We start from the raw sequence: 56,357 nt of genomic DNA on the forward strand, positions 1-56,357 counted from the left end.
AGCGAGTACGTGCTGATCGACGGCACCCTCGCCGAGTGCGACCGCGTCGGCGACGGTCGCGCCGACTACAGCGGCAAGTATCGTCGGCACGGAGTAAACCTGCAGGTCATCACCGGATCCGACGGCAAGTTGCTGTGGGTCTCGCCACCGCTGCCCGGCCGCACACACGACCTCACCGCGGCCCGGCGCCACCGCATCGTCGCTACCTGCGCCCGGCTACGGATCCCGGCACTCGCCGACCTGGCCTACACGGGAGCCGGCCCTGGCGTCGCCGTTCCGATCCGCCGTCGACCCAAGTGCGAGCTGACCACGAAGGAGAAGTCGCTGAACAAGGCACACGCCCGGTTCCGCTGCCCGGTCGAACGCGGCGTCGCCACCGTCAAACGCTGGCGGATCTTCCGACATGCCCGCTGCAGCCCCAACCGGCTCGCGTCAGCAGCCAGAGCCATCCTCACCCCGGAGAGGCAACGCTGAAAACGCTCAATGATACCGAGGGGGTATTTCGACGAGCGATGTGATGCCAACCCGCCAAGGATGAGCGTTTCGAGCAACGCCTGATCCTGACCGGCGGAAGGCACAAGGTCCGTCCAAGTACGACGGTCGACGAGGCGGCTACTCGCGGACCTGAATGCCTCGCCCGTCAGGTCGGTGACGACGGTGGCATTGACGTTGAGGAAAGTATCCATGGCCGTGGGCTCCTTGGTGCCGTTCTGCTGCCTCCCGACCAGGCTGCTTCGAACGGATCAGGACCACGTGATCCACAGAGTGACGACGTACTGATTGTGCACGAATCCAACATGTACGTAGATTGCCCGTCAGCGCCCGCCAGGTCGGGTTCGGGCGCTCAGGTCTGGCCGCGTACTGAGGCCAGGCATCTGTATTGAACCACACTCATCGTGCTCTCCGATGGATAGCAGGACTCGCTCGCACGCCTGTCACCTCACGCCGCCCAGATCATCCGGCCAGCAGTATCGTGGCGACCGTGGGCGGGCGACGAGGACGAAGGGCGGCCGTTCATCGGTTTCTCGATGCACAGCCGCCCCTGTAGGTCTACGGTCCGCCGGCCTGGCGGGCTTGGTCTCATGCTCCCGCCTCCGGACCGGCCAAGGCGAAGTCTTCCTGGCTCAGCTCCGCGCGGAGCCGCTGTTCGGCGATGTCGGCGTAGTGCTCGGAGAGTTCGACACCGATGAACCTGCGGCCTTCGCGCAGGGCAGCGACGCCCGTCGTGCCGGAGCCGGCGAAGGGGTCGAGGACCGTGCCGCCCGGCGGACAGATCCTCACCAGCTCCCGCATCACTTCCACGGGCTTCTGCGTTATGTGCACGCGGTCCTTCCTGGGCTGGCTCGCGGTGTAGAGGCCGGGCAGGTAGACGGGGTGACGGTCTGAGTCGACAGGGCCCTTGGTGCCCCAGACGATGTACTCACAGGACTGCTTGAGTCGACCCTTCTGCGGTCGGGAAACCGGCTTGTGCCACGAAGCGATGCCGCGCCATGTCCAGCCAGCGGCCTGGAATGCGTCGGTCGTGGTGGGCAGTTGCCTCCAGTCGGTGAAGACGAGCGCAGCACCCGACTCGACGGTTGCCCGGTAGGACTCCGTAAGCAGGAGGGTGAGCCAGAAGCCGTACGAACGCTGGTCACGGTTCTCGCCGGGGAAGTTGGCCAAGTCGTGCTCGGCGTCGCCCGAGGTGTACTTCGCGCGGGCACTGCGGCCGGTTCGTTCACTACTGGTCCGGCCGCCGCTGTTGTAGGGCGGGTCCGTGATGACGGCATCGACGCTGTTGTCGGGGATGCCGGCGAGAGCGGTCAGCGCGTCGCCTCGATGCAGGGTGTACGACATAGTGCGGTTCTCTCTTTCCGCAGGGAAGGTGTGCGCCCGATCTCGTTCCTGGGATTCTGCACACGTCGGCGTGAGTCGGCCCCCGAAGCAACTGCTCGGGGAGAGCGACGGGCTGGAGAGTAACCGCCCTTTCCAGCCACACCTAATGATGCTCGGCCTCCACGTTCGGGCCCCGGCTGTTAGCCAAGGCGTCGTTTGGTGCGGCCGGAATTCGTCTCTACAGTCTCGCCGTGTTCGACGGACGGGACTCAGATCCCGCCGCGTTGAGCGGTTCTGATGCGTGTCGCCTCGCCCAGGCGGCGGCACGCGCGGCACTCACGAGGCAGCCTGAAATTTCGGCCAGGGAGATTCTCCGTGTGGCGTGTGAGATTAAGAGCGCGGCTGGCTGCCGCTCTTCAGTAACGGGTTTCCAGAGGTCGGGAGTTAGCCGCTCCCGGCCTCTGCACCCCATCCCTGATCTCAGGTGTGAATTCCCGACCAGCGCGGTTCCGGTGACCGTTTCGACGAGAACGCTGGTGCTGCGCTGCCTACGAGTAAGGAGCTGCTGATGCAGCATGTCCAGGCACGCCCTTCCCCGCAGTCCGTCTCTTTCACCCACCGCTCGACGGATGGCCCGCGACCGTGAAGGCGGGCGCGGCGATAGTCGGGGCTGTGGCTCTCGGCCCGCTGCTGCTGATCGCCCCGCTCGCCATAGCTCTGGCCGGCGCGAACAGCGCCCAGGCCGCCTGTACGGGCGGCGATGCACAGGCTGTGGATTCCACGGCGGTCGCCCAGCAGGTGCGGTCGATCCTCAAGGGAGGCCGTGGGGCCACGGTGTCTATCCCAGGGCTGGACGATCCCGCGGAACAGATCCCGAACGCCAGGACGATCCAGGCCACCGGCGTCGCCATGAAAGTGCCGGCTCGGGGACAGATCGTTGCTCTGGCCACGGCCCTGCAGGAGTCGGGGCTGCGGAATCTGGACTACGGCGACCGGGATTCACTTGGTCTCTTCCAGCAGCGCCCCAGTCAGGGCTGGGGGACGGCCCAGGAGGTCCGCGACCCGGTGCACGCCTCGACGAAGTTCTACGAGGCGCTGCTGAAGGTATCCGGCTGGCAGTCCATGACCGTCGCGCAGGCTGCGCAGGCGGTCCAGAAGAGCGGCTTCCCCAGCGCGTACGCCAAGTGGGATCCGCTGGCCACGGCTCTTCAGAAGGCCATCGCCAAGTCTCTGTCATCGGATTCAAGTGCCGGCGAAGGCGACGGGGGCGAGCAGACGGATTCGTCGCCTGGCGCGTGCAGCACCGGTGAGAACGGTGCCGAGTTCGGTCCGATCCCCGCCGGCTCCATCCCCGAGGGCTACAAGATCCCGGCCGATGCGTCCAAGCCGATCCGCTCCGCCATCCGCTGGGGACTCGGCCAGCTCGGCACTCCGTATCAGTGGGGTGGCGCGTGCACCGATCCGCACGGTCAGGACCCGATGGGCCGCTGCGACTGCTCGTCCCTGATGCAGGCGTCGTACAAGGCCGGTGGCATATCGATCTCCCGGACCACGTACACGCAGGTCAAGGAAGGCAAGGCGGTCAGCGTCAGCGCTCTCAGGCCGGGTGACCTCCTCTTCACGCGCGGCACGGCCGAGGTCCCGGAACACGTCGGGATGTTCATCGGTGACGGCCTGATCCTGCAGGCGCCTCGCACCGGTGACGTGGTCAAGATCTCGACCCTCGCCGAGTGGCGTCCGGACGTCCTCGCCGCCCGCCGGATCGCCTGACCGGCTTCCCCCTCCCCCTGGCTCCCCCTTCGGGCTTTCGAGCGCCCAAAATCGTACTGGAGTTCCAATGAAGCTCATTCAGCACGCCCAGATCCTGGCGTACAACCCCGGCGTCACACCGAGCTCGGGCGGTCTGCCGGGCCTCGACGTTCTGAAGAAGGTCATGGGCAGCATCAACATGTTCGGCATCATCGCCACGGTCGGCGCCCTCGCCATCTCCGCCCTCGTGTGGGCCTGGGGCCACCACAGCGGCGGCCATCAGGCGGAGGCCAACGGCAAGAAGGGCACGGTCGTTGCCGCCGGCTGCGCTCTGCTGTTGGGTGCGGCCAACGGCATCGTCGCGTTCTTCTCAGCGATGGGGACGCAGGTTCACTGATGCCAAAGGAACGTTTCCCTTTCGCCAGGGAGCGGACGTACGGAGCCCCGTCTTCTGTTCTGCGCCGCTCCTCGATCGGCGGCGTTGTCCTCGCTGTTCTGCTGGCCGTCGCCGGTCTGGTCGCGTACTTCACCCGTACGCAGAACCCGTCCCCGGCGAGGGCCACCCCCGCGCCAGCGTCCTCCTCCGCGTCCCCCGCCCCGGCTGCCACCGCGCACGGCGGGGAGGCGGTGGCCGCGCCGCCCAGGACGACCGATCCGATCGAGTTCGCCAAGGCCGCCACCAAGGTCCTGTGGACCTACGACACCCGGGTCTTCTCCCAGGCCGAGCACCTGGCCGGCCTCAAGCGGTGGATGACCGGCGAGAAGAAGGACGCCGACTGGAACTCGGTCACGGACCAGGTGCCCAGCCCGGTGCTGTGGGCGCGGATGCACGACAACGGGCAGCACGCCAGCGCCCGCGTCGGCGAGGGCCACTTCCCGCAGGCGTTCAAGACCGCCCTGGCCCAGGACCCCGGCGCGATCACCGAGGCATACGTCTACGCCGTCACGGCCACCGGCAAGCAGTCCATCGTCTGGAAGGGCTCGGGCGCCGGAGCAGAGTCCCGCTCGACGACCCTCGCCGTCCAGTGCCGCCCCCACCATAACTGCGCCCTCGTCGGCGTGCTGCCGAACGTGGCGCCGTGATCGCCGCCGATTCCCGAAAGGAGGTGTCCTCATGGGGGCTTGCGACCTGCCCGTGATGGACACGGTCTGTAACACCATCGGCGGCGTCGTCGGGTCCACCGGCGAGGCGGTCACCGACGGCATCGGCGCCTGGATCGCCAAATCGATGGGCGAACTGGCCCAGGCCGCAGCGGACCTGGCTTCGAAAGCCGTCGACAAGACCACGGCCATCGACCTGAATGCCGAATGGTTCCGGAGCAACTACGAGCTGATCCTGCCCATCGGTCTCGTCCTGACCGTGGGGACCTTCTGTCTGCAACTCACCCGCGCCGCCTGGCGCCGGGACGAACGCGCGCTGGTTCAGGCGGTGTACGGCACTGTGGCCGGTGTCCTGTTCGCCTTCGCCGCCATCGCCTGCACCACTGTCGCGCTGACCGTGGTCGACGCGCTCAGTGCCGGCTTGTTCAGGGCGGCGAACAGTTCGGTGGACGACGCGATCCGGCGCATCATCGAGGTCAACGACCTGGGTCCGATGTACGCGTTGGGCTGGACGATCCCCGCCATGGTCGGCCTCGGGTGCGCTGTCGGCGCGTTCCTGTACTGGGCCGTGATGGTCGCCCGCAAGGTCGGCATCCTGATCCTGGTGACGCTGGCCGTGTTCGCCGGGGCCGGCGGCGGCTGGGAGGTTGCCCGGCGCTGGCGGCGTGGGTGGATCGAGGCGACCGCGACCCTGGTCGTCAGCAAGCTGTTGATGACGATCGTGTTCCTGCTGGGTGTCTCGGCCATGGGCAAGACCGACGCTTCCGACGGGCTCAGCGCTCTGTCGGATGCCATGGCGGGCATCGTCGTGATGGTGCTGGTGATGCTGTGCCCGTACGCGACGTACCGGTTCGTGCACTGGGCAGCCGACGGCTCGGCCCATGACGACCTGCACCGTACGGGCGTCGCAGGGATGGCGGTGGCGGCCGGTGCGGCGAAGACCGCGGGACAGCTCGCGGTCCAGGCTGGCACAGGGATGCGGGCTCCCCAGGGACCGGCAACGATTCCGGGCCAGGGCTCCGGCGGAGTCGCCTCCGGGATCGATCCGACCGGCGCATCCGGTGGTGATGCCAAGCCGAAGCAGACCCACCTCCGCTTCGGTGAGGACGCCGGCGAGACCGGAGACAAGGGCCGGGCGCTGATCCGTCGCCCTCCCACGGACGGCGACCGCGGAGTCCCGCTCATCCGACGCCCCGGCGACAGCCCGGAAGCCGACTCGGCACCAGTGGTCTCCGGACCGACACCACAGGGCGCCTCCGTCGCACGCCCGCAGGTCACGCACCTGGATCCGCCGGCACCACGGCGCACCGGTCCTGCCCCACAAGGTGACGCCACCCCGCCACGGTGGATCTATCCCGGCCCCACAGACGGCTCGGGCTCGTAGCTGGCAGCTGACAGGGCGGGCCGAGGCCCCGCTCGGCCCGCCCCGTCTCCCCCTCTTTCTTCCCTTTCACGCTCCAAGGACGGCTTCGCCATGCTCCCTGACGCTCCGCACCCCGATGGACCGGGCACGGTCAAGTTCCCCCACCGCTCGCGCCGCGGCGTGCTGCTCTGTCTCTCGGCCCCACAGCTGATCGTCGTTGCCACCTGCGGTCTGCTCCTGCTCGGGGTGCTGCTCACCTCCGGTGTGACCGGAGCGCTCAAGCTCCTACCCCTGTGGGCCGTCGCCCTCGGGGCGGTCTTCATCCGCCATCGCGGACGCGCGCTCGCCGACTGGGCCCCGATCGCGATCCAGTACACACTCCGACGCTTGCGGGGGCAGTTGGTCTGGCTCACCCGCCCCTCCCCCCGGCCGCAGCGAGAGGGCCTGCTCCACCTGCCGGGCACGGCCGCCTCCCTGCGGGTGGTCACCTCGCCGGACGGACGCCTCGGCGCGGTGCACGATCCGCACCAGGCCACCCTCACCGCCGTGGTGAAGGTCTCCTCCCGCGCCTTCGCCCTGCTGGACCCGGGTGCCCAGGCCAGCAACGTCTCCGGCTGGGGCCGCACGCTAGCCGCGCTCGCACGCACCGGGCACATCGCCCGCGTACAGGTCCTGGAGCGCACCGTCCCCGACTCCGGCGACGCGCTCAACCGCTACTGGCACGAGCACGGAAACGCCCAGACCACGCTCGCCGGTCCCGTCTACAGCGACCTGCTGGCCGCCGCCGGCCCCGCCGCCGCACCCCACGAGGCGTACGTCGCTCTCGCCCTCGACCTCAAGGCCGCCCGCCGTCTGATCAACCAGGCCGGCGGCGGACTCACCGGAGCCTTCGCCGTCCTGGCCCAGCTCGCCTCCACATTCGACCAGGCCGCCCGTACCTCCGGCCTCACGCCCGGGGGCTGGCTGCCCGCCCGCGAGATCGCCGCCGTGATCCGCACCGCGTACGACCCTAAGGCGTCGGCCGCCCTCGACCAGTGGTCCGACTCGGGCCGTCCGCAGGCCGACCCCGCGGCGGCCGGACCGGTCGTCCTGGTCGAGAAGGCCGACCGTATCCAGACCGACTCGGCCCACCACGCCACGTTCTGGATCGAGAACTGGCCGCGCATCGAGACCAACCCCGGCTTCCTCCACCAGCTCCTGTTCACCACCGGCGTGCGCCGCACCCTCTCGCTGACCTACGAGCCCAAGGGACTTGACGCCGCCCTCAAGGACGTACAGCGCAAGAAGGCCACCGTGATAGCGGACGCCGCCGAGCGTGCCCGCAAGGGCCAGGTCGACTCCGAGGAGGACTCAGTCGAGTACGCCGACATCAAGCGGCGTGAGCGCCAGCTCATCGCCGGACACGCCGATGTCGCACTCACCGGCCTGCTCACGGTGAGTGCGGACACCGACGAGGAGCTCAACGCCGCCTGCGCCGCCATCGAGACCGCCGCAGTCGCCGCCCTCGTCGACCTGCGCCTGCTGACCTGGCAGCAGGCCGAAGCCTTCACCAACGCCGCTCTGCCGCTCGCCCGCCCGTAGCGCAGCCCAGCACCACCGACCGCGCTCTACCGAAGGGCACCCCCATGCCGACCGAGCCCCTGCCCGAACTGGCTCCGGACTTCGTCCCGTTCGCCACCGCCGCGCTCGACTTCCACCGGGCCATCAACATCCCCGTCGCCCCGGTCGCCGCCAGCCGCACCGAACTGGACTCCCTGCACGCCCACCTGGTCGCCCTGTACGGACTGCTGGACGCCCACACCGCGCGGACCTCTCCCGTGGCCGTCGCCGAGGGCGATCACCTGAAGGCCTGCCGTATCCGGCTGTGGCAGGCAGCCGAGCATCTCCACGCCGCGTACCACGCGGCCCCACACCCGGTCACCGGCCGCCTTCCTACTCGGAAGGCGTGCCGGACCCGCCTTCCCGAAGGCGCCCCCGACCTCACGGTGTGCCAGCGCCACCTCTCCACCGCCGCCCGGGTCCGCCGCGACCACACCCCGGCCGACCTGCGCGACCCCTTCACCGGCCTCACCCGCCACTGACCACCGGAGACCACCGCCATGCCCAGCCGAACCACCCGCGCCAGCGCCAGTCCGCTGTTCGTCCCCCGCAGGACCGACCGCCGTACGGCCCGCGCCTCCCGCGACCAGTTCGCCGCCGCCCGCGACAAGGCCCGCAACGCCGCCCCGCCCGAATCCCGCCGCGCCGAGACCGGCATCGATCACGAACTGCGCGCCACCTATCCAGCCGCGGGTCGCCCAGGGCCCGCCTCCGCCCGCAGCGGCCGTCTCAAGCTCCCTGCCCACCGGATGACCACCGCCACCGCCTCCGGCGCCTACCCCTTCCTCGCCGAGGGCGGCCTGGGCGCCCAGGGCATCTACGTGGGCCGCGACGTGCACGCGGAAGCCGCCTTCACCTACGACCCGTTCGCGCTGTACGCACGGCTCGACGGCTTCACCAACCCGAACATCCTGCTCGCCGGGATCATCGGCATGGGCAAGTCCGCCTTGGCCAAGTCCCTCGCCGTACGCGCCGTGGCCTTCGGCTACCGCATCTACGTCCCCTGCGACCCCAAGGGCGAATGGACCATGGTCGCCCAGGCGCTGGGCGGGCAGACCATCGCCCTCGGCCCCGGCCTTCCCGGCCGGTTGAATCCGCTGGACGCCCCCACCCGGCCGTTCGGCGTCAACAAGGACGACTGGGCAGGCGAGGTCCGCAAGCGACGCCTGCTTCTCCTCGGCTCCCTCGCGAAGACCGTTCTGCGGCGCGACCTGCACCCGATGGAGCACACCGCGCTGGATGTGGCACTCGACCAGGCAGTCACCCACGCCGAAGCCGCCGGGACCACTCCGCTGCTCGGTGACGTCGCGTACGTACTCGGCTCACCCGCACGCCTCGACGCCGCACTCGGGGACCTGTCCGGACGTCTCGGACGGGCGGCCGAGGACCTGGCGCACGCACTGCGGCGCCTCGTCCACGGCGACCTGGGGGGAATGTTCGACGCGCCAAGCACCGTGGCCTTCGACCCGGCCGCACCGATGCTCTCCATCGACCTGTCCCGGCTCGGCGGCGCCGGCGACGACACCGCGCTCGTCCTTGCGATGACCTGCGCCTCGGCTTGGATGGAGTCCGCGCTGGCCGACCCCACCGGCGGACGGCGGTGGGTGATCTACGACGAGGCGTGGCGCGTGATGCGGCACGTGGCACTGCTGGAGCGCATGCAGAGCCAGTGGAAGCTCAGCCGAGGGCTCGGCATCGCCAACATGATGGTGATCCACCGCCTCAGCGACCTGCTCACCGCCGGCGACGCCGGCTCCCGGGGCCGCGCACTGGCCGAGGGCCTGCTCACCGACTGCTCCACCCGCATCATCTACCGCCAGGAAGCCGACCAACTCGCTTCCGCGGCTGCCCTGCTGGGCCTCACCGGTGTCGAGACGCAGGCTGTTTCCGCCCTCACCAAGGGACGCGGTCTGTGGAAGGTCGCAGGCCGATCGTTCATCACTCAACATCTGCTGCACCCGCACGAGCGCGAGCTGTTCGATACCGACGCCCGAATGCACGCCTGAGCCGTCCGCTCGCGATCAAGGCCCTCCTGGGGAGCCGACGCATCGCCTCGGCTCCCCCTCTCCGCCCCGTCGCGCCACGCCCCTCCATACCGGAAGGCACACCCATGCACCTGAAGCACACGATCTGCCGCTGCCTCCCCGGCCTCGGCGATGCCTGTCGACACGAACCTGACGGCACCAGCTTGGCTGTCCGTTTCGGATGCAGGCGATCAGTCCCACCAGATCTGCCCACCGAAATGATCGGTCCCAGCAGAAGTGATCAGCCCTGGGTCATCTTGTTCAGGAGGGAGCCCGGTCTGTTCTGCTCACTGGCGAAGAAGCCAGCGATGCTGTCGAACGTCGTTCGTGCCGACCTGCCAGACAGGTACTGGTCGTACGCCGCACGTTGACCCCGACGTTCTTGCTCGGCCGTCGGCATCTCGTCCGCACGCCGCCAAACCACTTCAGCCTCGCGTATTGGTACTGGCTGGGGATACACCGGGTCACCAGAGCGGGAAACGACGAAGGCAAGTTGGTGAGTCGCCTGGTTCCGAGCCCATCGAGCCCCTTGTACAAGACTTCGGCCGTACTGATCAGTGCCCTCTTCGTACGTGGGGTCGTTCTTGCGAAGCTGTTCTTCGAGTGAGCATGCCCAGAAGAGGCACTCGGTGGCCGAGGCCAGCGCTCCGAGGATGTCTTCGCCCTCGGCAACGCGCGCCGAGTCCTGACCGAACCGTGCGATAGCGCGGTGGTAACCAAGCAACGCAGAGCCGAGCATCTCCAGGTCAACCTGGGAATCGTTGTTCGCCACGGTGGTCCTTTCGCTAACGGTCTCATCAGGCCCAGGGCACGCTACCCACGTCACCTACCGAACCACGGATTCGTCTGAGGTCTCTGTAACTGCCGTCGTACCCCACCGAGTTCATTATCAGCAACACGAGGTAGTGCCGGGCGAGGAGCCACGCGTCCCTCGTCAGGCCGTCCAGTCGGTACACCGGCTCCTGCGACTCCTGTGGATGCACCAGTCGGTTCCTAACCCACGTCACGACGTCGGCCCCGTCGACGTCCCTGTTCTCATCGGCCTTTGCGTCAGCGGCATACTGTGCGGCAGCAGGCAGAAGGTCGGGGTCGATATCGACAGGAATTCGGGCACCCCGCAGTACCGTTCGCAGCAGGTCATGTGCCGGGCGGTGCTTGTACTGTTGCTTTGTCAGAGCTCCGCTGAGGACGAGACGCTCCCACATGATGTGTTCCAGACCAGCCGTACCCATGATGATCCGGGGCTCGACGAAGTCACGGCTCCGTGTGGCGGAGATGGCATACATCATCTGAAAACGCAGCGGCACGCGTTTGTCAGGGGCACCAAAGGCATCGATCACGAGACTCAAGAAGTCGCCAAGCGATTCGTGGTCTTGGTCGTACCACCAACCATCACTGATCCTGCGCGCTGGGTCGCAGTGAGAAACTCCCCACTGCTCCCACACCACGCGACCGTCGCTGTCCTCGCCGACCGGCAGCATGGGAGCGGCCCATCGGCCGAGGGCAAACGAGATCCCGACGTGCATCGCGGTCAGCACGGGATCTACCTCGTCAGCTGTGAAGGGCGAGCCGTCGGCTCGACGCACTTCCATGACGTGCGTCATCACGTACACATCACTCGTGTGGAGATCGCACCAAACCCGCTGGTAGTCGGGGCGCACGTCGAGCGTGATCTTCCAACCGCCCGCTTGGTGCACCCAACGGCCTGACCACTCCTGCTCTCCGCTGGCAGTCTTCGCCACCAGTTTCAGCGGGCCGTGCCAGTTGGGCCGGTTGAACCAATGAACGACGACTCGGGTCAATGGAGCATTGGGGTCCCCGAATGAGGCCCAGTTCGACCATCCTCCGTCGATGTTGCGCGGTACTCCAGGCATGGACATGTCGCCCATTGGACGACGGAGCGTCAGGGAAACCTCGTCGCAGTTGGCAAAGCCTGGCGACGCCCCATCCCCAACCTTCCACTCGAAGCTGAAACCGTTAGAGCAGGTCAACTCGACACGCCCGGCAACGTCGGTTGCCCCTAGCCCACCGATCGGCCCATCGTGTAGAAGGACGACCTGACCCGGTTCGTTGTACGGATAGACGGGCGCAAGTGGTTGGCTCGCGGAGGACATGCTCGTCGTGGCCACGTAGCCACGGTAGTGAGGCAGCACCCGTCCGCGCCGACGATTTAGCGACAAGGCGGCACGAGAGCCCTCACGCTGACTGGTTTCCCAGGTTCTCTGTATGCCCGTCCTCACGGGGATGCCCCAGCAGGCCGAGTGCGGTCAGCACGGTGACGCACAGAGTCTTCCAGGCGATGAACGCACCACCGCCGTACAACACGGCTGTTTACCGTTCCCACCACCCTGGGTCCATGCGGGCCGATCGCACGATCCACCGGACAGACCTAACCCAATTCTCCGGCCACACCAAATCCGCCTTCCGGCTGCATCCTCATCCTCCGCACGGCCCCGACCTCTGCGAGGTGCATCTTCGTGGCGGACACACGCCCGCACATCACCGTCGGCCACCACGACCGTTACGGCGTCGTGGCGGCGACGTCGCACGACAATCACGTCGCCGAGCACATCCTGCGGCTCGTCGGCTTCGAGCGGCTGCCCGGCAGCGCCCTGTACGGCCTGACCGACCCGCACCGTGCCCCCGGCCGGCGTGGGGCGCAAGCGGTCCAGTCCCTGCGGGCCGCGCAGTACAGCGTCACCTCCGATGCCGCGTACGACCTCCAGCCTCATGCCCGGCTCGGCGCGGGACGAGGTCTCCTCGGCCGACTGGAGAACCCTTCCGCCCCGTCGCTGTCCACCGTTGAGGAAGCCGCGCTCGCCTCGGCACGCACGCTCGATGCTGACATCCGAGCAGGCCGGATCGTCGTTCACGACCAGGTCCGTGATCCCGAGGGCACCCTGCGCGCGGTGGGCACGGACACGCACACCCGTGAGGGCGTCCTGCTCCACGGCGAGGGTGAATTCCACTATGTCGAGACCCGGCTGGCAAGCACGGACCTCGCCTTCGACGCCTTCTCCTACATCTGCGGCAACGGGCGCCCCGATCCGACGACTTCGACGCAACAGCGCCGGGCGCAGGCCGCTACCACAGTCTCTCCAGCCAGGGCGGGTGCACTGCCCGCACGAGATCCCGCAGTCGCCGCCGAGTCCCGCCCTGCCCCCGTCGCCCCGCAGCCGGTCCACACCCGCTGAACCGCACGCCAAGGAGCCTCCGCGATGACCCTGCGACTCGAACCGGACGTCGCCTTCGGGATGCACCCCGACTTCGGGGTGGCCGCCGCCGTCGCGGACGACCGCCCATTTCTGGACGAGGTCCTGCGCAAACACCACTTCCGCTACAGCGAGCACCTCGACGTCTACCTGCTGGCGGACGACACGCCCCACAACACGGCGGTACGGACCGTGGCCAGCGCGACCCGCCAATTCCAGGAGGCCGGTCTCTCCGTCGCGGCCAATCCGAGGATCATGATTCCGTCACCGGTCCCGACTTCGGACGGAGTCTCGGCACGGGCGCCACAGTCCGGCCAGTCCGTGACCGCGTTGACCGGCGAACTGCACGGGCTGCGTCGCGCGGCGGACGTCTCCGAGACCCTGGGCGAGATCCTCGACGAGCACCACGGCGTCGTGCTCGACCTAGAGGAGTTGATCGACACGGCCGCCGCCTGGTGCGAGCGGCTTGGGACACACAACGGTCACGAACTGGGCCTTCATCTGCGCGACATCGCCCATCACGTCGCCTTCCTCGGTGAAGAGCTCGTCGGCGCCCAGCTCGAACTAGCCGTCATGCCCGACTCGACTCCCGAGAATGCCCCTCCCCTGGCCGAGGCGCCGTTGCCGGACCGGCAGGAGTGGCTCCGGGGCACTCACACCGCGCGAGCGCTCGCCGCCGTGGCGTCGTCCCCTAACCGCCCGGACAACGGCCCGATGCGTCAGAACGAGGTGGCGCCGCGGCCCCAGGCCGGTCCGGCCAACCCAAGCCGTACGCGCTGATCCCCCCTTCCTCGAGATTCAAGAAGTCCGGCCCATGGCCGTGAAGAAGTTCTGGACCATCAACCACGCCTGCGGTCACACCGCTGAGGCCGATCTCTCCGACCGTCCCGCCGACAGGCGTGCCGGATACGCGCGCTGGCTCGCCAGTCGGGACTGCTCCGACTGCTGGCTGGCCTCCCGCGAGGAGGACACCGAGGCCAAGGGCGAGTGGCTCGCGAAGCAGAGGGCGACCGAGCAGGCCAAGGCCGAGGAGTGGTCCGAGCAGTACCGCATGCCCCCGCTGGACGGCACCGACCGCGCGGTCGCCTGGGCCACCCGATGTCGCCACCAGCTCGTCTCCGCCGCGTACACCTCGCTCGTCGTCGAAGGAACGACGAGCGAGGCGGAGTGGGAGGCCATCGAGGGCGCCGTACGACCCCTGACCCACGCCGGCTGGTGGATCGACCAGCGCGACGCCGACCCCGCGGACCTGCCTGAACTGCTGGAAGCCGCCTCCACGAGCGACCGGCCGTCCGAGAACCCACACTTCTGAACGGAAGACCCACCATGCCCATTGCGCCTGATGTCGTCATCACACGCCATCCGACCGGCAACGTCACAGCTGAAGGCGGAGACGAACTCGCCGCCATACTCCTGAAACGGGCCGGCTTCGTCATCGAGACGACGCCTCGGTCCTTCTGGTACCGCCTGCCCTGGGACATGGGCGAAGCCCGCGAGAACCAGATGGCCAGCCAGGCTGCCCACATGCTCACCGCCGTTGGCTACCGCGTCGGCCTCGGCCCCGATCTGCGCGTCGGTGCCATCACCACGCCCTCCGCCCCCCAGGGCAAACGCGTCCATGGCCAACAGATCCTGCGGTTGACCGACGAACTCAACGGCGCCGAGACGTACGAAAGCGCTGCCGATCTCACCGAGCACGTAATCGACCCCGACGACGGTGTGCTCGTCCGGCTCAGCGAGTTCTTCGAGGCCGCCGCCGAGCAAGCCAAGGCATCCGAGACCGACGCCGGCTGGGACCTCTCGTACGACCTCGCGGAAGCCGCCGCGACGCTCGCCTCCCTCGGCGAAGAGCTCCACGACGCCGCCGACCAGCTGCGCGCACTCGATCGTCTGGCGAAGCCGAGCTGGCGGACGCGAGTCGCCAACTACTACACGACCGCCCCGACAACCCGGCACACAGAAAAGCCCACCCCCGGGCCTGCGGCGTCATCTGCCGCTCCGCCGCCCACGTCGAGGCCGAACCGGAGGCCCTGACCACCACGCCGCCTGCGCACCCGGGCAACTCGGCCTCAGCCGCCGCCTCGACTCCCTCCTCCACCGACCGCAGCCGCCAGGAGCCCACCCGTGATCGCAAGAAGAACTCGCCGACCCCAGCACACCGCCCAACCCGCACCACGTACCGGGACCGCGCATTGTCTCCTGCACGCACCAGCACGCCGTCGACCACCACCGGCACCGACTTCCTGCTGTACCTGATGCTGTCCGTCGCCGCCCTTGGCATGGGTGCTGGGACGTTGGCCTGGTTGTTCGGCAACGGCGCCAACGCCCTCACTAGGTCCGGCTCCTGGGCCCCGTACGAACCGACCGACGCACTACTGCATCCCCATGAGGTCTGGCCCCACGTCCCGCAGCCCGTCCTCGTTGGCGCCTGCTATGTCCTGCCCGCACTCATCCTCGTAACCGCCGCGCTGCTGGCTGCGAAGGTGTGGCTGCGACTGCGTGGCAACGCCAAGGGGCTAGCGGATCAGCGCGATCTGGCCGACCTGATGCCGAAGAAGATTGCGGCCAAGGCGATCGATCTTCGTCCGAGCCTCAAAGGCACCAGGTCCAAGGACGTAGTACCCGACGACCGCGGCGTTCTGCTGGGCACGCTCGCGCCCGGCGCGCGCGAGGTCCGCTCCTCGTGGGAGGACGTGATTCTGGCGATCATGGCGCCCCGGTCCGGGAAGACTTCTGGTCTGGCGATCCCGGCGATCCTGCGCGCGCCTGGACCGGTGCTGCTGACCTCCAACAAGGCGGCGCGTGACGCCTACACCGCCACCCTCGCGGCCCGAGCCGAAGTGGGCACGGTGTGGACGCTCGATCCGCAGCAGATCGCCCACGCACCTCAGACGATGTGGTGGGACATCCTTGCCGATGCCCGTGATCTCGCCGGGGCACGTCGGTTGGCCGGGCACTTTGTGACCGCCTCCGTGGACGACTCGAGCGCGGGCGACTTCTGGTCCACCGCCGCCGCGAACACTCTCACCGCGCTGTTCCTCGCCGCCGCCCGTGACCGGCGGCCGATTACCGATGTCCTGGCCTGGCTCGCTTCCCCGGCCGATCGCACCCCAATCGACCTGCTCCAGGATGCCGGACTCGACGCGGTCGCCGCCCAGCTGCAGGGCACCATGGCGGGCGCCGTCGAGACCCGGGACGGCATCTTCGAGACCGCACGGCAGTACGCCAGCTGCCTGCTCGACCCGGCCATCGCCGCCTGGGTCACGCCGCCCAGCGGACTCGCCAAGATCCGTGAGTTCAAACCGGAGGCCTTCGCCACCAGCAAGGGCACGTTGTTCCTGCTGTCTAAGGACGGCGGCGGGTCCGCCTCGGCGGTCATCGCCGCCGCTGCCGACGCGGTGATGCGCGCGGCCGTGATCCAGGCCGAGCGCGACGGTGGGCGGCTCGACGCTCCGCTGCTCGCGATCCTCGACGAGGCCGCCAACGTGTGCAAGATCGCCGACTTGCCGGACCTGTACTCGCACCTCGGCTCCCGGGGCGTCATTCCAGTCACAATCCTGCAGTCCTACCGGCAGGGCGTCCGGGTCTGGGGCGAGGCCGGAATGGACGCCCTGTGGTCCGCCGCGACGATCAAGCTCGTCGGCTCGGGCATCGACGACGCCGACTTCGCGGACAAGCTCAGCCGCCTGGTGGGCGACCACGACGTCCGCACGGTTTCGGTGTCCACCAGCCAGTCGGGCAAGTCCACGTCGGTCTCCATGCGTCAGGAGCGGGTGTTGCCGGCTGACGCGATCCGCGCTCTTCCCAAGGGCTCCGCCCTCCTGCTGGCCACCGGCATCCGCCCCGCACTCCTCGACCTCAAGCCCTGGTACCGGGAGCCGGACGCCGACCGGCTCGGCGCCGCCTCCGCCAAAGAGACCGCGGCGATCACCGAGCGAGCGCTGGCCAAGAACCTGCGTCGCCACGACTTCGGCCCGGCCGCATGACCCCGCTGCTGTCAGGCCCCCGGCTGGCGAGACGCGATGGAGCACGCCCCATCCGCCTCGTATCCCCCGGGCCGTCGCCCTCGTCGTCTTCTTGAGGTACTCCCATGTCCCACCCCGCCCCGTCCTGGGCTTTGGCCCGCCGGTCCGAGCACCTCGCCGGCACACCCGTCGTACGGCGTGGCACCGACTGGTGGCTCGTATCCCCATCCGGGTCTGTGCTCGCCTCGGACCCCGTCTTCACGAGTGAGCTGGACCGTTTCGCCGCCGACCTGGCCGCGGCCGACCGCGCGGTCGCCGGGATACCGGCCCAGGGCCATGCCGCCCGCCAGGCGCGGTCGTGACCCCCCTCGTCCACGCCGAGCAAGCCGTACTGGGCGCGATCTTCCTGGAGCCCGGCCAGCTTGACCGGCTCTCGCCCTGGCTGCGACCGGAACACTTCTCCCGTCCCGCGCACGCGGCGGTCTACAACGCGATGCTCGAGCTCAAGGCCGACGGTCACCCGGCAGCGGCCACGAAAGCCGGCATCCCTGTCCCTCTGGCCTGGGTTACCGACACGCTGCATGAGGCGAGCACGCGGACGCGTGGGCTCACCGCCTCATACCTGCACTCCCTGGTGTCGGCCTGCCCGCGCCCCGACCACGCCCCTGTGTACGGACGGATGGTCCTGGAGGGCGCCATACACCGCAGTGTGGCCAAGCACGCCGCCCGCCTCCACCAAGCAGCGCTCGCCGCCAGCCGGGTCGGCACGGTGACGGAGACACTGCACCACGCCCAGGTCCTGTCCGACGTACTCGCGGACCTCGCTCGCGGCTGGGGCACCGAGGCACGTCCCGTGCAACCGCCGGACGCGTACGCTCCCCAGACCGAGCACCCTCAGCCGGTGGGCGAGCGGGTCCTCGCCGACGAGGAGTTCCTCCTCGGCTGTCTCACCTCCCGCCCCGAGCAGTTGCTCGGGCTGGTGCAGTGGCTTCGCCCCGGCGACTTCGCCGACCGGGGTCATCAGCAGATCTACCAGGCGCTCGGGGCCCTACACCATCGCGGTGAGCCGATCGACCAATTGACCGTGCTGTGGGAAGTCCAGCGTCGCGGTGCTCTCGCCCACGGGACGCTCGATGCCGAGCGTGTGCGGCGCCTCTGCGATCCGTTCGTGGGCCTGGCCGCCGAACACGTCGGCGAACAGGTCGTCCAAGCCTCCCTCGTCCGCACGGCCACCTTGGCGGCACAGCAGGTGGGAGATCTGGCCGACCACGACGCGCTCGCGCCCGGGCAGCTCATCGGCTACGCCCTGCACGCGCTCGGCCCGCTGGACGACGTGCGCCGCCGCCTGCGCCTAGCACACGAAGCCGAACCTGAGCCGCGACGACCGGTCAGCCGGCCCAGTGCTCCGCCACTAGCCGCGCGCATCGACGCTGCCCGCGCCCGTAGCCCCCTCGCGGACACCGCGGGCCCTGCGGCGACGACCGCGGCCTCCTGCACCGCGCTTCCCGACCGCCACAACCATCGGAGTCAGTAATGACCGACCACACCGGCCGCGCGAGCCTGGAAAAGGCCAAACTTTACGCGGTAGCCAGGGAGTTTGAGCAACTCCGCTCCGAGATCGTCCGGACGTACCGGCAGCGCTCCCTGCCCGACCTTGTCACCGCTTCCCATCATCTCGGCGCGCTCACGGGACTCGTGAAAGACCTGTCCGACGAGGTGCTCTTCCGCGCCATCGACACCGATCCGGGCCTCGACTTCGGCCCGGTCATCGCCGCCTACACCAGCGCGTCCGCCCCGGCGGGGTGCGCCATGAACACCTACACGGAAGCCTTCGAGCAGCTCGGGTTCCTACGCAAGTACGCGGAAGCCCTAACCTCGGCAGACCTTCGTGATGCCCGCCAAGCCGCATTCGACGTCGTGCAGGACCGGCTGGACCTCACCGTCGACTCGTTGCAGGAAACGGTCGTCGTACTGCGGTGCGCTGCCGACCGGATTGACGGCACCCCGCCTCGCGTCCTCGCCGCGCTGAGCCGCTCGGCACGCCCCGCGAACTCGATCTACCGCGTCCCGGCCAAGCTCCCCGTGGCCGAGCCGATCCGTCTCGCCTACATGCCGGCGTCTCACTATGCGCGCTGACCATCCAACGGCACCGCCCTGGCCGTCGATCGGGAGCCTGTGTTCCGGGTACGGCGGCCTGGATCTCGGCGTCCAGGCCGTCCTCGGCGGAACGATCGCCTGGCACGCCGAGATCGATCCTGTCCCGGCCCGGATCCTTGCCCGGCATTGGCCGACCGTGCCGAACCTCGGCGACATCATGGCCGTGAACTGGGCCGACGCACCGGAGGTGTGCGTCCTGACGGCCGGATTCCCCTGTCAAAGACGTCTCGGTCGCCGGCCGTCGCGCCGGACTGGCTCATGGCACCCGGTCCGGCCTGTGGCTGCACATCGTCCGTGCCATCGAAGCCCTCAACCCATGCCTGGTGGTCATCGAGAATGTCCGAGGACTCCTCACCTCCCCCGCCGGTTCCCCTGGCGACGTGGAACCCTGCCCGTGGTGTCTGGGAGACACTGCAGGCCAGCCTGCTGTGCGCGCACTCGGTGCCGTACTCGGCTCCCTGGCCGACCTCGGGTTCGATGCACGCTGGTGTGTGCTTCGCGCCTCTGATGTCGGAGCCCCGCACCGTCGCGAGCGGATCTTCCTCGCTGCCTGGCCCTCCTGGCGGACCGCCCCTGCTGAAGACGCCGACCAGCAACCTGGCGACGAACGGTGGGAGTCAGCATCCGGTCAAGCGGAAGGCGGGCGGCCACGGTCCGAATCTGGCGGACGAGGTGGAGTGGCTCCTGCCGACGCCGAAGGCATCCGACGGGGCCAAAGGTTCGCAGAACCAGCGGCACGGCAATGGGGACTTGACCCTAACCTCGGCAGCGGTCCGCTTGAGGCATGCCCCGGGCACGGAGTCCACGCGCACAACCAGGCGGCACACGGCCGCTGGCTCTGGGACGCCTCCGGCGCAGACGCTGTTCGAGGGCGGCCCCAGACATGGGGTCCGTACGCGGCGGCCATCGCCCGATGGGAGCGCATCACACGCCCAGCGCCCCAACCCACCGACGGGGCGGGACGCCTCAGCCCGCTGTTCGTGGAGTGGATGCAGGGACTTGCTCCCGGCTGGGTGACAGCCACCCCGGAAGTGGGACGCCCGGCCCAACTAGCCATACTAGGCAACGGAGTTGTTCCGCAGCAGGCCGCTCACGCGCTGGAGATCCTCGCTCCTCCCATCCCCGTCTGCCGCCATCACGACTCGCGGTGAACGGCGCTTTCTACACCGGATTCCCGGCCGGGCCAAACCCGGATTTCTCCGGATCCTCGCCACCCCAACCACCCGATCTTGCGGAGGGGTAGCAATGGCTGAACCCGATCAGGAAAGCGAGCCGATACGTGTGCCGGACCACGACCTGGACGACCTGGTCTCCACGGTCGCGAAGCTGGTCACGGAGAGCCGTAAGCAGGGCGAGACGCTCGCCCGGCTCACCGACGACGCACCGCCCTCGGATGACGATGGCAGCGGGGAGGCCGGTGACGGCGAGGGCCCGGTCGCCGCGTTGGCAGCGGCCGGGCCAGGTGGCCCACAGGAGGGCCCGGCTTCCATCTTCATCCTGGCGCTCGACGGCACTGCGTACGCCGAGGAGCTTGCGGCACTGACGAGTTGGGTCCACGACCTGCTGCTGCCGGTCTACGGCCGGGAGATCACCACCGGCCGCCCCTGGTGCCAGCAGTGGGAGGAGCATCCCGAGGCCGTGGCCCGCCTGCATGCCCTGTGGCTGGCCTGGCAGCAGCTGACCGACGTCGAGGCTGGGCTCACCGGACCCTCGACGTGGCACCGCGACCACCTCGACCCGACGCTGCTCCAACTGCGCACACCTGACGGCCCGTTCAGCGCGTGCACCACCAGCCCGAACCGTCCCAACCACCGGCTCCTGGCCTCGCCCGAGTCCGCGGGAACCTGATATGGCCAACATGGACGAACCCCAGGTGCCGGACTACCGCATCGACGGCTTCGAGCCGGCCACCGAGGCGGTCGAGCGCGACTTCTCCTCGGTCACGCTCTCGGACGACATGTTCGAGCCGCTCGCAGAGCACCACAGCGACGACGGACGTGACAGCTACCTGCTGTTCTACGACAGGGCGGCAATCTGGGACGTGCCCGGCACGGCGGTGTACGTCGCGTTCCACCTCACCCGTGACGTGGATCAGCGAACGTTCACGTTCGAGTACGAGCGGGCCCCCGTCGTGCCGCTCGCCCAGAACTGGCTTATCCGCCAGGGCTGCCCGCCGACGGCCACCATGCCGACCCTCAACCCCGGTCCGTACCCCACCGACGAACTCACCTCGCGGCTGGAGGACCTGCTCCGAACCAACCCCGACTGCCGGTATGAGGTCATCGACCACTACACCGACAATCCGGGCTCCTTCGGCTTCGGCACCGAGGTGCGCACGCTCGTGCACGACAGCCACCCGGATGCCACGCGCGCTCCCTACCTTCTCTTCCTCGAAGAGACGGCCGAGGACTTCCGCTCGTACACAGTGCGCGAAGAGGCCTTCACCAGTGCCGAGTCGGCGGACGCCTGGGCCATGAACCGCAACTCCCCTCTCCCGCTGGCACCGGGTCCGCGGAGCACCGAGGGGCACAGGGCCCAGGCTGCCCGCGCCCGCTCACCGCTCGCCGGAACGGCCGGCCTCGCGGTCCCGCCGGCACCTGTCACGGCTCCTGCCGTGACTCCTTTTGCTCCGCGCTCTGGCCGGGGTGCGCCGTGAGCCGGGCGCGGTACGCCTTCGCGGCGCACCCTGAGGCCCTGGCCGACCTGCGCTCGGTCCCGGAGAGCATCCGCGACCTGGCGCTGCTGGAACTACAGCACTTGGTCCACGGCAACGAACGCGGCGCGGCGCTGACCCGCGAGCTCGCGGGCTGCCACAAGATCTACGTCGATCCGGAGACCCGCTGGCGCATGGTCATCCAGTACCGCGACGCCCCAGCGTCCTCGCAGCACCGCCGGGAGATCTACCTCCTGGCAGTCGGCGAGCGCCAAGACCACGCCGCCTACCGCACCGCGGCTCGCCGACTGGAACGTGAACGGGAGGCATCCGCCGGAGCGTCGCCTCTGCACGGCCGTCGTGCAGAGGCGGCACGGTCCCGCTCCCCGCACGGGAGGACCCATTCGGCACACGCCGCTTCGCCGGCCCCCTCCGCTTCCACGGCTCCTCCGCGAGTGCGTCGCCGGTCATGACCCCTAGCCCCTCATTCACCGCCCGGAGGCACTTCCGCATGCCGCCTCTCGACCTCGGCGATCTCGCCCCAAGTACCGAGGTCCTCGTTGCACCAGTCCACACGCTGGCGCCCGGAGCGAAGGGCGCAACCCGGCCCGCGTCACCTGCCGCGCGCGGTCGTTCACGCCGCCAGCGCTGACGGCCCACCGCTCACACCCGGAGATCCCGCATGCCCTCACCCACACTCGACGGCGACGTCTACGTGACTCCCCTGTACCTCGCCGGCGCCACCACGATCGGCGACCCGGCGATGCAACCACTCCTCGACCACGGGTTCACGGCGCAGAACGACGAACTGGCGAACGTCTACGTCTCCTCCCCCGACCAGCATGTCCGGCTCGGATTCCTACCCGAAGGCCCGGACGACACCCTGTGGAAGGTCGCCGCCCGTAGCGACCCGTTCGGACCGCCAGACTGGCTGGCCACCTTCGATTCCAACACTCCAACGGAGTTGGTGACCGCCTTCACCTTTGCCCTTGCCACCGGCTGCTCCGAGGATCCGGAATCCGTGTTGGGCAGTCCTCGTCGCCCGGCAGAGGACGCCTTTCGGTCTCTGGAAGGCGCCGGATGGAGGCGAGGAAGCTGGCAGCTCACCACCCTCTTCACGGCACCCGACGGGCTCGCCGGCCTCACCTACAGGAGCGGGATCCTGAATCGACACGCCGAGCTCCGCGGCGACCAGGACCGCTGGTTGCTCTGGGGTGGCCATGACAGCTTCAGTTCGCGCTGGTACGCCACGTTCACCTCCACGGTCCCCATCGATCTGATTGCGGCGACCACCGGGCGCTTGGCCGACCCCAGCCCTGTGCTCCGCTACGAGCCTGAAGTTCCGGAGCGAAACCGCAGTACCGCCCGAATCCACCCTGTGTCTCCCCCGTTGCCGACCCCGCTGGACGTTCGGCGTGCCGCAGCCGCGCGCACACGCTCCCACGCCAATCACCTCGTCGGCCGGCCCGCGGCAGCGCCCGCAATCACGGTCAGCCCTAGTGCTGTCCTGCCGACCCGCTCTGCCCACCACCGGCGAGCTGCGGCGGCGCGCTCATGAGACGGTGCCGCCGTTAGCGCCCGTCGGCCCCACGACGCTCCTGCACGGGCGGATCCCCGGCGGTATCGCCCACCGCTTGCGCGAGCTCCTCGACGCTCAGCTCAATCCGACCGCCAGCCGCCATGCGGGATCGTCCCAGGGACGCCGCCACCGCGTCGTCCACAGTCTCGTCGTACGTACACATCTCCCTGTCCAACACGCCGCCCTTCCCCTCGCATCGGTCGCCCCGGGAAAAGCTCCCGGGGCGACCGATCCATTCCTTCCTCGGTTCATCAGCCACCACACCGCCAGTTCGCCCACGGCAGACACCAACCGCTGGGAAGGACTGGAGACCTGCCCGTCGGCCATGTCAACGTACAACCACTTCGAAAAGCCGCAGGTCAACGGAGGGTTTGCTACTCGTGACACTTAGCGCCACCACGCCGTTCCACCTCCCCGCCGAATCTCCGCACGCTGCGCTCGGCAACCGCGAATGGCTTCTCGACTGCCACTGTGCGGGCCCGGTCATCGATCTCCTCAAGGGCCAGGGTTGGGACGTCATCCCCGACCTCTACGCCAACGTCCACTGCTCCAGCCCCGACCAGCGTGTGTACGTCGGGTTCCTCCCCGAGACCAAGGAGGCCGCGCGCGGCGAGCTGTGGCACATCCACGTCAAGGACGCCGACGGAAAGATGGCGTGGAGCCAGGCCCTCGGGCCCAGCGTTCCGGCTCAGGCCGTGGCCGGTTTCATCGCTGCACTCATCGCCTTCCCCAACCGCTGCTGTGCCTGCGTCTGACCTACGCCAACCGCTCCCCTCACCAACTCAGGATTCTCTCTTGCCGCATGTGATCACCGTTCGCCAGTTGATACACCAGCTCCAGGTCGTCGATGCGGATCTCCCCGTGTACTTCGCCATCAACCCGGACTGGCCCCAGGCCCACCGCGTCGGTCGCCTCATCGAGACCAGTGGCCCAGACGCCGCCGTATACCTCGCCGAGAACGGCCAAGAGGGTGTGCCGGCCGAGGTCCGCACTCAGCTCGACTGGGCCGACGCGTGAACCACCAGTCATGCGCCCAGCCCGCAGCATGCGCGAAGAGCCCGAGGCGAACGCCCTTGATTCTCGGCGATCTGGCTCAACGTCCCATGCCCTCAGGCGTACGTGGTGCCTTCGTCCGCTCCGTGCCCCGGTACGCCACCGAGCCGATTCATGCGACCTGGGTGTCCGTGCAAGACCGCGCTCCCCTTCGTCCGGGCTCCGTTTTGCTGCACTGGGAACGCGCCCCTTCCGGCGGGATGGACGTCACTGCCCGCCTGGGCCTGGCCTCGGCGGACGTCACCCTCGCCACATGGCCGAACCTTCACGGGGACTGGACCCCGATCGTCCATCCCACACTGCTTGAGACCATCGGTCTGCACGCCGCGCTGTCGGTGGCTATCGGCGCGCTGCACCTCGCCAATCACCTTGCCGACGTCTGACTCCTCAACCCGTCCCGAACGCCGAGGGGCTGTCCCCACAGGGACAGCCCCTCGGCGCATGCGGTTCCGCAAACCCCGAGGCACAGCTGCCGTACGTCGGGCTGCTCCAGGCCCAGGGCTTTCCTGACCACCTTCTGGAAGACTCGGTCCGGCTCGCATTTCGCCTCCGCCACCCGCTTGAACCGCTCGTCGCACGCTTCGAAGCGGCCGTGTCCTTGGTGGTGCGGCGTCGAGCCCCTCCGTGCCTCGGCCCGAGGTGTCCTTGGACAACGAAGTCAGTCGTCCGCTCCGCGCTGGCCTGCGGCGACTAACTTGATTGGCAAGGGATCTCATGACACAGCCCCTGCCCGCTAGCCTTCTGGCCAGGCCCTAGTCCGGGTCGTAGTCTCCTTCGCCGCCCTGGAGACCTCTCAGTTCTCGCCGGATTTCCAGCAAGTGCCGAGCCATGTCCGTCAGCCGTTCCACGTCTTCCGGGTCCAGCGTCTCCGCTGCGGAGACCAGGGGCTCCAGGCCACGCGGGAGTCGATCGTCGGGCTTCACGTGGTACCACTGCTCGGCCACCATCTCGGAAACCCGCCGCTGGGACACCTGGAGGACTGCAGCGATGCCCGGAAAGTACTTGGGCGCAGGCGGGGTCTCCATGTCGTACCTGGCCATGTTGTTCCACCAAGCCGATGACCGGCTGCCTTCCTTCCCTCCTACGTCCCAGGTAAGTGCTTCCATACGGCCGAAGGTCATGCCTTCGTTGTTCCTCCGGCGCACTGCGGCGCTGAACACGTCTGTCACACGGTTGAGTATCTATCTGAGATATCAGGCTGTCTATCTGGTTGGCTGAACTCAATTACCAGCCTGTCTATCTGAACTCCTGGAGGTTCTCGATGGCGTGCGCCACCCTCGACGAGCTGAAGAGACGCCTCGACTGGGACCTCGGCCCCAGACGAGCTGCGCCGACGACGCGGGCATACGGGCCCGTGGCCAACCACGATGGTCGCCTCCGTAACCGTCACCTTCTCAGGGAGCAGACTCCGCGTCGCACTCCTCGACCCAACGGGCGAGAACACTCAAGGTTGCCAAATGCTCCAGCGCCTCCTGCTCGGTCCAGGACACCTCGTCCTCGTGGGCGGCAACGTTGCGAATCGCCAGGAAGACGCCAGCGGCGAGGTACTTGGCTCCCTCTTGGCGAGCACGCCAGGTCGGTGTGTTCCGGTCTCCCGGGAAGCGCAGGCGAGGCTTCCCAGCCACGGGATCCTTCAGGTCGAAAGTCTGAAGACAAAGGTCGGTCTCGCCTATGTCGTGACGGTTCAGCTTCTGCTGAAGGCGGCGGTTCACGGTCCGGGCGGCCGCGAGAACCGAGTCTTGCCGGGCCTCCGCAGCCCACAATGGTGCCGCTGGCTCCCAGACCCACGGGTGGAAACGGTCAGCGGCCAGTGTGGGTGCGTCGGGTACCAGCCTGGTCGCCCACTCGTCCTTGTCCGCCAGGATGCCAAGTCCGCGCTGGACCTCGTTGCACGCCATGGCAACTCCGGCCATCTGATCGATGTCGATCTTTTCGGCAATCGCAGGGTCGAGCAGGCGCAGGACCTGCTTGACCGTGGGCTCCGACCGATGCAGCTGCGCGTAGAGGTTCTCGTCACCGATGAAGTCACCCGGTCTCTTTTCGGCCTCGTACCGCTTGGCCAGGTCTATGAACGCTTCGAGCTGTTGCCGCATCCAGTCGCGATCCACGGGCGCATCCTAGGAGGCGGACCGTCGCAGCGGATGTGCCTTCGACCCGATCGGATTCGGCCCTACGGTCCGACCCTCCGCGTCCGGCCAGAGGGCGTCGATTGCCCGGCCCCGGGTCTCTACTCCGGCCTCGGCTCCGACAGATAGGTGCCAGCGAGCGTGCCGTCGTACCCCACGGCCTGTGCGGCGGCCTCCAGGCTCGGATAGTCCTGACCTCCGACGTCGATCATCGCCTCGTAGTCCGCGCGCGTCAGCTCGGGCTCGACCCACTGGTGCGCACACCGGCAGCGGATACTGATCTCGCTGCGGTCGCAGATGACCATCCAGTCGCGCCGGGCCCCGCACTTCGGGCACATCACCAGGATGCCGCCGATGCGGATTTCCTCGGGGTGGGTGGTGGCGCGGCGACGGATGATGCCGTCGCCGAGCCGCGTCTCCTTCTGGGGCCTCAGCAAGGGGTCGTCGGCCACCGCCTCCGGCAACATGGCTCTCCGGGTCCGGAGGTCTTCGTAGGGCATCGGCTTCATCTCCTCGTCCTCTTGCTGACCAGCCCTAACAGCGCCGGCCGCGGGTGTCCAGCCCTTTGAGGCGCTGGTCAGCGCCGTGGGCCCTGCCTGCGGGCGCTGTTCGTGTCGTTGCGAACCAGGGGCTCCGCTGCCTGCGGCTTCGGGGGTCGAGGCTGCGGCGGGGGTGTCCGCAGGTGGGCACGTGTGCGGGGCAGGTCCGCAGTGGCGGGCAGTTTTCCGATGCGCCGCAGGCGCCAGACGAGTACGTCGGTGACGCTGTCGGCGGTCTCCAACTCACGCCATTCGATCGCCTGCTGGAGCAGCGCGTCGGGGTCGTGTCCCGCTCGTTCGGCTTGGGCGAGGGTGGCGGCGAGCGCGTTCCAGCCGGGCTCGCGCAGAACGTGGTCGGCTTGCCCTGGCAGTGCAGCATCCACGGTGTGGGCGTAGCGATCGCATACGAGGGCGGGGAGTTGGCGGCCTTGCTCGCGCATCGCCTTCATGGGCGTGGCAGACGCGGACCGGTAGGCGGCACGCAGATGCTGTGCGGCTTGTCGGGCGGCGGCGGCCTGCTGCGCGTGGCCACGGGCGGAGTGCCAGCGAACGGCGGCGATCGTGACGAGGACCATCGTGGACAGCAGCATCGCGGTGGCACCGCCATCCTCGCCTTTGCCGAGTGCATTGCCGGCCCGCACGATGCCGCGCGCGGCGGAACGGAGGGCGCGGTGGTCGGCCTGCTCGGCTCGGATGTGGGAACGGGTCGCGCGTTCGAAGGCACGGGCGGCTTCGGCGAGTTCCGGGCGGGTGGAAGTCGGGGCGGTCTGGGCGACGGCGTCGAGGAGTTCGCCGACGCCGATGAGCTGGGCGGCGCCTGCCGCCTCATCGTCCCCGGCAAGTACCGTGACGGCCTGTTCGGCGACGTGGGTGGCGTCGCGGCGAGCGCTGGCCGGCCGAGACGTATGCGGGGCGCGGCTCGCGACGGACGCGGGCTCGTCCCCGAGCGATCCAGCCGCGAGGCGTTGCCGGATCTTGCGGAGAGAGAGGTCGGGGGCGAGCCGGGAGCCGGGGAACCAGATAGGCTCGCCGTCACGGTTGCGGTCACCCGGCAGGGCGACCTTGTAACCGAGGATGTCACCGGAAGGGGCGAGGCGCTTTTCGAGGCGAAGGCCGGCTTCGGTGAGGCGGCGGAAGAACTCGTCCTCGTTGGCGGCGCCGGCCAGCGCCTGGCGTACGTGCTCACGCAGCGTTTCACGCGGCGGCTCGGCACGGCCGGTGCGCTTCGCCTTGGCGCGTTCGGCACTGGTGGGCCGTTGAGCGGCGGTGCGGTCACCGCCGTTGAGGATCTGCAGACCCCACTCCTTTTCGATCTTGCGGCATTCGGCCTGGGCCCGAATGCCGTCCTCGTGGCGGCGGGGGCTTCGCCCGTCTTCGCGCTTGAGTGTGGCGACGATGTGGATGTGGTCGTCGGCGTGGCGTACGGCGACCCAGCGACACGCCTTGGCATCGCCTTCCTCGGCGATACCGGTGGCATGGACGATGCGACGGGCGACCTCGGCCCATTCGGCGTCGGTGAGGTGACGGTCACCCGGGGCCGTGCGGACGGGACAGTGCCAGACATGCCTGGCCGGGCGGCGGTCCTTCGGAAGAGCGAGGACGGGGAGGTCGAGCCGGTCGGTGAGCTGCTTGAGGGTGGTGGTCGGGTCGCGGCCGGGGTCGGGTGCGAGTTCCGGCATCCAGGCGGCGACGATGTGCGGGTCGGTGTGTTCGTCCCGGCGGCCGGGCCCATAGAGGTAGGCGAGGAGTCCGTACGTGCGGCTGCCGGTGGAGATGTCCGGGACCACGGTGTCAGCGCCTCGCCATCTCTATGGCGGCGGCTTCGACCTTGGCGGCAGCGCGCAGGACGCGGGTGACCGCGTCGTCGGCGTACTCGGCCCGGCCGCCGGAGTTGAGGATGCGTGCCACCTGGTTGAGGTTGTTGCCGGCGCGGGCGAGCTGGGCACTGGCGGACATCAGCTCCTCGACGCGTCCGCGCTGGTCCAACAGCCACACCTTGGGGCCGGCTTGAGCCTGGGCGACCGCGACTGCGGAGTCGGCGATGAAGCCGGCGGCCTTCAGACCGACGGCTTCGGCGGCACGCTTGACGATGTCGAGTTCGTCGCGGGTCAGGCGGACACTGCGGACTTGGTCACGGTGCACGCTCTGGCGCAGGCGGGCGCGCGTACGCGGCACGGGATGCGCGGCTTCTTGACCCTCCGGCTGCGATCCGCCCTCGGTCGCGACCCCAAGCCCCGGCTCCCCCTGGTGCCGGGCATCCCCTGCCCCTTCGGGGGCTGGGGCAAGCCCTTCCGAAACTCCTCCGCAGCCCGTGGCTGCGGAGGAGTTTCGGAAGGTACAGCTTGCTCCGCCAGGAGCCGTGTTGGGGTCACGCTGCCGTCCGGAGGTGGTGGCCGCCGGGTCGTTGGCGGTCATCGACCCGTCTCCGCGTCCTGCTGGCGGATATCGCGGACGATGTCCTCGATCCAGTCCATGGCCAGGACCGGGTGGTGCAGGGTCCAGGGGCTGCTGTGTCGCCATCGTTGCACAGTCCAGTTGTTGTCGGGACCGGATTCGGCGCGGTGGAGGTGGCCGCGCTGGTGCAGGACGGTCAGCCAGGTGTCCACCTCACCGGGTGTGGTGGGGTTCGTGCGCATGGCGGTGCTCTCCGGTTCACGGGAGGAGGTCGTGGGGTGGGGGTCTACGGGGCGGGTGACCGGCCGAGGTGTCCGACTCGGTCACCCGCCCCACGGGGTATGCGGTCAGTTCCGGGGGGTGGTTACCGGCTGGCCGTGCTGCTGGCGGAGCTGGCCCATCAGGGCGGTCAGCGTGTCGCTGGACAGCGGGATCTGCTGAGCGCGGATCGCCTGGGCGACCACCTTGCGGGTCAGTTTGTCCTCGGCCCTGACCGCTGACCGGGCGATCTCCAGCAGTTCCTCGGTGTCCGGGTCGGGTCGCCGGTCACCGGTTGTCCGGGGGGCGCGGTCAGTGACCGGTGGCGGGGTGACCGGCCGGTCGGTGACCGGCGGGAGGTTGCCCGGGTGACCGGTGAGCGGCTCGGTGACGGTCTGTCGGTCACTGACCGCCGTGGTGGTGTCCGGCTGTCCGCCCAGGTCAGCGGCCTTGGACCCCCGGTCATGGTGACTGGGGTCCGGGCTGCTGCTGTCCGCTGGGGCGCTGTCCCCGGTCAGTGTCCGGGCATCCGGAGTCTGCTTGTCCAGGGACAGGCGGGGCCGGTCGGTCCGGGCGGTGACCGGCTGTCCGGCGCTGACCTGACCGGGCTGCGGCTGCTGCCCGGGGTGACCGGTCTGACCGAGGTCATCGCGGTCACTTCGGTCACTGTCCTTGACCGGCCCCCGGGCGATGAGGATGTACAGGTGCACCGCTCCGGCCAAGGCCAGCGGGGCGATGGTGGACAGCACCGCGACCACCGTGTCTCCGAGCCGCAGCCCCGTGGCCGAGGTGTTCTCTTCGTTGAGCCTGACCGCGTGCAGCGCGTTGGCCCAGATGCTGGCAGCGGTGGCGGTGCCGAAGAGTGTCCAGACGTAGAGCCGGGCGCGCAGCGGTGCGTCGCGCAGGACCAGCAGGGCCCGGATGCCGTAGGCGATGAACCCGTCGATCACCAAGGGGAAGAGGAAGGTCAGCAGGCCCCTGACGTGGATGGCGACGGCCATCTGCTGCAGGGCGTCGTACGACAGGGCGCACCCCGCGCCGCCGAGGGCGATGACGACCGCGCGGTCCCACCCGGTGACGTGCGCCGTGCCCGGCGTGCTCGCGATGCTCACGCCGCCTTCCCGAAGTCGTCGCGGTTCAGGTGCTCGCCGTCGGTCCCGGGGGGTGGGGTGGTCTTCGTGGTCTGCCCCAGGTCTCGGTTGCGCAGGGCTCGGCGGGTTTCCCGGTAGAGCTTCTGGGCGTGCTCCTCGCTGATCTTCAGGAGCCAGGCCAGGCGCTGTTCGGTGAGGCCGTGGCGGTAGGCGGCGCGGACGACCGCGCGGCGCTCGGCCTTGGTGAGGTGGACGTCGCGGCCGGCGATGGTGGCGTTGACCCTGCTGTAGTCGAGGCGGTTGGCGAGCTTCTCGTGCAGCGGCTCGCGTTCCTCCTCGGTCATCCCGCCCCGGATGCCGTGGGTGTCGCCGCCTTCCAGGGCGGCGTCCAGGCAGGTGCGGCGGACCGGGCACTGGCCGCACAGCAACTTGGCGGCGGTGATCTTGGCGGTCTCGTCGGGCTCGGGGAAGAAGATTTCGTGGTCCACCGGGTTGTACTCGGTGCTCTGGCAGACGGCCTGGTCCTGCCAGGTGTGGTCACCGAGCGAGCGGTGGCGGGCTGGGGTGATCGTCATGGTGGTCATGCGGGTTGCTCCGATCGCTCTCCGCGCGCAGGGGCGTCGGCGGAGGAGTGCGTTGGGTCGGGAGGTTCATGGAGCGGCGCGCTGGAGGCGCGGCCCGACGGTGAGTCAGGCGGCGGGACGGTTGCGTCTGCGGTCGACCGGCTCGAACTCGACCCGGGTGGTCATCTGCGCGAGCCGGGAGGTGACGCGGTCGCCGAGGTAGGCCCGGAGGTCCTTGATCGCCAGGTTGGTGGTGATCAGCGTCGGGAGCATGTGGTTGTACCGGCGGTTGATCAGCCGGTATGTCACTTCCTCGACCCACTCGGATGCCTTGGCCGCACCGAGGTCGTCGATGATCAGCAGGGGGCACCGGCTGACAGCCGCCAGCTCCCGCTCACTGTCCGTGCCGGGCCGAGGGCGAAGGTCGGCGTACAGGTCGGCGGCCGTGGTCGCGCGCCACCGCACGCCCACCCCAGTCTGCACCAGCTGTCGGACCGCCCCGTACGCCTGGTGCGTCTTGCCCGCGCCGACCACCCCGGCCATCAGCAGGCTCGGGCCGGTGGTGACCTGCCGCCGGGCTCCCCGGCTGGGGGCGATGGCCTGCTGCGCCACGTCCCGCGCCCAGGCCAGGACCTGCGGGTGGTCGGCGACCGCGCCCTGGTAGCGCGGGGGCATCGCGGCCAGCAGGGCGTCCAGCGGGGAGACGGGTTCGGGCTCGTCGGCCAGGGCGGCGACGGCGGCCGGGTCGATGTTGCGGGCGGCCAGGATCCGGGCCATCCGGTCAGGGGTGCCCGCGCCGCCGAGGGTCTGCGGGTCGCAGGTGTGGGTGCGCATCACAGCTCCTCGGCGTAGGCGGCGGCAGCGTCGACCGGGTTGGTCCACGCCTGGTGAGCGGGCACGTTAGGCCGGATTCCCGGCCTCGCCAAACCGGCCGCTCGTGCGTTCATGGCGTCGTTGACCAGGCTCGGCAGGCGGCTGGGGTGGCCCTGGATCTCCGCGAAGCGCTTCAGTCCGACGCTGACGTGCTCCGAGGCGATGCCCTCCCCGAGGAGCTTCTTGACGATGCGGCCGAGGTGGCCGATCACGTCGCTCGGCGGTCGCTCGTCGCACGCGGCGACGTACTCGCCGATCAGGTCGTTGGCCGAGACGGTGGGTGCGGGCGCTGTGCGCCCCGTAGGGAATGAAGATCCAGGATCCAAGATCCTAGATCCAGGCGCCGAGTCCTCTCCGAGGCTTCGGGGAGGCTTCGGGGAGTCCTCGACGAATGCCATCTGACCTGCAGTTTTCTTGTCGCTTCGATCAGGGGCGCCTGCGAGACCGACGAGGGCGTCCTGCCAGGCAGCCGGGGCCCCGCTTCGGGGGATGGGAGGCGCCGGAGCGGGCTGCACGGGCGGATCGAGGGTTCGGGGAGTGTTCGGTGAAGTCTCGGCGAGTCCTCGGGTAGGGGTGGGCGACGCTTCGGGGTGCCGAGCGCAGGTCCCCTTGCAGGGACCGCACCGGTCCGCCGCGTGGTGCTGCGGACAGGAGGGCAGTCGGGACTGGCTGGGCTTGTCGATCTTCTGGTGCTCGGACCAGGTCACGACGTGGAGGTAGCGGCGGCCGTCGCAGCCGGTGTACCGGCAGAGAAGGCCGGCGTTGGCAAGCTGCTGGAGGTCGTCCTCGACGTGGACCGAGGTGTGCTCGGCCCGCAGGGGCCAGAGCAGCCCCGCGATGATCGCGGCGTTGTCACGATGGCGGCCGTGGTCGTCGGCCTGGGTAAGGAGGCCGAAGAAGGTCCGCTCCGCCTCGACGCTCACCTCTGCGAGCGACTCGGAGAAGAACGCCTCCGGCTTGATGGTTCGGATCCGTGCCATGTCAGCGGCCCCGACCGACAAAGTCGCTGCTGGTGAAGGTCGCTGTGGCGAGGTCGAAGGTATGAGGGCGGGTCCAGGTCACGTCCGGCCAGACCCGCATGATCCAGCGTGCCGCGACCCTGGCAGTCGTCCGGCTCAGCTCGACCCTTGCCCCGCCCGCGTCCTTGGCGACGGTGTGCGGGTGGGGCCACGTCTGCGCGGGGTCGGTGAGGCTGACGCGGATCGTGGCCGCCCCGGGGATCATGCTGGCGAGCTGGGCCGCGAGTCGGCGCTGGCGGGCCGTGTCCGGGTATGCCAGGGTGTCGCTCGGCGTGGCGAGCATGCGATACTCCGTTGTTCGTAGGAGCGCGGTGCGGCGGTTCTCGTGCAAAAGCCCCGCCGCCCGCGAGATAAATCGGTGCCCTTCGGGGCGCTGGCCCGGCGCTTGGGAGTTGGTAGCTCCCGGGCGCCGGTTCCATGTGCGGCTCGCGCTGCGGCCTCACGGCCCCCTGAGCGGCGGCGTTCGCACCCGCTTCCCCCTTCGCTTCGGTCTGCTCCTCGGAAGCCACAGCCTCCCCATTCGCACCAGTCGATGGTGACGCGACGACACTAGACCAGTAAATATGGATCACGTCAACTGAGGAGAATGGAACGACCGCAGCAGGACGTGTATCGTCCACAGCAGTCGATACGGCCAGAAACCAGCGAGCCACCGAAGGACCCCGAAAATGAGCGACGGAGCGCCCGCCGAGCCGCGCACCCTCGCGCAGAAGCTCGACCACCTCTTCAAGACGGTCCACCCGAAGAATCGCGGCGAATACACGTACGAAGAGGTGGCGCAAGCGATCCAGGAGTCGGGGGGGCCGACCATCTCGGCGAGTTACATCTGGACCCTTCGGAAGGGCAAGAAGGACAACCCGACCATGAAGCACCTGGAGGCCCTCGCCGGCTTCTTCGGTGTCGCCCCCGCCTACTTCTTCAACGACGAGTCGTCCGAGCGGATCGCTGCCCAGCTGGAGCTGATCGAGACCATACGAGACAACGATGTGGTCGAGGTCGCCACCAGAGCCTCCGGGTTGTCGGTGGAGACCCTCAAGACAATCAAGGGATTCATTGAGCGGGCCCGTCAGCTGGAGGGGCTGACTGACGGTGAGACGTCCAATCGGTGAGCCCAGGGTGACGCCAAGGCGTCAGGTCGCCACCCAACCGAAGGCGTGACACTGGTCCCCCACGCGAGTCCTGTGCAGTTCGCGGCGACCACCCGCATGGCCACCCAGATTCACCCTTGACCAAATGCCGCCAAATCAGGCGCATTTCTTGATCATCGTTGCGATGAGCGCGACTTGAACCTGCTTCCGGCATATTCCCCGGGGTGGTTACCGTATCGTCCCCGTGCCGGAATATTGGATTCCGGAGCCGCCTCTGCCGCGGACACATACAGCGCCACCTGCGGAGCCGAGTTGTCGTTGCGTAGCCGAAGACAGCAGCCGGGCGACGGAAATCAAGACCGCCCGGACATCGGGGATGTGCTCGCGTCAATCGACATCCCGGACCCCTTCAACGTCCAGGTCCTCTGCGACCGAATCGCGACACAGCGCGGTCGTCCGCTCCATCTGCACAGTGTCCCCGGCGTCTCCGGCACCGACGCCCCTTGCGGGGTATGGATCGCCACCGAGAAGGCCGATCACATCTTCCACGAGGCGGCGACAAGCCCGCTGCACCAAGACCACATCGTCCTGCACGAGATCGGTCACATGCTCCTGGGCCACCGGTCGATCCTCGACGGCGTCCAGACAGACGGTGGCCGCCTGTTCCCGGACATCGACCCTGCCACCGTGGTCAGTCTCCTCACCAGGGCCAGCTACGGCACCGAGGACGAACGGGACGCCGAACGTCTCGCAGGGCTGATTGCCGGCAGAGCCGACGCCTCCCGCGCCAGCAAGACGCCTCGCAGCAGTGTCCTGCGGCGCCTGGGCGACGCGCTCAGCGACTCGTAAGAGCGCCCGGAATGATCGACGTACTTCCCGCGGTCCTGCTGTGGCTGGTCACCGCGTGGCGCACCCCGACCGCATGGCGCGACTCCAGCAAGCGGGTCCTCTGGATCGCCTTTCTCTCTCTCGCCGTCGCTATCACTCTCAGGGTGCCCACCGTCGCCGCCCCCATGGACGCCACACTCGGAATCAACAACCTGTGCGCCCTGGGCAAGCACCTCGGCTGCATCGTTGCCGCGCATGCCGTGCTGACCTTCGTCCACGACATGGCCCAGGAGAAGGCATCCGGACTGAAGTCCTCCCGCCTGCACCTTGTCTTCCCGTCGGCCGCGGCCTCCATCGTCGCGGTGCTGTTCTCCACCACCCCGCAGCCGCGCGAAGCGGTCGACCTGCTAACCGAGTACGCCTCCGACTGGCACATCGCCGCCTACGGAGGGGTGTGGACGGCGTACCTCGGAGCGGCCCTGTTCAGCGCCTCCCGGCTGTGCTGGCGCTGGGGCAGGCAGCCAGACGCCGGCCTCCTCGGCCAGGGCCTGCGTCTCACCGGCATGGGCACCACCATCGGCATCGTCTACGCGGCGCAGCGCGTGGTCGCCATCGTCCTGGGATTCCTGGGGTTGAGCCCTGTTCCGGCCAGCAAGAGCGAGACGATCGGCGGCCTTCTGCTCTTCACTGCGCTGCTCTTCATCGTGACTGGCAGCACGCTGCCCGCCGCCGGACGACTGCGCCGCTGGAGTCGCGAGTACTTCGACCTGTTGCAGCTGTACCCACTCTGGCTCAGCCTCACGGAGGACGTACCCTCCGTACGCCTCGACCCGGCGCGACGCAGAACAACCGAGATCCTCCACCCCCGCCGCGTCCACGATCGGCTGTATCGCCGCACCATAGAGATCCGAGACGCCGTCCTCACTCTCAGCGACCACGCCCCCAGCAGCCTGCGCGACCAGGCCCGAGCCCACGTCGCGGCCTCCGGCCTCATCGGAGCCCAGGCAGACATCGCCGCCGAAGCCTGCTGGATCATCGGCGCCCAACAAGCCCGGCAGCACAACGAGCCCTTGTCCGGCGAGGCCCTCCCGCCTGCCAGCGGCGGCCGAGACCTGCCCAGCGAAATCCATGCGCTCAAACAACTCGCAGAGGCCTACGCCTCCGATCTCACCCGCGCCTTCGCCGCCAAGCTCGACGATGCCCGAACCCTGGAGACGACGCAGTGACCCTGTCCCGCACGGCCCGCCTCATCACCGACACTCTCGCGCCGGCCAACCTGGTCATCGCGATACTTCTGATCATCGGCTGGCACAGCACAAGCAGCGTCACGGGGCTCGGGTGGGGCGTGCTGGCAGCCCTGTTCTGCGGCGGCATACCGTTCGCCATCATCATGCTCGGCGTGAAGCGCGGCAGCTGGACCGACAAGCACATACGAGTCCGTGAGCAGCGAGCCGTCCCCCTCCTCGCCACGATGACGTCGGTGCTCGTCGGCATCTCGCTGCTTGTTGCCTTCAAGGCGCCCCGCGAGGTGTTCGCCCTGGTCGTCGCCATGCTCGTCGGCCTCATCGTGACCATGGTCGTGACAGTTTGGTGGAAGGTCTCGGTGCACACCGCCGTCGCCAGCGGGGTGGTTGTGATCTTGTTGCTCGCCTACGGCATGAACATGGCGCCGTTGCTGCTCGGAATCGCAGCCATCGGCTGGTCCCGCGTCGCCCTCCGCGATCACACCCCCGCTCAAACCGTTGCCGGCGCCCTGCTCGGCGGGCTGGCAGCCGCAGTTGTGTTCAGCCTGATGCGCTAACGCACCCCTCTTTCGACGACTGCCCCTCGGTTCAGGATGCGGGTGGGACAATCAGGGCATGCGTCACGCATAGTGCACGGCGATCCGCGCGCCGAGAGCCCTGGCTCGCGGAGCTGCCCCCACGCATTAAGGTGCGGGATGTGCGGCGCCCTCTGGTTCTCTTCGACCTCGACAACACACTCGTGGACCGGCGGGGAACCCTCGCTGGCTGGGCCGCCGAGTTCACCACCCGGCACGGTCTGGAGGACGAGGAGCAGGCGTACGTCTTGGGCATGGTGGCCGAACGGGCCTATCCATCCACCTTCGGCGCGATCCGCGACCGGTACCGGCTGCCCATTTCGACCGTGAAGTTGTGGGATGCGTACTGCGCCGATATTGCGGACGTGGTGTCGTGCCCGACCAGGGTTCTCGACGGCTTGGACGAGCTGCGTGCAGCGGGCTGGCGAGTGGGCGTGGCGACCAATGGTTCGGTCGACATCCAGCGCGCCAAGCTGCGGGCCACCGGTATCTCCGAGCGTGTGGACGGCGTCTTCGTCTCCGAGGAGGCCGACGCGCGCAAGCCGCAGCGCCTGCACTTCGCCTTGGCCGCAGCCCGCTGCGGCACCGTACTGGGTGACGGCGGCTGGATGGTCGGCGACAACCCGGTCAACGACATCGGCGGCGGACGCTCAGCAGGGCTGCGCACCATCTGGATCGGTAGCGACGGCTCTTGGCCGGCGGACGATCCCGGGCCGGACCACATGGTGTCGCATGCCCGCGCCGCCATCGATTTCCTGCTTCTGCACGCCGCCGACTACGCGAGGACCACGTCATGACGGACACCATCGGGTTGCTGCACCCCGGCAGTATGGGATCCGCCTTCGGCGCGCAACTGCGCGCCCGCGGCCACGTCGTGCTGTGGTGCCCCGACGGACGCAGTGACGCAACCCGCCGCCGGGCCGAGCGCGTGGGCCTCGAACCCGAGGCACTGCCCGAGCTCGTCTCCCGCTCCGACGTGCTGCTCTCCCTGTGCCCGCCGGCCGCCGCTGAGGAGACTGCCGGTCAGGTGGCCGAGCTCGGTATGGTTGGCACGGGAACGATCTATGTCGAAGCGAACGCCGTCACGCCGCCGCGTGTGCAGCGCATCGCCGACCGTTTGGCCCCGAGGACGGTCATCGATGCCGCGGTGGTCGGATCTCCTCCAGTGTGCGGCAAGATTCCGGTGCTCTATCTGTCCGGCCCCGGCAAGCAGGTCGACCGGATCGCCGAACTCTTCGCCGGAACCGATGTGCGGACCCACGTCCTGGGCGGCAACATCGGGCAAGCCTCCGCACTCAAGCTCGCGTACTCCAGTTACCAGAAGGTCTCCCGCGTACTGGCCGCCGTGGCGTACGGAGCGGCCGAGTCGTACGGTGTCGAGGACGAGCTTCTGGTGATCGCAGCGAAGCGCACCCGTAGCTACCTCGTGGAGACGGACTACATCCCCAAGACGGCTGCTCGCGCCTGGCGTTGGGGACCAGAGCTTGAGGACGCGGCGGCACTTCTCGCCGACGCGGGGCTGCCAGACTCCCTCATGCGTGCTGCTGCCACGACGCTCGCCCGGTGGGACGGCAACAGAGACGAGCGACTGGATGTCGCCGAGGCACTCGAAGCCCTGCGCGGTGAGCGAGTCCTGGACGACCAGACTTGAGCAGGTTGCATTCGCTGGATCGCTAACGTCCTGGCCGTCAGGGTCGAGGTGATGTGGTGCGGACGATGTCGTCGATCTTCCTTGCGGCTTCACTGGCTGCCGTCATATCCGTGTCCACGCGCAGCTCCCACTGAGCCTGCGGGTATGCCACAAGGTCGGCCTGGGTGGCGTCCCACGCGGCCAGCCGAGCCGCCGTGTCGGTGTCGCCCCGCTGCGGTGAACGCAGGGCGGTGGTCTCCTTGGAGCACCACAGCAGAACGCGCACCCAGTGCGCCGGGAAGACGGCGGCCACCTGCTTCATCCCCACCATCTGACCGAGGTGGACGACGGGGATTCTGCCGCCCTCCATGGCCTGTTCGAGGCCGGGCCGGTCAACGACGTAAATGTTGCCGTACCGGTCGTTGCGGTAGATGACGTCGCCGCGCGCCTCCAGGGCGGCCAGCTGCTCAGGCGTGCCCATCCGGTAGCCCTTGGTCTTCCCGTTCCCTATCTTCAGCCGGGTGAACGGCACATAGCGTCCGTCGAGTTCGGTGAGTGCCGCCGTGATCGTATCCTTGCCCGCCGCCGGCGGTCCGTACAGCAGGATGCCCTGCCTCATTGGAACACCGTCCCGAAGACCTGACGTACCTGGTCCGTGAGCGAAATCGCGGCGCCAAGCCGGTTGTCGACAACCAAGTGCGGTACGACGGGACGCAGTTCGAGATCGATCCCGGCGGCGTACGCGTTCCAATTCTGGAGTTTCCAGCTGTCCCTGGCGGCGGACCGGAAACTGATGTACTCGTGCATCGTGTCGAGGTCGCACTGGATCCAGACGACAGTGACGGTGACGCCACGCGCTTCGCAACGGTTGATCAGGCGCCTCATCCACCGAGGATCTGTGGCCTCGGCGATGAACGGCGCGGAGAGTACGGTGCTGATCGCGCAGTCGATGTTCGCGTACGCGGTCTCCAGCAGGCACTGGTACTCCAGCGGACGGACCTTCTCCCGGTAGAGGTCGGTGTGCCGGTCGTTCGGTTCACTGCCCATCTCTACGAGGAGGCGCTCAACGAGAGGGCGCGTGATCGGGTCCTTGTCGAGGACAGGCCAGCCGGTGAGCTGGGATATAAAGCGGGCGAACTCTGATTTCCCGCTGCCCGCGTAGCCACCGACCATCATCAGGGTCGGCTTGTTCGGGTCGCCGCCGGTGTGGCGGCGTTTCCACGCGTCGAGAATGCGCTGCTGTACACCCTGTCCATCGGTGTCCTCCGTACCAGGCGCGAGTTGGAGCAACGCGCGCTCCACAGCCAGCACGTGGGCTCCGTTGTGCGGTTCGCTCGACGCGGTGAACTGGAGCTTCCTGGCCTCGTCGGGCAGAGCGTTGCGAAAGCCGAGCTCAGGCTCGGTCGCGCGGTACAGCAGGCAATACGCGCGACGGTAGTGCGGTCCGGGATAGACCTCACCCTGCTCGTGCTGCCACAGCGTCTGGAAGTTGGCGGCCGGCACCGCGAGCCCCGCGGCGCGGGCCACCTCGCGCAGTTGCTCGCCCGCGCCCTCGAGGGTCAGGCCGTGGGCTTCGCGTTGCTGTCTCAACTTGTCCGGGCGCCATCCCTGGCGACTCTTGGCCACTGCGCCTACCGCCTGCCCATCCCTGGTCATGATCCGGAGCCTAGGCCAGCCTCTCATGAGCGCGTGTGTAAGCGGATGTTGAAAAGTCAGACCAACCGGCCATGAGCCGATGATGAGCAGGCTCGGCAACAGCTCGTGATACTCCGCGCCCCTCCGAACCGCTGTCATGGTCACACCGACGCGGTCGTCGCATACCCGCTTCGGTCTCCAGAATCCGTACGAGATCGGAGGGGGCTCCGCGGTGGCTGTCGATGTTGCTGTCCTGCTGATCCTCGGCATAGTGATCGTCTTCTTGTGCCGCGGAGGTGGGCTCAAGGTGGGTCATGCCGTGGTGTGTTCGGTCTTCGGCCTGTATCTCGCCGGGACGCAGAACATCGGCCCGTTCGTGAAGGACGTCACGGCATCGGTTGCGGGCCTGCTGTCGGGGCTGAGGCTGTGAGCGCGCTGGCGGCATCGCCGGGCCCCCGGTGTCCTGGCATGGCTTGCTCGGCCTGGTGGCAGCCAAACCCTCCTTCCTCGTCTATCGACCGCCCGACAAGGCGTCGTCGGGCCGTAGGCCCGCCGGAGAATCCGGCCCTGCACGAGAGCACCGATCTACTGATGGAGCCTCACCATGCGCTATCCGCCGACGTGCACCTCCTTGCTCACGAGTCTGTCCTCGACCGCCTCACACCCAGTGAACGACGTGCTGCTTGGCACTTCAATCCGGCGGAGTTCGGCTGCTCGGGCACCGCGCCCGGCCGCGGTGATACTCGATCTCTTCGGCACGCTTGTCGCAGCCCCGAGCGTCGTCGAACGGAGGGCTGCCGCTGTCGAACTCGCCGCGATCCTGCGCGTATCCCCGGCAGTCGCCGAGTTGGAGCTCGCCGACAGTTGGCAGGCGAGGCACAACGGGCAGTTGGCGTCCACTGCCGAGGTCGCGGCTCACCTTGTCACGCGCTGCGATGCCACCGCGGCCTGTGTGAATGAGCTGGAGATGCTCCTGGCGCGGCTCGCCCACCTCCGTCTCCAGGCCGACTCAACCCTCCTGCAAGCGTTGGAGCAGCTTCGGCGCGGTGGTGCCGAGCTTCCGCTCTGGCCCGCAAGTGCTCGCACACGTAGACGCCGGCCAGCAGCGGCCCTGCGGTTCCGGTGCCCGCGAGGCGCTCGCCACCGTGGGCGGCTCGTCGCGCGGGGCGGACACCGCCGCCCTGATCCGCCACCTACGGACGCTGGCACACGCCGAACACTGAAAAACGTCCCAGGACGTCCGCCAAAAATCCCTACGCGTGGTTCGCCGTCCTGCCCCACGACGGCACGCTCTTGGAAGCCGTCGGCGGAACGTCCCCCACGCTCCGCCGACGCGCCACCCCCTCCCCCGCCTCATGGATGGAGCACGCGCGTGACAGCTTTACTCGGCGGCCAGGCGGGCGCAACGTCCACACTCGCGGACGTAGAGCGACTCGCGCAGCAGTACCGCATCCCGGGAGTTGGCCGGCGCAGAGCGGACCGGGAGGATGTGGTGAGGAGCCAACCGCGACTACAACGCCAATCGCCGGAGCGGACGCTGCTGCTGGACGCCTGCGGAGTCGTGCTGGGTGAACCCATGGAGCCGTTGTTCCGCGCCGTCGCCGATTCCAGCGGTCTGCGCCCCGCTGCGGTCGCCCAGCTGTTCAGACAGCGGTTCCGCGACGATCTGTGGGCCGGCCGCATGGATGAGACGTCCTTCTGGATCTCGCTGGCCACGGCCTGCGGTCTGGACCGTGCTCCAGCGGTATGGCGCACGGTCGTCGACCAGTCCATGCAGGCCATGCCCGTGGTCCACCGACTCCCGTCCTGGAGCCGGCAGGCCCGACTGGTCCTGATCTCGAACCATCGGCACGAGTGGCTCGTACCTCGGCTGGAGGCTCTCGCTTTGACCGGCCATTTCTCGGAGGTGTTGATCTCCAGCATCACGGGAGCGGTCAAGCCGGACCAGGCGGCGTACGACCGGCTGCTCGGCGGCACTGACCTGGCCCAGACCCTCTACGTGGACGACAAGCTGGCCAACGTCACTGCCGCCAGGTCGCTTGGTGTCAGGAGCCTGCTGGCCGACGCCGACGGCCGATGGTCGAAGGAGGTGGACGCGTGGCTGGGATGCTGACCGGTCCTGTGGAAGAGGCGATCAGCCAGGGCTTCGTCGACCGGATCCCCGATCTCATCGCCCTGCTGGAACCTGCCGTAGCCGACATTCCTCTCGGCGGCCGGCAGTGGGTCTTCTACGGCAGCCTGCCGCTCGGCCAGGGGCGCGAAGGCAGCGACCTCGACGCGTTTCTCCTCCACGACGGCAGTCCCAGCACTGCGCCGCACCGGCGAAGCGCCTGGTGGGACGCGACACCCGTGACGATCTACGTGTTGTCGCACGGAGATCTGGCAGACGACGGATTGAGGCGCCAGTTCGGCGGATACTTCACGCTGAAGCTCTTCGGTCCCTTCGTGACCGACCGGCCCGAGCGTGACCTGTCGCTTTCGCAGCACACGGCCCGGTTCCTGGCGCCCCTTGCTGAATTGCTCGCCCTGGGTCAGCCGGACACGGCCTGGAGCGCGGACCAGTTGCTCGCACACGCCCATCTGGCGTTCCTCGACCTCTACCCGGACGCTGCGGGCTACCTGGCCAGGCTCCTGCGTAACCCCCCGCTGATGACGCGAGTGTGGGGGTACCAGCGCCATACGTACCTCGAAGCACTCCGGGCTGCCGGGTACGTCGCACCTGCGACCACCCACGGGGGCTGGGTGTACACCGGGCTCACACCAGTCGATGACGCCGACCGGGAACGTGCCCGCTGCACGGCCCGGTTCTGGGCCTTCGGAGCCGTGTGCCATGAGGCGGACCCCGGCTTCCCGGATGTGTACTTCGGCAAGACGGACGCTCATGCAACGCCACACGAACAGCACTCGGCCTTGGAGTTCCTCCATGGCATCGCCGAGGGAGGAGGCGCACCGTGACCACGACCCTGGCAGCGTGGCATGCTGCATGCAACCGGCAGACCGCCGCGTGCGAAGAGCACCGCTCACGCCAGTTCGGCCTCCGGCCGGTCGTCATTTCCGATGTCGGGGCGCAGGAGACTGGAAATTCATCACTCCCCGGCGAGGTCTGGGCGACCCAGACGTTCGGTGACTCGCAACCGTCTCCCCTCTCGGTCGCCTCTCCGGTCCGCGTGGGGTTCGCCGGTCGGCGCCTGCACCTGGGCCACCTCGGGCTGGCACGTACAGCTGCTCAGATGGCCGACGAAGGTGCGCAACTTCTGCTGTTCGACGCCTCGGTCGAATCCACGTCCATCATCGACGGCTTCCGCACCGCGGTCTGTCACTACGCAGAAGCCTCGGTCTCCGACCAGCTCATCGAGTACGGCCCTGACCTACGACGGTGGCAGCACCGGGCGCTGTCCGGGCTGCGGTTGGACAGGATGCGTCGCCTCTACGGCTGGGACAGCAGTACACCAGCGAGCACGCTGACCGACCTGGAAGCGATGCTCAGCTTCTTCCTCTACACCCCGGCAGGCGTGGAGGAGGGAGGTGTCGCCCTGGTCGACGCGATGCAAGCACCGCACTCGGCCCTGCTTCCCCAAGCCGCACGGGCTGTCGACGCCAAGGTTCCGGAGCTGCTCTACCGCCGGCTCTTCCCCAGTCTGCGGCGGGAAGGTGAGCGGGGAAGCGTCCGGGAACCGTCCTCCGTGGTCTTCGCGGACGACGACGAGGCGACGGTCCAGCGTAAGTTCCTACGCTCACGGACCGGTGGCCGAGCGAGCGTCCAGGAGCAGCACGCCCTGGGTGGGGACGCGACGCGTTGCTCGGCGTTCGCCGTGATCGAGCTGCTGTGTCCACCGGAGATCGCCCAGCGGGCGCTGGACGGCTGCCTGTCGGGGCGCAGCTGCGGGGACTGCAAAGCGGAGCACGTGACCAGCGTGGTCTCCGGGCTCCGCGCCGCCACCACGACGTCCCCGCGCGCCCGCACCTCCTCGCAGGTGGGCCCTGCCGTCAGCCGAACCGCAGGCGGACTGCACCGCCCGCCACCCCGCCACGCCACCGACCTGGAGGCTGCCATCGCGGAACGGTCCGGAGTAGACCCCGACCAGGTTGTGGTGGGCCACGGCTCCACGGAGGTCATGGACTGGCTTTTCCGCATCCAAGCCCGCTCCGGTGGAAAGGTGGTCGCAACGGAGCCGACTTTCGAGCTGTACCAAGAGCTCGCCGAGCGCCACCACCTCCGGTACGCGGCTGCTGCATGGGACTCGCGCACCTTCAGCCATGACGCCGCGGCCTTGGTCCATCTGGCCGACCGGGACACGGCACTCTGCGTCGTCGACGTCCCGCACTCCGTGTCGGGAGCCGTCGGCCAGGTCACCGAGCTGCTCGACCGCCTCTTCGCGGCCCTGCCCGATGACGCCGTCGTACTGCTCGACCTCGTCTACGCCGACTTCATACGCACGCCCATCGAACCGGCCTCGCTGCTGCTCAGCCGGCATCCGCGCACCGTGCTGTTCGGGTCGATGTCCAAGGCTCACTGCCTGCTCGGCGCCCGAGTCGGATACGCACTCGCAGCCACTCCTTTGGCCGATCGGCTGCGCTCCCAGCGGTTGCCATACGCGATGGACTCGCTGGCGCTCGCCGCGGCGCACAGCGCGTTGAGGGACGACGAGTCCCGTCAGCGGACCGTACAGGCCAGCCACGAAGCCCGGGAACGGCTCACGGCAACCCTCAAGGACGTCGGCATCCCGTACGTCCAGACCGAGGCGAACTTCCTCCTAGTGGATCTCGGCACGTGCTTCGCACCGGTCACCCGCCGCCTGCGGGACGCTGGGACGCCGTTTCGAGACGGCCGGCGCTGGTCGATGCCCGGCTGGATACAGCTCCATCTGATCGACGTGCCGTTCGTCGAACCACTTATCGAGGCGCTTCGGCAGGACACGACCGGCGAGAATGGGACCTCATCTCACCGTCCGTCGTTGTTCGACAAGGAAATTGAAGGGCCATCAGTTCCATGACTGACCAGCGCATGCTCACTGGAGACCGACCCACCGGCAAGCTGCACCTCGGGCACTACGTGGGCAGTATCGCCAACCGGGTCCAGCTCCAGCACAAGTACGAGACCTTCCTGATCATCGCCGACCTGCACATGCTTACAACCAAGAACACCCGGGAGGACATCGCCAAGGTCTCCACCAACGCGCGGGACATGGTCCTGGACTCCCTCGCGGCCGGCATCGACCCGGCCCGGGCGACCTTCTACCTGCAATCGGCCATCCCCGAGGTCACCGAGCTCAATGCCCTGTTCCAGAACCTGGTGACCGTGCCGCGCCTGGAGCGCGTGCCCAGCCTGAAGGACATGGCGCGGGACGCGGGCAAGGAAGAGATGCCGTACGGCCTGCTCGGCTATCCCGTGCTCCAAGCGGCCGACATCCTCTGCGTCAAGGCGCACGTCGTTCCCGTCGGTAAGGACAACCACGCCCACGTGGAGGTCACCCGGGAGATCGCCCGCCGGTTCAACTACCTCTACGGGGAGACCTTCCCCGTCCCCGAACTCGTCGAGAGCGAGGTGCCCACCCTGGTGGGCACCGACGGGCAGGGCAAGATGAGCAAGTCCATCGGCAACGTCATCTACCTCTCCGACAGCGCCGAGGATGTCCGCAAGCGGGTCGCCGGGATGTACACCGACCCCAACCGGATCCGCGCCGATATTCCCGGCACTGTGGAAGGCAACCCCGTCTTCATCTACCACGACGTTTTCAACGACAACGCCGCGGAGGTCGCCGACCTCAAGGAACGTTACCGAGCGGGCAAGGTCGGCGACGTCGAGGTGAAGGACAAGCTGGCTGCCGCCATCAACCGCTTCCTCGACCCGATGCGGGAGCGCCGCGCACGCTACGAGGAGCAGAGCGGCCTCGTCGACGAGATCATCGTCGAAGGCACCGAACGCACCCGCCGCGAAGTGCAGCAGGTGGTTTTTGAAGCCCGCAAGGCGATGGGCCTGACCGCCGCCTACAACCAGCTGCGCCGCAAGGCCGAGCGAGCCCGCAAGAGCAGGGAAACCACAGCCCCCTGAAGACCACCGGGAAACCCATGCCCTCTGGTACGTCGGTGCGGGAGCGTCCCATAGGCTCCCGCACCGCCCACACTGTCCGCATCGTCCGCACCGGCTCCTCGGGAGCCCTCGTCCGCATCGTCCGACGGCCCGACGGCACGCTCGTGGCCGTCAAGACCGCCCGAAACCCGCGAGTGCCCGCCACCCAGCAGGCCCAAGCCCGGGACGCCATCGTCCCCTACTTCGGCGCGAGGCTCCCTGAGGTCCTCTTCGCCGGTCACCACCACGGCAACGACACCCTCATCACCCGCTGTCCCTCGGTAACCACCCTGGCGGACCTCGCCCTCCGCCCCGGGCCCACCACCCAGGCAGCCGCAGTATGGGCCGAGGTGACCGAGGCACTATGCCGAGTGTGGCTCGAGTCCGCACGGCCCGGATTCGAACCCGCGCTGGCCACCAGAAAACACACACTGCGACTGGAACGTGCCCACCACGGCTTACATCGCGCCGTGCACCGCCTGCGACTGCCGATCGACGGCGGCCACCACATCATCGTCAACGGCACGGACAACGGATCCCTGGACCGGATGCTGCATCGGTTGGCAGCCCTCCGAACACCCACCATTCACGTCGCGTGCCACGGAGACCCTCAACCCCGCAACATCCTGCTCGACCACGCGAACCGGTGGCACCTGGTGGACTGGGAGTGGTCCGGCCACCACCAGGACTGGCGCATGATGACAAGCCACCTCGTCGGCTGGTGGTACGTCGAGAGCCTCCTGGCCGGCACACACGGCCGCCTCACTCCTACAGGCTCCGCACTCGATCTCAGCTACAGCACTCCAGCCCCGGCCGTTCTGTCCAGGTGGACCGCCCCGGCGGTGCGCGCCTTCCGGAGGATGAGTCGGCCCGGGGAACTGGAACAGGACCTCGGCGCGCTCGCTGTTCACACCGCGATGCTCCTGCTCCGGGAAATACCCCAGGTCATCGTGGGCGGGAGGCACCACCTGTTCGCTCCGCTCCTGGGCGAGGCGGCCCGGATCCTCGACTGCTCGTACTCCGACCGTCCGCACCCGCTGCTGGAGCCCTTCGCCTACCCGCAGACCGACGGGAGCCCGATGTGATCACGATCGGTCTGGCACTACCCCACTACGACGGTTTCTTCCCTACCCCAGAGGTCACCAAAGCGCACCGGACGCGCAAGGCACTGGCCTACGCACAAAGAGCCGAGCAGTCCGGACTGCACCAGGTCTGGGTATCGGACCATCTCTGGCTCGATGTCGCCCCTCAAGACCGCCGCCACTCGCCGGACTGCTGGACGTTGCTGGCCGCGATCGCCGCGACCACCAGCCGCATCCGGCTCGGATCCCTGGTCACCCCCGCACCGCTGCGCGAACCCGAACTGCTCGTCCATCAGATCGCCACGGTCGCCGATCTCGCCGGAGAACGCCTAGCCATCGGGCTCGGAGCCGGCTGGAACCCCGCCGAATTCACGGCGGCGGGCCGTCCGTTTCCCGCAGCCGCCGACCGGCTCGCCAGCGTGGAACGGACCGCCGCCCTGATCCGTACCGAGCTGGGTCCCACGTCACCACCGGTGTGGGTAGGGGGCAAACGCAGCGGCATTCTGGGCGTCGCCGCACGCGTGGCCGACGGCTGGAACCTGGCCTGGAACCCCACCCCTGCCGACTACCGACGGTGCCTGGCCCGGCTGAACGCGGCACAGCCGTCGCAACGGACGAGCGCCCCGATCCTCCGTTCAGTCGGGCTCACCACCGTCATCGGAACCGACGAAGCCGATCTCTACCAGCGATGGACCAAGCTGCGCCGTTGGGTGCCAGGCGGCCACCTCGACGGTCTCCCCTTCGACACGTGGCGCAGCCGGGGGCTGATCGGTACTCCGGACGAGGTGCACAACCGGCTCACCGCGTGGGAGAACCTCGGGGTCGACCACGTCGTGTGCGCCCTTGGCATGCCCTTCGGTCTGTTCGACGACGAGCAGATCGACCTGCTCACGGCCGCAGCGCGCCGGGCCGGAGCCAGCACCACCGCCAAGCCACTCACCCAGGAGGGAACAACATGATCGACCTTCCCGATTCGGCCGCAGCGTTCCAGCACGAACAGGACTTTCTCCTGACCTGTGGTCCCAGCCGTATCGGCAAGATGCTCGCGCTCTACGACATCTACCAGCGGATCCGCCCAGTCCCCGGTGCGATCGTCGAGTGCGGCGTCTTCCGCGGGGGATCGTTCACCATGTGGGCGATGCTGCGGCACCTGCTGGAAACCGAGCACACCCGGTCCCTCATCGGCTTCGATACGTTCGGGGAGTTCCCCAGTAGCCGCGCCGAACCCGACCAACGCATCGTCGACCACATCCAGCAGGTCGCCGGCCTCGACTGCATCGGAGCGGACCAGCTCCAGGAGACCCTGGGCCGACGCGGCCGCGGACTCGAAGCGAACACGACGCTGGTCCCGGGCGACGTCTGCGAGACAGTCCCCCAGTACGTCGCCGACCATCCCGAACTCGCCATCTCCCTGCTCGTGATCGACACCGACCTCTACGAGCCAGCCGTCACCTGCCTCACCGAACTCGTTCCTCTGGTGTCCCCGGGCGGCATCGTGATCGTGGACAACTACGGGGTCTTCCCCGGCGAGACCAGGGCCTTCCGCGAGTACCTGGCAGCCCACCCGAGCACGCGGCTGGAGCAGCCCGCCCACACCGGGCACCTCATGCACTTCTCCCCCTCTGTGGCAGCAGCCCTGCCGAACCAGCCGCCCCCCGAAGACCAGGCTGCCCGGGATTCGGCGGTGGGGCACAGCCGCGTCGTTCGGTAGCCCCGAGGAACTCACGAGTTTGGTACCCAGGAACTGGCATCGGGGCGAGATCCACCTCTCAGGTTCGGCCTGCCGACATAAGACGTCTCCGCCAGGGGTGGTCCGGGGCGATCACCGCGATCGAGTCCGCTAGCCAGACGCGTTGTGGTTCGTCCAGTAGGGGAAGTACCGCTTCGAAGTCGGTCTCGTCCTTGTCCCGTGTCGCCTTCGCCTTGTAGAAGAGCTGCACTTCCGGCGCCAGGTAGGGGATGCCGGTCGGGCTCGTCCGCCCCATTCGCTCGAGCGGAAGCCGAACCCGCCGGGTGCGGCGCGAGACCCAATGGGCGCCCTCGGCCTCGTCCAGCATGAGCTGCACTGACCAGGGCGCCTCAGGCGTGCGCCGACACCAGATGTCGTGGAGGGGCTGTTCAAGCGCCTCTCCGGAACGCCAGGGCCGCAGCCGCCCCACGCCAGGTGGGTCCGCAACGTGCATGTCCCAGTCGCTCAGCACGTCTCGCACGAGAACTTGGTCGCGGCGGAGGACCAGGACGTCGAGATCGCCGTGCGGGCGTAGCTCGCGACCGACGGCCAATTCGATGGCATACCCGCCGGCGATCCACCACGGGAAGGCGGCCTTGGCGAACATCACGGCCAGATCTTCTGGACGAGCCGGCACCCAGCGCCCCAGTTGGTGAACACTCACCCGTCCATGCTCTCAGTGGACGAGGCTCTGCAAAGGAAACCCGACGAGGCTGGCGAAATGCAGCAGCGGGTTACGGGGTAAGCCGGTTGGGTCCGCGGAAGAGGAAGGTGGCCTCGCGGATCGACTCCAGGCCGAGCAGCACCATCAGTACCCGTCCCAGGCCCATGCCCAGGCCTCCGTGGGGCGGGCATCCGTACCGGAACGCGTCGAGGTAGTCCCGCAGCGGCTCGGGACTCATACCTTTCTCGGCGGCTTGCCTCAGCAGCACCTCGTAGCGGTGCTCGCGCTGGGCACCGGTGGTGATCTCCAGGCCCCTCCACAGCAGGTCGAAGCTCAGGGTCAGGCTCGGGTCGTCGGCCGGCCGCATGTGGTAGAAGGGCCGGATGCTCACGGGGTAGTGCGTGACGAACACGAACTCGTGGCCCGTGGCCTGCTGGATGTGGGCGCCGACGCGTCGCTCGCCCTCCGGGTCCAGGTCCTCCTTGACGCTTTCCGGGTCCCAGCCGCTCTTGCGCAGGATGTCGTGCGCCTCGGCCATGGGGATACGGGGGAAGGGCGTCGTAGGGACGGTGATCTCCACGCCGTACTGTTCCCGGACGGCTGCGCCGTGGGTGTCGGTGACCTTGGTGATGGCGTGGGCGAGCATCTGTTCCTCGAACGCCATGACGTCCTCGACGCCGTCGATCCAGGCCAGCTCGACGTCGATCCCGGTGAACTCGGTGGCGTGCCGGGAGGTGAACGAGGGCTCGGCGCGGAAGACGGGGCCGATCTCGAAGACCTTCTCAATGCCGGCCGAGATAGCCATCTGCTTGTAGAACTGGGGCGACTGGGCCAGGTAGGCGCTGCGGCCGAAGTAGCCGAGCTCGAAGACCTCCGCGCCGGACTCCGAGGCGGTGCCCATCAGCTTGGGAGTGTGCATCTCCGTGGCACCCTGCGCATAGGCGTACTCGCGCATGCCCTGCTCCAGGGTGGTCTGCACAGCGAACATCAGCTGGGCGGCGGGACGGCGGCGCACGTCCAGGAACCGCCAGTCCAGCCGGTGTTCGATACCAGTCTGTTCGTCGATCGGCAGGGGGACGGCGGCCTGGTTCAGGACCTCGACGGCCTCTGGGATGATCTCCAGCCCGCCGAGTTTGACCTTGGCGCCCACGACACGGCCGGTGATCTTGATGGCGGACTCTGGGGTGAGGGCTTCGAGCTGGGCCTCAAGCGGCCCGTCGTCACGCTTGTGGGTCACCTGCACCAGGCCGGTGTTGTCCCGGACGATGACGAATTGGACCTTGCTCATCAGGCGCAGGCTGTTCACCCATCCGCGGACGGTGACGGTACGGCCGATGTGTTCTCGCAGGTCGGAGATGTGTACGCGGCTGCGGATCATTTCGGTCCTCCAAAGGACGGTGCCATGATCCCTTGGGAGTGCGGGCGAGGAGGGCAACTCGCGGTGCCACCGCACTTTCGCCGCCACGAGGATGGCGGCCTCATTCCGGGCCCGGTGACGGGGGCCGGCCGGCGGGGCATGGGGCCACCCAGCGGGGCCGTTCCTCCCCGCGCTCGGGAGGGTCTTCACCTCGGGGTGCGAGACCGCCTTCCCAGCTGCCGGCGGTTCTCTCGGCTCACGTGATCCCTGGCTACTCGTCTCCGTCAACGCGTCGCCCGGAAGAATACGGACGCCACGATCGCGTCCGCAATCGAGAAGCGCTTCGGTGACTCCCGCAGTGTCCACGCTTCACGGTTGCCCACGATCACGGAAGGCCAAGACGCCGTCGCCATTGCCGCCATATCCTCCCCATGTGGGGACGACCAACGTTGACTGGGCGTATGGACTGGCTGGGGAGCTGCTGAGCAGCAGCCTTCCGCGCAGGTGGGCACACACGCAGGGCGTTGCCGCTTGCGCCCGGATGCTGGCGCCGCTGGTCGGTGACAGCGCCGAGGTTCTGGAGGCCGCTGCGGTGCTACATGACATCGGCTATGCGCCCCCGCTTGTCTCTACCGGATTCCATCCGCTGGACGGGGCACGGTACCTCCGGGACGTGCACACGGCGGAGGAAAGGGTTGTCCGCTTGGTCGCGAACCACTCGTACGCCCTGCTGGAAGCCGAGGAGCGTGGTCGACGAGACGAGCTGGCCGACGAGTTCCCCCTCCTGGGTGATCCGCTCCTGGTGGACGCTCTGGTCTACTGCGACATGACCACGACGCCGGACGGCCGGCGGACGACCTCCCATGAGCGGCTGCACGAGATCTTGGACCGCTACGGCGAGGACAGCGTGGTGGGGCGTTTCATTCGCCGAGCCGCGCCGCACATCCACGCGAGTGTGGATCGGGTGCGGGCGGCCGCGGTCGAGGCCGACGTCAAGCTGTGAATGCGAACCGTCACCCGAGGTAGGGGTAGGTTCCAGTGAGGTAGTGGCCGATCTGCTCGTGCATGCTCGTGTGGATGTCCAGCGTGTGCAGGTCGTCCGGGTGGACCCAGCGCACGCCGTCGGCCTCGTCGTTGACTGTGGGCTTGCCGCCGACGGGGCGGCCGATGTACACGGCCTCGTACTGCTGCCGGATCTCGCCGTCGGTGTACTCGATGATGTGGTCCGGGTTGGAGTAGACGCCGAGGAAGCCGGTGACCTCCGCGACGATGCCGGTCTCCTCCTCACACTCGCGAACGGCACACTGTGCCGGGCTCTCGCCGATGTCCTGGGCTCCGCCGGGCAGGGCCCACTGGCCGGTGTCGCGGCGTCGCTGGAGGAGGATGGCGCCTTCGTCGTCGACCACGAGCAGGTTGCTGGCGGGGATGAGGGTGTTGGCCTTGGGGGCCTTGGGGTCGTGGTAGTACTCGGTCCTGCCCACGGTGGTGCTACTCCTGACTGTCGGGCGCCCAGGGGCGCGCGGATTCCCACACGGCCTCGAAGCTATCGCTGTACCGCTGGAACCACTCCCCTCCGTCGGTGTTACGGAGTTGGAGTAGCGGGTTGGCGCTGGCCGGCTGGCCCCAGATGTGCGGGTTGATCATGAGGTGGTCGTCGTATCGGAAGATCGAGTTGTAGAGCGTCGTGTCGTGAAGGCGTACCTCACAGCCCGGGTAGCCGACGAGGTCGCGGTAGTACGTGAGGGACGCCTTGATCTTGGCCGCGAGCGTGTCTCCGATCCCCTCCTCCCTGCCCCTGACACGGACCGCCTCCCCTTCCGGATCGCCGAAGCACAGCCGGACACGAACTCCTGCCTGCGCCCTTGCCTGGAGCATCCTCGCGATGTGCGGGTTCGTCTGCGCGAAGAAGGTCCCTGAGAAGACGAGTACGTCAACCTGCTTCATGGTCGCCAGGAGCAAGGACAGCCACACATCACGGGGGACGCTCGCCCGGTTGGCATAGGTGTCGACGAGTTCCGAGCGGGCCGTACCGGGCCGTTGAGCTCCCTGGCCGTTCTCCGGCCACAGGTATGTCTCGTCGACGCTCAGTAGGTTCGCGACCGTCCAACGGTGCCGGCGGTGGGGGACCCGACCACCGACCCACCGGCTGGCGGTCTTGGGGTCCACGTCACAGGCTTCGGCCAACTCCTCCACGGTCAGGCCGCGTTGCACGAGCGCAGAGCGCAGTCGTTCGTTCACTCAGGCGAGCCAACCGGACTGTGACGGCAGGCCGCAAGTGTGATGAGCCCGCCGGACACGGTTGTGGCCAGAACTGTTCGTACGCCTAGGCTGGCCCGGTGCCACTGATCGTGCTCTGGGACATCGACCACACCCTCATCGAGAACTCCGGCGTCAGCAAGGAGATCTACGCTGCCGCGTTCGAAGGCGTCGCCGGTCGTGCCGCCGACCTCCCGGCCCGCACCGAGGGCCGGACCGACCGACTGATCCTCGCGGGGATGTTCCGGGACCACGGTATGGAGCCACCGGAGTGGACGTTGATCCAGCCCGCCTTGGAAGCCGCCGGCGCAGCGCGGGAGGCTGATCTCGCCCGTCGTGGCCGAGCGCTTCCCGGTGTTCGTGAGGCGCTCACTACAGTGGCGGCCGAGCCCGGCCTGATCTCCTCAGTCCTGACCGGGAACATCCAGGCCAATGCCCGCGTCAAACTCAGGGCCTTCGGGCTGGACAGACTGGTCGATTTGGGGTGCGGGGCGTACGGAGCGGACGCGACGGACCGGGCAGATCTGGTCGACGTCGCGCGAGGCCGTGTCCATGCCGCCTATGGCACCCCGCCCGAGACGCCCGTGGTCCTCATCGGCGACACCCCGCGTGATGTCCAGGCCGCCCTCGACTCCGGCGCGCACGTGATCGCCGTGGCCTCCGGTGTCCACAGCACAGACGAACTGAAACAGGCCGGAGCGACCACCGTGCTCACCGACCTCACGGACACCGCCGCCCTGATCCGCCACCTACGGACGCTGGCACACGCCGAACACTGAGCGTTTTCAGCGTTGACGCTCCAGGGTGAGGACAGCGGCGGAGATTGACGACAGGCGGTTGGGGCTGCAACGGGCTCTGCGGAAGATGCGCCAGGACTTCAGCCTCGCGACGCTTCGTTCGACTGGGGCTCGCGCTGCTGACAGGGCTCGGTTGATCGTCCGTTGGGTCGCGTCGAGGTCCTGGTGCGGGAGCCGTCTGATCGGCGTGGTCACCCAGGGGCCGGCGCCGATGTAGGCGCGGTCGGCGAGGACGGGAACGCCTCGGCGTTCGCAGATCCGGATGATGCGGTGGGTGCGGGCCGCGGTCAGATCGTGGGTGCGGCCCGGCAGTGCGGGCGAGAGCCACAGCAGCTTGCCCGTGGGATCGGCCACGACCTGCACGTTCACGCCGTGGCGGCGGTGCTTCTGGGAGAAGTCCGCCCGGCTGTCGCCGACCCGGTCGCACTCGGTGAGGGTCCCGTCGAGCAGGACGTGCTCGGGATCGGCCTCCCGCAGGACTCGCAGCAGGCCGGGCGCCCGGCGGGACAGGTGATCGACGAGGGCCGTCACGTAGGCGTGGGCGGTGCCGACGGATATGCCGAAGCCAGCGGCGATCCGCGCGAGTGGGTCGTGCCGGGCGAAGGTAGATCAAGCCGACGAGAGCACGCTGTTGAGGCGGGAGCTTGCACTGGCGGTCACCCTCGCGGGTGACGATGAGCATGGTTACCCACTCGACCTGGGCGTGAGGCAGGTCGAGTGCGGCAGGATAGGGAACCAACGAGGCTCCTGCGCTGATGAGTTGAGACGTCGAACACCTTACTCAACGGCACAGGAGCCTCGTGCGTTGCGGACGTCGGCCTCGTCACCCGGTCAGCGGCTCCCCTGAACGCGCTCACTGTCCGGGTCCGATGGACCGTGCAGGGGGTCTCCGCACTGTCCGGCTGTCCGGTTATGTCTCTCACCTGCGCCAACACTCCGGGACAGCCGGAATTGAGGCTGTCCGGGGTGTCCGGGTCGGGGAGGACGCACTCAGACGTCGCGTACAAGTCAGGCTTGGGAAAGACCCGGTTCGCCACTTCAATGTGCGCTCACGCCTCGCCCGTGTTCGCCATACCCGCAGAATCTTGGCGTCCACCGTCCCGCTGTTTGGGTGGTGCAGGAAGAACTTCTCGCATTCAGGGTTCGTCGCATTGATCCACCACCATCTGAACTCGCCTAATCCTTTGACCATCAGACCCTCATCAGTGTGGTTGAGCAGACCGTACAACACTCAACTGACAACGAAGACGCACCACATCTCAGGTGCCAACTGAGGTCCATGCGGCTGTAACACCCCGGGCACGCTGCGGTTACTGCTTCAGCAATGCGCCGCCATTTGTCCTGGCCAGCATGCCTGTTGCGACTCTTGTGCACTGACGCTACATCAGGGCGTGGCGGTTCATGCCCCACGTAATCTGGCGCATTGAGCCTGCCATGGCGCGGGATATCAAAGCAGGGCGGTGGGCCGAAGCACATCTGAAGTACGTAGGAGGGGCCGGCGTTGCCCGGAGTGTTGCAGCACGTCGGCGAAGCCGACCGCTCGATGAGGGCAGGAGCCGGAGGCGATTCCCGATCTTCTCGGCCCGCAAACGGGTGGCGAACTGGGTGACCCTGGGAGATGGGCCCCGCTGGTGTGCCGACTGCCCGGTCGCCAGCTGCGGACTTGGCCGAAAGATCAAGGTCTCTAGCTGGTGTGCTACTCCTTCTCAGGTCGTGCGGATTCATAGCCACCAAGGTCGTTCAAGGCATGAGCGAAACCCCCTGCTCCTTGGTACTTGCGCAAGAAGGAACGGACTGCGTCCCTTCCTGCCTTGTCGGCGAATCCGTTGAGGAAATCTATTGCGTCACTACGTCCGGTTCGCTGGCGATGCCCCTCCTCGATGTTTGCCGGAAGGGAAGGAGTCCAGTCAGTCCCGTCAGCGATCGCTGCGAGAGTCCTAGCGAATCCCCACTTATAGGAATTACGTTTCGAGAGGGCGTCTCCCTCTTCGTGAGCTCGGCCGATCTCCTCCATTACTTTCAGCAAGCCCTGCATATAGAGTGTTCCCACGCCGATTGCGCCAGCGACCGGTGCCGGAGTCTCCCAGACTTCACCCAACTCTCCGGCATCCCAGGACGCCGTCGCCATGGATATGAGGTCGACCAAAGTTGGAGTCTTACCGGGAAGAGTCGACTGGTAGCCGCCTTTGTCGTTCAAGGCGCGGACGAAACCAACTGAGCCTTGATACCTCCGCAGGAAGGCGCGTACGGCGTCCTGGCCCGCACTGTT

General features: G+C 68.3%; 62 protein-coding genes and 2 pseudogenes (1 of these 64 running past the window's edge). 42 read left to right on the top strand and 22 right to left on the bottom strand.

Translation table 11 applies throughout. From position 1 onward, the window contains the following. Positions 1–474 (top strand): transposase family protein (locus AB0D93_RS36710; RefSeq protein WP_362129466.1); only part of this gene is annotated, 474 nt, incomplete at its 5' end. A 606-nt stretch (positions 475–1,080) separates the two neighbouring features. Here the strand turns inward: AB0D93_RS36710 and AB0D93_RS36715 are convergent. After that, positions 1,081–1,836 carry a site-specific DNA-methyltransferase gene (locus AB0D93_RS36715; RefSeq protein ID WP_362129469.1) on the bottom strand — a complete coding sequence of 252 codons (756 nt, stop codon included), beginning with the start codon at positions 1,834–1,836 and terminating at the stop codon, positions 1,081–1,083. A gap of 621 nt (positions 1,837–2,457) precedes the next feature. On the opposite strand from AB0D93_RS36715, the gene AB0D93_RS36720 reads away from it, so the two are divergent. The 7 genes from AB0D93_RS36720 (at position 2,458) to AB0D93_RS36750 (ending at position 9,633) form a co-directional block, all read left to right on the top strand. Then, complete coding sequence (locus AB0D93_RS36720) at positions 2,458–3,585, top strand: C40 family peptidase (protein WP_362129472.1); 1,128 nt, start codon at positions 2,458–2,460, stop codon at positions 3,583–3,585. A gap of 67 nt (positions 3,586–3,652) precedes the next feature. After that, positions 3,653–3,961, top strand: a complete 309-nt coding sequence (locus tag AB0D93_RS36725; RefSeq protein ID WP_362129475.1) for a DUF6112 family protein — start codon at positions 3,653–3,655, stop codon at positions 3,959–3,961. Next, the gene (locus AB0D93_RS36730; protein WP_362129478.1) at positions 3,961–4,647 is read left to right on the top strand and encodes a hypothetical protein; all 687 of its coding nucleotides are present in this window, start codon (positions 3,961–3,963) and stop codon (positions 4,645–4,647) included. Before AB0D93_RS36725 ends, AB0D93_RS36730 begins: the two co-directional genes overlap by 1 nt. A gap of 31 nt (positions 4,648–4,678) precedes the next feature. Next, entirely contained in the window at positions 4,679–6,049 is a 1,371-nt protein-coding gene (locus tag AB0D93_RS36735; RefSeq protein ID WP_362129481.1) for an ATP-binding protein, read from the top strand. 90 nt (positions 6,050–6,139) lie between these two features. Beyond that, positions 6,140–7,609: an SCO6880 family protein gene (locus tag AB0D93_RS36740; RefSeq protein ID WP_362129484.1), complete on the top strand. Its 1,470-nt coding sequence runs from the start codon at positions 6,140–6,142 to the stop codon at positions 7,607–7,609. Between the two features lie 44 nt (positions 7,610–7,653). Then, entirely contained in the window at positions 7,654–8,109 is a 456-nt protein-coding gene (locus AB0D93_RS36745) for a DUF6238 family protein (RefSeq protein WP_362129487.1), read from the top strand. An 18-nt stretch (positions 8,110–8,127) separates the two neighbouring features. After that, positions 8,128–9,633: an ATP-binding protein gene (locus AB0D93_RS36750; protein ID WP_362129490.1), complete on the top strand. Its 1,506-nt coding sequence runs from the start codon at positions 8,128–8,130 to the stop codon at positions 9,631–9,633. Between the two features lie 259 nt (positions 9,634–9,892). Here AB0D93_RS36750 and AB0D93_RS36755 read toward each other — a convergent pair whose 3' ends face one another. Both AB0D93_RS36755 and AB0D93_RS36760 read right to left on the bottom strand, forming a co-directional pair. Continuing rightward, positions 9,893–10,423 carry a hypothetical protein gene (locus AB0D93_RS36755; protein WP_362129493.1) on the bottom strand — a complete coding sequence of 177 codons (531 nt, stop codon included), beginning with the start codon at positions 10,421–10,423 and terminating at the stop codon, positions 9,893–9,895. 25 nt (positions 10,424–10,448) lie between these two features. Continuing rightward, complete coding sequence (locus AB0D93_RS36760) at positions 10,449–11,780, bottom strand: hypothetical protein (RefSeq protein WP_362129495.1); 1,332 nt, start codon at positions 11,778–11,780, stop codon at positions 10,449–10,451. Between the two features lie 348 nt (positions 11,781–12,128). On the opposite strand from AB0D93_RS36760, the gene AB0D93_RS36765 reads away from it, so the two are divergent. The 17 genes and pseudogenes from AB0D93_RS36765 to AB0D93_RS36845 all read left to right on the top strand — a co-directional run bounded on the left by AB0D93_RS36765 (position 12,129) and on the right by AB0D93_RS36845 (position 24,653). Further along, positions 12,129–12,845 (top strand): hypothetical protein, encoded by a 717-nt coding sequence (locus tag AB0D93_RS36765; protein ID WP_362129498.1) that lies wholly within the window; start codon positions 12,129–12,131, stop codon positions 12,843–12,845. Positions 12,846–12,869: 24 nt separating this feature from the next. Next, the gene (locus AB0D93_RS36770; RefSeq protein ID WP_362129502.1) at positions 12,870–13,643 is read left to right on the top strand and encodes a hypothetical protein; all 774 of its coding nucleotides are present in this window, start codon (positions 12,870–12,872) and stop codon (positions 13,641–13,643) included. Between the two features lie 34 nt (positions 13,644–13,677). Further along, positions 13,678–14,175 (top strand): hypothetical protein, encoded by a 498-nt coding sequence (locus AB0D93_RS36775; protein WP_362129505.1) that lies wholly within the window; start codon positions 13,678–13,680, stop codon positions 14,173–14,175. A 14-nt stretch (positions 14,176–14,189) separates the two neighbouring features. Further along, positions 14,190–14,897 (top strand): hypothetical protein, encoded by a 708-nt coding sequence (locus AB0D93_RS36780; protein ID WP_362129507.1) that lies wholly within the window; start codon positions 14,190–14,192, stop codon positions 14,895–14,897. A 221-nt stretch (positions 14,898–15,118) separates the two neighbouring features. Beyond that, positions 15,119–16,849, top strand: a complete 1,731-nt coding sequence (locus AB0D93_RS36785; RefSeq protein WP_362129510.1) for a TraM recognition domain-containing protein — start codon at positions 15,119–15,121, stop codon at positions 16,847–16,849. 104 nt (positions 16,850–16,953) lie between these two features. Further along, the gene (locus AB0D93_RS36790; protein WP_362129513.1) at positions 16,954–17,190 is read left to right on the top strand and encodes a hypothetical protein; all 237 of its coding nucleotides are present in this window, start codon (positions 16,954–16,956) and stop codon (positions 17,188–17,190) included. Further along, positions 17,187–18,362: a DnaB-like helicase N-terminal domain-containing protein gene (locus AB0D93_RS36795; protein ID WP_362129516.1), complete on the top strand. Its 1,176-nt coding sequence runs from the start codon at positions 17,187–17,189 to the stop codon at positions 18,360–18,362. Before AB0D93_RS36790 ends, AB0D93_RS36795 begins: the two co-directional genes overlap by 4 nt. Continuing rightward, entirely contained in the window at positions 18,362–18,964 is a 603-nt protein-coding gene (locus AB0D93_RS36800; RefSeq protein ID WP_362129519.1) for a hypothetical protein, read from the top strand. The genes AB0D93_RS36795 and AB0D93_RS36800 overlap by 1 nt, the downstream gene beginning before the upstream one ends. After that, positions 18,954–19,142, top strand: a pseudogene (locus AB0D93_RS36805) (DNA methyltransferase); the annotation flags it as partial. The gene AB0D93_RS36800 and the pseudogene AB0D93_RS36805, both read left to right, overlap by 11 nt. A 118-nt stretch (positions 19,143–19,260) precedes the next feature. Then, complete coding sequence (locus tag AB0D93_RS36810) at positions 19,261–20,136, top strand: DNA cytosine methyltransferase (protein WP_362129645.1); 876 nt, start codon at positions 19,261–19,263, stop codon at positions 20,134–20,136. Positions 20,137–20,230: 94 nt separating this feature from the next. Continuing rightward, complete coding sequence (locus AB0D93_RS36815) at positions 20,231–20,833, top strand: DUF4913 domain-containing protein (protein WP_362129522.1); 603 nt, start codon at positions 20,231–20,233, stop codon at positions 20,831–20,833. Between the two features lie 10 nt (positions 20,834–20,843). Then, entirely contained in the window at positions 20,844–21,641 is a 798-nt protein-coding gene (locus tag AB0D93_RS36820; protein WP_362129525.1) for a hypothetical protein, read from the top strand. Next, positions 21,638–22,111, top strand: a complete 474-nt coding sequence (locus tag AB0D93_RS36825; RefSeq protein ID WP_362129528.1) for a hypothetical protein — start codon at positions 21,638–21,640, stop codon at positions 22,109–22,111. Before AB0D93_RS36820 ends, AB0D93_RS36825 begins: the two co-directional genes overlap by 4 nt. Positions 22,112–22,320: 209 nt before the next feature. Continuing rightward, a complete protein-coding gene (locus AB0D93_RS36830; protein WP_362129531.1) occupies positions 22,321–23,196 on the top strand; it encodes a DUF317 domain-containing protein in 876 nt (291 codons plus the stop codon). A 401-nt stretch (positions 23,197–23,597) separates the two neighbouring features. Continuing rightward, positions 23,598–23,972, top strand: a complete 375-nt coding sequence (locus tag AB0D93_RS36835; protein WP_362129534.1) for a DUF317 domain-containing protein — start codon at positions 23,598–23,600, stop codon at positions 23,970–23,972. A gap of 49 nt (positions 23,973–24,021) precedes the next feature. Beyond that, positions 24,022–24,234, top strand: a complete 213-nt coding sequence (locus AB0D93_RS36840; protein ID WP_362129648.1) for a hypothetical protein — start codon at positions 24,022–24,024, stop codon at positions 24,232–24,234. Positions 24,235–24,290: 56 nt separating this feature from the next. Next, the gene (locus tag AB0D93_RS36845; protein WP_362129536.1) at positions 24,291–24,653 is read left to right on the top strand and encodes an esterase; all 363 of its coding nucleotides are present in this window, start codon (positions 24,291–24,293) and stop codon (positions 24,651–24,653) included. 369 nt (positions 24,654–25,022) lie between these two features. On the opposite strand, the gene AB0D93_RS36850 is transcribed toward AB0D93_RS36845, so the two are convergent. From AB0D93_RS36850 to AB0D93_RS36900, 11 genes are all read right to left on the bottom strand, one after another. Then, positions 25,023–25,439, bottom strand: coding sequence for a hypothetical protein (locus tag AB0D93_RS36850; RefSeq protein WP_362129539.1), 417 nt, complete (start codon positions 25,437–25,439; stop codon positions 25,023–25,025). Between the two features lie 225 nt (positions 25,440–25,664). Then, the gene (locus AB0D93_RS36855) at positions 25,665–26,378 is read right to left on the bottom strand and encodes a TIGR02391 family protein (protein ID WP_362129542.1); all 714 of its coding nucleotides are present in this window, start codon (positions 26,376–26,378) and stop codon (positions 25,665–25,667) included. 119 nt (positions 26,379–26,497) lie between these two features. Continuing rightward, positions 26,498–26,896 carry a hypothetical protein gene (locus tag AB0D93_RS36860; RefSeq protein ID WP_362129545.1) on the bottom strand — a complete coding sequence of 133 codons (399 nt, stop codon included), beginning with the start codon at positions 26,894–26,896 and terminating at the stop codon, positions 26,498–26,500. A 77-nt stretch (positions 26,897–26,973) separates the two neighbouring features. Continuing rightward, complete coding sequence (locus tag AB0D93_RS36865; RefSeq protein WP_362129547.1) at positions 26,974–28,722, bottom strand: relaxase/mobilization nuclease domain-containing protein; 1,749 nt, start codon at positions 28,720–28,722, stop codon at positions 26,974–26,976. A gap of 4 nt (positions 28,723–28,726) precedes the next feature. Then, complete coding sequence (gene mobC / locus AB0D93_RS36870; RefSeq protein ID WP_362129550.1) at positions 28,727–29,110, bottom strand: plasmid mobilization relaxosome protein MobC; 384 nt, start codon at positions 29,108–29,110, stop codon at positions 28,727–28,729. 236 nt (positions 29,111–29,346) lie between these two features. Beyond that, on the bottom strand, positions 29,347–29,571 hold the full coding sequence (locus tag AB0D93_RS36875; RefSeq protein ID WP_362129552.1) for a hypothetical protein: 225 nt from the start codon (positions 29,569–29,571) through the stop codon (positions 29,347–29,349). 105 nt (positions 29,572–29,676) lie between these two features. Further along, positions 29,677–30,699 (bottom strand): DUF2637 domain-containing protein, encoded by a 1,023-nt coding sequence (locus AB0D93_RS36880; RefSeq protein ID WP_362129555.1) that lies wholly within the window; start codon positions 30,697–30,699, stop codon positions 29,677–29,679. Continuing rightward, positions 30,696–31,262, bottom strand: a complete 567-nt coding sequence (locus tag AB0D93_RS36885) for a WhiB family transcriptional regulator (protein ID WP_362129558.1) — start codon at positions 31,260–31,262, stop codon at positions 30,696–30,698. The genes AB0D93_RS36880 and AB0D93_RS36885 overlap by 4 nt, the downstream gene beginning before the upstream one ends. A gap of 105 nt (positions 31,263–31,367) precedes the next feature. Further along, the gene (locus tag AB0D93_RS36890) at positions 31,368–32,075 is read right to left on the bottom strand and encodes an ATP-binding protein (protein ID WP_362129561.1); all 708 of its coding nucleotides are present in this window, start codon (positions 32,073–32,075) and stop codon (positions 31,368–31,370) included. Continuing rightward, entirely contained in the window at positions 32,075–33,094 is a 1,020-nt protein-coding gene (locus tag AB0D93_RS36895; RefSeq protein WP_362129564.1) for a hypothetical protein, read from the bottom strand. The genes AB0D93_RS36890 and AB0D93_RS36895 overlap by 1 nt, the downstream gene beginning before the upstream one ends. Position 33,095: 1 nt before the next feature. Beyond that, complete coding sequence (locus tag AB0D93_RS36900; RefSeq protein ID WP_362129567.1) at positions 33,096–33,416, bottom strand: transcriptional regulator; 321 nt, start codon at positions 33,414–33,416, stop codon at positions 33,096–33,098. A gap of 385 nt (positions 33,417–33,801) precedes the next feature. Between AB0D93_RS36900 and AB0D93_RS36905 the strand changes: the two genes are divergently transcribed. From AB0D93_RS36905 to AB0D93_RS36930, 6 genes are all read left to right on the top strand, one after another. Then, positions 33,802–34,242: a helix-turn-helix domain-containing protein gene (locus AB0D93_RS36905; RefSeq protein WP_362129570.1), complete on the top strand. Its 441-nt coding sequence runs from the start codon at positions 33,802–33,804 to the stop codon at positions 34,240–34,242. Between the two features lie 357 nt (positions 34,243–34,599). Beyond that, entirely contained in the window at positions 34,600–35,070 is a 471-nt protein-coding gene (locus AB0D93_RS36910; protein WP_362129573.1) for a hypothetical protein, read from the top strand. An 11-nt stretch (positions 35,071–35,081) separates the two neighbouring features. Then, positions 35,082–36,275 carry an MAB_1171c family putative transporter gene (locus tag AB0D93_RS36915; RefSeq protein WP_362129576.1) on the top strand — a complete coding sequence of 398 codons (1,194 nt, stop codon included), beginning with the start codon at positions 35,082–35,084 and terminating at the stop codon, positions 36,273–36,275. Further along, positions 36,272–36,850 (top strand): phosphatase PAP2 family protein, encoded by a 579-nt coding sequence (locus AB0D93_RS36920; protein WP_362129579.1) that lies wholly within the window; start codon positions 36,272–36,274, stop codon positions 36,848–36,850. The genes AB0D93_RS36915 and AB0D93_RS36920 overlap by 4 nt, the downstream gene beginning before the upstream one ends. A 140-nt stretch (positions 36,851–36,990) precedes the next feature. Then, the gene (locus AB0D93_RS36925; protein ID WP_362129582.1) at positions 36,991–37,665 is read left to right on the top strand and encodes an HAD-IA family hydrolase; all 675 of its coding nucleotides are present in this window, start codon (positions 36,991–36,993) and stop codon (positions 37,663–37,665) included. Then, a complete protein-coding gene (locus tag AB0D93_RS36930; RefSeq protein WP_362129585.1) occupies positions 37,662–38,519 on the top strand; it encodes a DUF1932 domain-containing protein in 858 nt (285 codons plus the stop codon). Before AB0D93_RS36925 ends, AB0D93_RS36930 begins: the two co-directional genes overlap by 4 nt. 37 nt (positions 38,520–38,556) lie before the next feature. Here AB0D93_RS36930 and AB0D93_RS36935 read toward each other — a convergent pair whose 3' ends face one another. After that, the gene (locus tag AB0D93_RS36935) at positions 38,557–39,117 is read right to left on the bottom strand and encodes a guanylate kinase (protein WP_362129588.1); all 561 of its coding nucleotides are present in this window, start codon (positions 39,115–39,117) and stop codon (positions 38,557–38,559) included. Next, complete coding sequence (locus tag AB0D93_RS36940; protein ID WP_362129591.1) at positions 39,114–40,154, bottom strand: AAA family ATPase; 1,041 nt, start codon at positions 40,152–40,154, stop codon at positions 39,114–39,116. The genes AB0D93_RS36935 and AB0D93_RS36940 overlap by 4 nt, the downstream gene beginning before the upstream one ends. Positions 40,155–40,365: 211 nt before the next feature. Here AB0D93_RS36940 and AB0D93_RS36945 point away from each other — a divergent pair, with 211 nt between their 5' ends. The 9 genes from AB0D93_RS36945 to AB0D93_RS36985 all read left to right on the top strand — a co-directional run bounded on the left by AB0D93_RS36945 (position 40,366) and on the right by AB0D93_RS36985 (position 48,996). Then, on the top strand, positions 40,366–40,563 hold the full coding sequence (locus AB0D93_RS36945; RefSeq protein WP_362129594.1) for a hypothetical protein: 198 nt from the start codon (positions 40,366–40,368) through the stop codon (positions 40,561–40,563). Positions 40,564–41,209: 646 nt separating this feature from the next. After that, a complete protein-coding gene (locus AB0D93_RS36950; RefSeq protein WP_362129597.1) occupies positions 41,210–41,356 on the top strand; it encodes a hypothetical protein in 147 nt (48 codons plus the stop codon). Between the two features lie 269 nt (positions 41,357–41,625). After that, positions 41,626–42,246 (top strand): HAD hydrolase-like protein, encoded by a 621-nt coding sequence (locus AB0D93_RS36955; protein WP_362129600.1) that lies wholly within the window; start codon positions 41,626–41,628, stop codon positions 42,244–42,246. Next, on the top strand, positions 42,231–43,088 hold the full coding sequence (locus tag AB0D93_RS36960; protein ID WP_362129603.1) for a hypothetical protein: 858 nt from the start codon (positions 42,231–42,233) through the stop codon (positions 43,086–43,088). Before AB0D93_RS36955 ends, AB0D93_RS36960 begins: the two co-directional genes overlap by 16 nt. Before the next feature lie 275 nt (positions 43,089–43,363). Next, on the top strand, positions 43,364–45,127 hold the full coding sequence (locus AB0D93_RS36965; protein ID WP_362129606.1) for an aminotransferase class I/II-fold pyridoxal phosphate-dependent enzyme: 1,764 nt from the start codon (positions 43,364–43,366) through the stop codon (positions 45,125–45,127). After that, the gene (gene trpS / locus AB0D93_RS36970) at positions 45,124–46,185 is read left to right on the top strand and encodes a tryptophan--tRNA ligase (RefSeq protein ID WP_362129609.1); all 1,062 of its coding nucleotides are present in this window, start codon (positions 45,124–45,126) and stop codon (positions 46,183–46,185) included. Before AB0D93_RS36965 ends, trpS begins: the two co-directional genes overlap by 4 nt. Before the next feature lie 17 nt (positions 46,186–46,202). Next, positions 46,203–47,288 (top strand): hypothetical protein, encoded by a 1,086-nt coding sequence (locus AB0D93_RS36975; RefSeq protein WP_362129612.1) that lies wholly within the window; start codon positions 46,203–46,205, stop codon positions 47,286–47,288. Next, complete coding sequence (locus AB0D93_RS36980) at positions 47,285–48,244, top strand: LLM class flavin-dependent oxidoreductase (protein WP_362129615.1); 960 nt, start codon at positions 47,285–47,287, stop codon at positions 48,242–48,244. The genes AB0D93_RS36975 and AB0D93_RS36980 overlap by 4 nt, the downstream gene beginning before the upstream one ends. Further along, complete coding sequence (locus AB0D93_RS36985; protein ID WP_362129618.1) at positions 48,241–48,996, top strand: TylF/MycF/NovP-related O-methyltransferase; 756 nt, start codon at positions 48,241–48,243, stop codon at positions 48,994–48,996. The genes AB0D93_RS36980 and AB0D93_RS36985 overlap by 4 nt, the downstream gene beginning before the upstream one ends. A 58-nt stretch (positions 48,997–49,054) precedes the next feature. On the opposite strand, the gene AB0D93_RS36990 is transcribed toward AB0D93_RS36985, so the two are convergent. Both AB0D93_RS36990 and aspS read right to left on the bottom strand, forming a co-directional pair. Then, positions 49,055–49,621, bottom strand: coding sequence for an amino acid transporter (locus AB0D93_RS36990; protein ID WP_362129651.1), 567 nt, complete (start codon positions 49,619–49,621; stop codon positions 49,055–49,057). Between the two features lie 127 nt (positions 49,622–49,748). Then, positions 49,749–51,056 (bottom strand): aspartate--tRNA(Asn) ligase, encoded by a 1,308-nt coding sequence (gene aspS / locus AB0D93_RS36995; protein WP_362129621.1) that lies wholly within the window; start codon positions 51,054–51,056, stop codon positions 49,749–49,751. 412 nt (positions 51,057–51,468) lie between these two features. Here aspS and AB0D93_RS37000 point away from each other — a divergent pair, with 412 nt between their 5' ends. Then, a complete protein-coding gene (locus tag AB0D93_RS37000) occupies positions 51,469–52,038 on the top strand; it encodes an HD domain-containing protein (RefSeq protein ID WP_362129624.1) in 570 nt (189 codons plus the stop codon). Between the two features lie 10 nt (positions 52,039–52,048). Here the strand turns inward: AB0D93_RS37000 and AB0D93_RS37005 are convergent, their stop codons facing one another. Together AB0D93_RS37005 and AB0D93_RS37010 are read right to left on the bottom strand one after the other, a co-directional pair. Next, positions 52,049–52,516, bottom strand: a complete 468-nt coding sequence (locus tag AB0D93_RS37005; protein WP_362129627.1) for an NUDIX domain-containing protein — start codon at positions 52,514–52,516, stop codon at positions 52,049–52,051. 7 nt (positions 52,517–52,523) lie between these two features. After that, positions 52,524–53,273 (bottom strand): XRE family transcriptional regulator, encoded by a 750-nt coding sequence (locus AB0D93_RS37010; RefSeq protein WP_362129630.1) that lies wholly within the window; start codon positions 53,271–53,273, stop codon positions 52,524–52,526. Positions 53,274–53,371: 98 nt separating this feature from the next. Here AB0D93_RS37010 and AB0D93_RS37015 point away from each other — a divergent pair, with 98 nt between their 5' ends. Further along, positions 53,372–54,070, top strand: a complete 699-nt coding sequence (locus AB0D93_RS37015; RefSeq protein WP_362129633.1) for a haloacid dehalogenase-like hydrolase — start codon at positions 53,372–53,374, stop codon at positions 54,068–54,070. A 6-nt stretch (positions 54,071–54,076) separates the two neighbouring features. On the opposite strand, the pseudogene AB0D93_RS37020 reads toward AB0D93_RS37015, so the two are convergent. After that, positions 54,077–54,827 (bottom strand): annotated as a pseudogene (locus AB0D93_RS37020) (transposase family protein). A gap of 957 nt (positions 54,828–55,784) precedes the next feature. After that, a protein-coding gene (locus AB0D93_RS37025) for a hypothetical protein (protein ID WP_362129636.1) crosses the window boundary here: on the bottom strand, positions 55,785–56,357 show its 3' portion. Its footprint extends 1,017 nt past the window's final position; 573 of the gene's 1,590 nt are visible here — the last part of the coding sequence; its start codon lies beyond the right edge, outside the window — the gene reads right to left on this strand; it ends in the stop codon at positions 55,785–55,787.

Source organism: Streptomyces sp. NPDC048191 (assembly GCF_040652655.1).
GTDB lineage: Bacteria > Actinomycetota > Actinomycetes > Streptomycetales > Streptomycetaceae > Streptomyces.

Bases quoted from the DNA above. Each gene is read 5' to 3' on its own strand.
- AB0D93_RS36975 (WP_362129612.1), top strand. From the start codon at position 46,203: ATGCCCTCTGGTACGTCGGTGCGGGAGCGTCCCATAGGCTCCCGCACC.
- AB0D93_RS36875 (WP_362129552.1), bottom strand. From the start codon at position 29,571: ATGCGCACGAACCCCACCACACCCGGTGAGGTGGACACCTGGCTGACC.
- trpS (WP_362129609.1), top strand. From the start codon at position 45,124: ATGACTGACCAGCGCATGCTCACTGGAGACCGACCCACCGGCAAGCTG.
- aspS (WP_362129621.1), bottom strand. From the start codon at position 51,056: ATGATCCGCAGCCGCGTACACATCTCCGACCTGCGAGAACACATCGGC.
- AB0D93_RS36820 (WP_362129525.1), top strand. From the start codon at position 20,844: ATGGACGAACCCCAGGTGCCGGACTACCGCATCGACGGCTTCGAGCCG.
- AB0D93_RS36815 (WP_362129522.1), top strand. From the start codon at position 20,231: ATGGCTGAACCCGATCAGGAAAGCGAGCCGATACGTGTGCCGGACCAC.
- AB0D93_RS36745 (WP_362129487.1), top strand. From the start codon at position 7,654: ATGCCGACCGAGCCCCTGCCCGAACTGGCTCCGGACTTCGTCCCGTTC.
- AB0D93_RS36830 (WP_362129531.1), top strand. From the start codon at position 22,321: ATGCCCTCACCCACACTCGACGGCGACGTCTACGTGACTCCCCTGTAC.
- AB0D93_RS36725 (WP_362129475.1), top strand. From the start codon at position 3,653: ATGAAGCTCATTCAGCACGCCCAGATCCTGGCGTACAACCCCGGCGTC.
- AB0D93_RS36935 (WP_362129588.1), bottom strand. From the start codon at position 39,117: ATGAGGCAGGGCATCCTGCTGTACGGACCGCCGGCGGCGGGCAAGGAT.
- AB0D93_RS36905 (WP_362129570.1), top strand. From the start codon at position 33,802: ATGAGCGACGGAGCGCCCGCCGAGCCGCGCACCCTCGCGCAGAAGCTC.
- AB0D93_RS36895 (WP_362129564.1), bottom strand. From the start codon at position 33,094: ATGGCACGGATCCGAACCATCAAGCCGGAGGCGTTCTTCTCCGAGTCG.
- AB0D93_RS36860 (WP_362129545.1), bottom strand. From the start codon at position 26,896: ATGCCCTACGAAGACCTCCGGACCCGGAGAGCCATGTTGCCGGAGGCG.
- AB0D93_RS36775 (WP_362129505.1), top strand. From the start codon at position 13,678: ATGGCCGTGAAGAAGTTCTGGACCATCAACCACGCCTGCGGTCACACC.
- AB0D93_RS36990 (WP_362129651.1), bottom strand. From the start codon at position 49,621: ATGTTCGCCAAGGCCGCCTTCCCGTGGTGGATCGCCGGCGGGTATGCC.
- AB0D93_RS36890 (WP_362129561.1), bottom strand. From the start codon at position 32,075: ATGCGCACCCACACCTGCGACCCGCAGACCCTCGGCGGCGCGGGCACC.
- AB0D93_RS36940 (WP_362129591.1), bottom strand. From the start codon at position 40,154: ATGACCAGGGATGGGCAGGCGGTAGGCGCAGTGGCCAAGAGTCGCCAG.
- AB0D93_RS36785 (WP_362129510.1), top strand. From the start codon at position 15,119: ATGCTGTCCGTCGCCGCCCTTGGCATGGGTGCTGGGACGTTGGCCTGG.
- AB0D93_RS36770 (WP_362129502.1), top strand. From the start codon at position 12,870: ATGACCCTGCGACTCGAACCGGACGTCGCCTTCGGGATGCACCCCGAC.
- AB0D93_RS36985 (WP_362129618.1), top strand. From the start codon at position 48,241: ATGATCGACCTTCCCGATTCGGCCGCAGCGTTCCAGCACGAACAGGAC.
- AB0D93_RS36915 (WP_362129576.1), top strand. From the start codon at position 35,082: ATGATCGACGTACTTCCCGCGGTCCTGCTGTGGCTGGTCACCGCGTGG.
- AB0D93_RS36790 (WP_362129513.1), top strand. From the start codon at position 16,954: ATGTCCCACCCCGCCCCGTCCTGGGCTTTGGCCCGCCGGTCCGAGCAC.
- AB0D93_RS36900 (WP_362129567.1), bottom strand. From the start codon at position 33,416: ATGCTCGCCACGCCGAGCGACACCCTGGCATACCCGGACACGGCCCGC.
- AB0D93_RS36730 (WP_362129478.1), top strand. From the start codon at position 3,961: ATGCCAAAGGAACGTTTCCCTTTCGCCAGGGAGCGGACGTACGGAGCC.
- AB0D93_RS36750 (WP_362129490.1), top strand. From the start codon at position 8,128: ATGCCCAGCCGAACCACCCGCGCCAGCGCCAGTCCGCTGTTCGTCCCC.
- AB0D93_RS36740 (WP_362129484.1), top strand. From the start codon at position 6,140: ATGCTCCCTGACGCTCCGCACCCCGATGGACCGGGCACGGTCAAGTTC.
- AB0D93_RS36780 (WP_362129507.1), top strand. From the start codon at position 14,190: ATGCCCATTGCGCCTGATGTCGTCATCACACGCCATCCGACCGGCAAC.
- AB0D93_RS36735 (WP_362129481.1), top strand. From the start codon at position 4,679: ATGGGGGCTTGCGACCTGCCCGTGATGGACACGGTCTGTAACACCATC.
- AB0D93_RS36930 (WP_362129585.1), top strand. From the start codon at position 37,662: ATGACGGACACCATCGGGTTGCTGCACCCCGGCAGTATGGGATCCGCC.
- AB0D93_RS36965 (WP_362129606.1), top strand. From the start codon at position 43,364: ATGGCCGACGAAGGTGCGCAACTTCTGCTGTTCGACGCCTCGGTCGAA.
- AB0D93_RS36800 (WP_362129519.1), top strand. From the start codon at position 18,362: ATGACCGACCACACCGGCCGCGCGAGCCTGGAAAAGGCCAAACTTTAC.
- AB0D93_RS36885 (WP_362129558.1), bottom strand. From the start codon at position 31,262: ATGACCACCATGACGATCACCCCAGCCCGCCACCGCTCGCTCGGTGAC.
- AB0D93_RS36715 (WP_362129469.1), bottom strand. From the start codon at position 1,836: ATGTCGTACACCCTGCATCGAGGCGACGCGCTGACCGCTCTCGCCGGC.